General features: G+C 36.6%; 57 protein-coding genes and 5 pseudogenes (1 of these 62 running past the window's edge). 15 read left to right on the top strand and 47 right to left on the bottom strand.

Annotation, left to right across the window (positions count from 1 at the left end; translation table 11 throughout):
- From JCM10596_RS14900 to JCM10596_RS14845, 12 genes and pseudogenes are all read right to left on the bottom strand, one after another.
- Nucleotides 1-64, bottom strand: the start of a protein-coding gene (locus JCM10596_RS14900; RefSeq protein WP_025027824.1) for a HEAT repeat domain-containing protein. Its footprint begins 977 nt before the window's first position; 64 of the gene's 1041 nt are visible here — the first part of the coding sequence; the start codon lies at nucleotides 62-64; the stop codon falls past the left edge of the window.
- On the bottom strand, nucleotides 52-681 hold the full coding sequence (locus JCM10596_RS14895) for a response regulator transcription factor (protein ID WP_025027823.1): 630 nt from the start codon (nucleotides 679-681) through the stop codon (nucleotides 52-54). Before JCM10596_RS14895 ends, JCM10596_RS14900 begins: the two co-directional genes overlap by 13 nt.
- Nucleotides 678-1427: a PleD family two-component system response regulator gene (locus JCM10596_RS14890; RefSeq protein WP_025027822.1), complete on the bottom strand. Its 750-nt coding sequence runs from the start codon at nucleotides 1425-1427 to the stop codon at nucleotides 678-680. The genes JCM10596_RS14895 and JCM10596_RS14890 overlap by 4 nt, the downstream gene beginning before the upstream one ends.
- Nucleotides 1428-1636: 209 nt before the next feature.
- Complete coding sequence (locus tag JCM10596_RS14885; RefSeq protein ID WP_025027821.1) at nucleotides 1637-1924, bottom strand: hypothetical protein; 288 nt, start codon at nucleotides 1922-1924, stop codon at nucleotides 1637-1639.
- A 7-nt stretch (nucleotides 1925-1931) separates the two neighbouring features.
- A pseudogene (locus JCM10596_RS25760) lies at nucleotides 1932-2667 on the bottom strand (GTP pyrophosphokinase).
- A 67-nt stretch (nucleotides 2668-2734) separates the two neighbouring features.
- Nucleotides 2735-4099: a sensor histidine kinase gene (locus JCM10596_RS14875; protein WP_051541335.1), complete on the bottom strand. Its 1365-nt coding sequence runs from the start codon at nucleotides 4097-4099 to the stop codon at nucleotides 2735-2737.
- On the bottom strand, nucleotides 4096-4773 hold the full coding sequence (locus tag JCM10596_RS14870) for a response regulator transcription factor (RefSeq protein ID WP_025027819.1): 678 nt from the start codon (nucleotides 4771-4773) through the stop codon (nucleotides 4096-4098). The genes JCM10596_RS14875 and JCM10596_RS14870 overlap by 4 nt, the downstream gene beginning before the upstream one ends.
- Nucleotides 4774-4921: 148 nt before the next feature.
- Complete coding sequence (locus JCM10596_RS14865) at nucleotides 4922-5500, bottom strand: LOG family protein (protein ID WP_025027818.1); 579 nt, start codon at nucleotides 5498-5500, stop codon at nucleotides 4922-4924.
- Between the two features lies 1 nt (nucleotide 5501).
- Nucleotides 5502-5852, bottom strand: coding sequence for an ASCH domain-containing protein (locus JCM10596_RS14860; protein WP_025027817.1), 351 nt, complete (start codon nucleotides 5850-5852; stop codon nucleotides 5502-5504).
- Between the two features lie 130 nt (nucleotides 5853-5982).
- Nucleotides 5983-7458, bottom strand: a complete 1476-nt coding sequence (locus JCM10596_RS14855; protein ID WP_025027816.1) for a protein adenylyltransferase SelO — start codon at nucleotides 7456-7458, stop codon at nucleotides 5983-5985.
- Nucleotides 7459-7748: 290 nt separating this feature from the next.
- The gene (locus tag JCM10596_RS14850; RefSeq protein ID WP_199900146.1) at nucleotides 7749-8267 is read right to left on the bottom strand and encodes a YbhB/YbcL family Raf kinase inhibitor-like protein; all 519 of its coding nucleotides are present in this window, start codon (nucleotides 8265-8267) and stop codon (nucleotides 7749-7751) included.
- Nucleotides 8268-8426: 159 nt separating this feature from the next.
- Nucleotides 8427-8855: a winged helix-turn-helix transcriptional regulator gene (locus JCM10596_RS14845; RefSeq protein ID WP_267879705.1), complete on the bottom strand. Its 429-nt coding sequence runs from the start codon at nucleotides 8853-8855 to the stop codon at nucleotides 8427-8429.
- A 138-nt stretch (nucleotides 8856-8993) separates the two neighbouring features.
- On the opposite strand from JCM10596_RS14845, the gene JCM10596_RS14840 reads away from it, so the two are divergent.
- A complete protein-coding gene (locus JCM10596_RS14840; RefSeq protein ID WP_025027813.1) occupies nucleotides 8994-9563 on the top strand; it encodes a cupin domain-containing protein in 570 nt (189 codons plus the stop codon).
- Between the two features lies 1 nt (nucleotide 9564).
- On the opposite strand, the gene JCM10596_RS14835 is transcribed toward JCM10596_RS14840, so the two are convergent.
- From JCM10596_RS14835 to JCM10596_RS14825, 4 genes are all read right to left on the bottom strand, one after another.
- Nucleotides 9565-14466, bottom strand: a complete 4902-nt coding sequence (locus tag JCM10596_RS14835) for a DUF4132 domain-containing protein (RefSeq protein ID WP_025027812.1) — start codon at nucleotides 14464-14466, stop codon at nucleotides 9565-9567.
- 19 nt (nucleotides 14467-14485) lie between these two features.
- Nucleotides 14486-14905, bottom strand: coding sequence for a hypothetical protein (locus JCM10596_RS14830; RefSeq protein ID WP_025027811.1), 420 nt, complete (start codon nucleotides 14903-14905; stop codon nucleotides 14486-14488).
- A gap of 18 nt (nucleotides 14906-14923) precedes the next feature.
- Nucleotides 14924-15076: a GyrI-like domain-containing protein gene (locus tag JCM10596_RS28810; protein WP_081792060.1), complete on the bottom strand. Its 153-nt coding sequence runs from the start codon at nucleotides 15074-15076 to the stop codon at nucleotides 14924-14926.
- Between the two features lie 106 nt (nucleotides 15077-15182).
- On the bottom strand, nucleotides 15183-15764 hold the full coding sequence (locus tag JCM10596_RS14825; protein WP_199900145.1) for a YbhB/YbcL family Raf kinase inhibitor-like protein: 582 nt from the start codon (nucleotides 15762-15764) through the stop codon (nucleotides 15183-15185).
- Between the two features lie 324 nt (nucleotides 15765-16088).
- Here JCM10596_RS14825 and JCM10596_RS14820 point away from each other — a divergent pair, with 324 nt between their 5' ends.
- A complete protein-coding gene (locus JCM10596_RS14820) occupies nucleotides 16089-17147 on the top strand; it encodes a DUF418 domain-containing protein (RefSeq protein ID WP_025027809.1) in 1059 nt (352 codons plus the stop codon).
- Nucleotides 17148-17217: 70 nt separating this feature from the next.
- Here the strand turns inward: JCM10596_RS14820 and JCM10596_RS14815 are convergent, their stop codons facing one another.
- Nucleotides 17218-18015 (bottom strand): SDR family NAD(P)-dependent oxidoreductase, encoded by a 798-nt coding sequence (locus tag JCM10596_RS14815; RefSeq protein WP_025027808.1) that lies wholly within the window; start codon nucleotides 18013-18015, stop codon nucleotides 17218-17220.
- A gap of 179 nt (nucleotides 18016-18194) precedes the next feature.
- Between JCM10596_RS14815 and JCM10596_RS14810 the strand changes: the two genes are divergently transcribed.
- Nucleotides 18195-18806 carry a TetR/AcrR family transcriptional regulator gene (locus JCM10596_RS14810; RefSeq protein ID WP_025027807.1) on the top strand — a complete coding sequence of 204 codons (612 nt, stop codon included), beginning with the start codon at nucleotides 18195-18197 and terminating at the stop codon, nucleotides 18804-18806.
- A 73-nt stretch (nucleotides 18807-18879) separates the two neighbouring features.
- On the opposite strand, the gene JCM10596_RS28040 is transcribed toward JCM10596_RS14810, so the two are convergent.
- Nucleotides 18880-19896, bottom strand: a complete 1017-nt coding sequence (locus JCM10596_RS28040) for an ABC transporter substrate-binding protein (protein ID WP_025027806.1) — start codon at nucleotides 19894-19896, stop codon at nucleotides 18880-18882.
- A 140-nt stretch (nucleotides 19897-20036) separates the two neighbouring features.
- Between JCM10596_RS28040 and JCM10596_RS14800 the strand changes: the two genes are divergently transcribed.
- On the top strand, nucleotides 20037-20621 hold the full coding sequence (locus JCM10596_RS14800; RefSeq protein WP_025027805.1) for a helix-turn-helix domain-containing protein: 585 nt from the start codon (nucleotides 20037-20039) through the stop codon (nucleotides 20619-20621).
- A 1-nt stretch (nucleotide 20622) separates the two neighbouring features.
- Nucleotides 20623-21282, top strand: coding sequence for a chloramphenicol acetyltransferase (locus tag JCM10596_RS14795; RefSeq protein WP_025027804.1), 660 nt, complete (start codon nucleotides 20623-20625; stop codon nucleotides 21280-21282).
- Nucleotides 21283-21349: 67 nt separating this feature from the next.
- Here the strand turns inward: JCM10596_RS14795 and JCM10596_RS14790 are convergent, their stop codons facing one another.
- From JCM10596_RS14790 to JCM10596_RS14780, 4 genes are read right to left on the bottom strand one after another with little or no spacing between them, the layout of a single operon-like run.
- Nucleotides 21350-22138 (bottom strand): ABC transporter permease, encoded by a 789-nt coding sequence (locus tag JCM10596_RS14790; RefSeq protein ID WP_025027803.1) that lies wholly within the window; start codon nucleotides 22136-22138, stop codon nucleotides 21350-21352.
- Nucleotides 22138-22539 carry an ATP-binding protein DrrA1-3 family domain-containing protein gene (locus JCM10596_RS30345; RefSeq protein WP_234410522.1) on the bottom strand — a complete coding sequence of 134 codons (402 nt, stop codon included), beginning with the start codon at nucleotides 22537-22539 and terminating at the stop codon, nucleotides 22138-22140. The genes JCM10596_RS14790 and JCM10596_RS30345 overlap by 1 nt, the downstream gene beginning before the upstream one ends.
- A gap of 20 nt (nucleotides 22540-22559) precedes the next feature.
- On the bottom strand, nucleotides 22560-23042 hold the full coding sequence (locus tag JCM10596_RS30340) for an ABC transporter ATP-binding protein (RefSeq protein WP_234410521.1): 483 nt from the start codon (nucleotides 23040-23042) through the stop codon (nucleotides 22560-22562).
- Nucleotides 23042-23176 (bottom strand): PLD nuclease N-terminal domain-containing protein, encoded by a 135-nt coding sequence (locus tag JCM10596_RS14780; RefSeq protein WP_081792061.1) that lies wholly within the window; start codon nucleotides 23174-23176, stop codon nucleotides 23042-23044. The genes JCM10596_RS30340 and JCM10596_RS14780 overlap by 1 nt, the downstream gene beginning before the upstream one ends.
- Nucleotides 23177-23461: 285 nt before the next feature.
- On the opposite strand from JCM10596_RS14780, the gene JCM10596_RS14775 reads away from it, so the two are divergent.
- Nucleotides 23462-24001: a helix-turn-helix domain-containing protein gene (locus tag JCM10596_RS14775; protein WP_025027801.1), complete on the top strand. Its 540-nt coding sequence runs from the start codon at nucleotides 23462-23464 to the stop codon at nucleotides 23999-24001.
- Nucleotides 24002-24116: 115 nt separating this feature from the next.
- Here the strand turns inward: JCM10596_RS14775 and JCM10596_RS14770 are convergent, their stop codons facing one another.
- From JCM10596_RS14770 to JCM10596_RS14755, 4 genes are all read right to left on the bottom strand, one after another.
- Nucleotides 24117-25100 (bottom strand): phosphotransferase enzyme family protein, encoded by a 984-nt coding sequence (locus tag JCM10596_RS14770; RefSeq protein ID WP_025027800.1) that lies wholly within the window; start codon nucleotides 25098-25100, stop codon nucleotides 24117-24119.
- 269 nt (nucleotides 25101-25369) lie between these two features.
- Entirely contained in the window at nucleotides 25370-26095 is a 726-nt protein-coding gene (locus JCM10596_RS14765; RefSeq protein WP_025027799.1) for a DUF4166 domain-containing protein, read from the bottom strand.
- 5 nt (nucleotides 26096-26100) lie between these two features.
- The gene (locus tag JCM10596_RS14760; RefSeq protein ID WP_034681447.1) at nucleotides 26101-27009 is read right to left on the bottom strand and encodes a DoxX-like family protein; all 909 of its coding nucleotides are present in this window, start codon (nucleotides 27007-27009) and stop codon (nucleotides 26101-26103) included.
- Between the two features lie 116 nt (nucleotides 27010-27125).
- Nucleotides 27126-27488: an ABC transporter substrate-binding protein gene (locus JCM10596_RS14755; RefSeq protein ID WP_025027797.1), complete on the bottom strand. Its 363-nt coding sequence runs from the start codon at nucleotides 27486-27488 to the stop codon at nucleotides 27126-27128.
- A 205-nt stretch (nucleotides 27489-27693) separates the two neighbouring features.
- Here JCM10596_RS14755 and JCM10596_RS25745 point away from each other — a divergent pair.
- The 4 genes and pseudogenes from JCM10596_RS25745 (at nucleotide 27694) to JCM10596_RS14735 (ending at nucleotide 31612) form a co-directional block, all read left to right on the top strand.
- Nucleotides 27694-28589, top strand: a pseudogene (locus JCM10596_RS25745) (NAD(P)-dependent alcohol dehydrogenase).
- A 194-nt stretch (nucleotides 28590-28783) separates the two neighbouring features.
- Nucleotides 28784-29355 (top strand): annotated as a pseudogene (locus JCM10596_RS25740) (TetR/AcrR family transcriptional regulator).
- Nucleotides 29356-29460: 105 nt separating this feature from the next.
- A pseudogene (locus JCM10596_RS25735) lies at nucleotides 29461-30278 on the top strand (purine-nucleoside phosphorylase).
- A gap of 113 nt (nucleotides 30279-30391) precedes the next feature.
- Nucleotides 30392-31612, top strand: coding sequence for a NupC/NupG family nucleoside CNT transporter (locus JCM10596_RS14735; RefSeq protein WP_025027796.1), 1221 nt, complete (start codon nucleotides 30392-30394; stop codon nucleotides 31610-31612).
- 141 nt (nucleotides 31613-31753) lie between these two features.
- On the opposite strand, the gene JCM10596_RS14730 is transcribed toward JCM10596_RS14735, so the two are convergent.
- The 8 genes from JCM10596_RS14730 to JCM10596_RS14695 all read right to left on the bottom strand — a co-directional run bounded on the left by JCM10596_RS14730 (nucleotide 31754) and on the right by JCM10596_RS14695 (nucleotide 40589).
- On the bottom strand, nucleotides 31754-32437 hold the full coding sequence (locus tag JCM10596_RS14730; protein ID WP_025027795.1) for a DUF6273 domain-containing protein: 684 nt from the start codon (nucleotides 32435-32437) through the stop codon (nucleotides 31754-31756).
- A 50-nt stretch (nucleotides 32438-32487) separates the two neighbouring features.
- On the bottom strand, nucleotides 32488-33117 hold the full coding sequence (locus JCM10596_RS14725; protein WP_025027794.1) for a Vat family streptogramin A O-acetyltransferase: 630 nt from the start codon (nucleotides 33115-33117) through the stop codon (nucleotides 32488-32490).
- Between the two features lie 89 nt (nucleotides 33118-33206).
- Entirely contained in the window at nucleotides 33207-34091 is an 885-nt protein-coding gene (locus JCM10596_RS14720) for a Vgb family protein (protein ID WP_025027793.1), read from the bottom strand.
- A 439-nt stretch (nucleotides 34092-34530) separates the two neighbouring features.
- Nucleotides 34531-35241: a trehalose operon repressor gene (treR, locus tag JCM10596_RS14715; RefSeq protein ID WP_025027792.1), complete on the bottom strand. Its 711-nt coding sequence runs from the start codon at nucleotides 35239-35241 to the stop codon at nucleotides 34531-34533.
- Between the two features lie 222 nt (nucleotides 35242-35463).
- Nucleotides 35464-37182: an alpha,alpha-phosphotrehalase gene (gene treC / locus JCM10596_RS14710; RefSeq protein WP_025027791.1), complete on the bottom strand. Its 1719-nt coding sequence runs from the start codon at nucleotides 37180-37182 to the stop codon at nucleotides 35464-35466.
- A 201-nt stretch (nucleotides 37183-37383) separates the two neighbouring features.
- Nucleotides 37384-38790, bottom strand: a complete 1407-nt coding sequence (gene treP, locus JCM10596_RS14705; RefSeq protein WP_439644849.1) for a PTS system trehalose-specific EIIBC component — start codon at nucleotides 38788-38790, stop codon at nucleotides 37384-37386.
- A gap of 282 nt (nucleotides 38791-39072) precedes the next feature.
- Complete coding sequence (locus JCM10596_RS14700; protein WP_025027789.1) at nucleotides 39073-40050, bottom strand: serine hydrolase domain-containing protein; 978 nt, start codon at nucleotides 40048-40050, stop codon at nucleotides 39073-39075.
- Between the two features lie 209 nt (nucleotides 40051-40259).
- On the bottom strand, nucleotides 40260-40589 hold the full coding sequence (locus tag JCM10596_RS14695) for a YjcN family protein (RefSeq protein ID WP_025027788.1): 330 nt from the start codon (nucleotides 40587-40589) through the stop codon (nucleotides 40260-40262).
- 105 nt (nucleotides 40590-40694) lie between these two features.
- Between JCM10596_RS14695 and JCM10596_RS14690 the strand changes: the two genes are divergently transcribed.
- Nucleotides 40695-41366: a hypothetical protein gene (locus tag JCM10596_RS14690; RefSeq protein ID WP_025027787.1), complete on the top strand. Its 672-nt coding sequence runs from the start codon at nucleotides 40695-40697 to the stop codon at nucleotides 41364-41366.
- A gap of 202 nt (nucleotides 41367-41568) precedes the next feature.
- Here JCM10596_RS14690 and JCM10596_RS14680 read toward each other — a convergent pair whose 3' ends face one another.
- Nucleotides 41569-42249 (bottom strand): aminotransferase class I/II-fold pyridoxal phosphate-dependent enzyme, encoded by a 681-nt coding sequence (locus JCM10596_RS14680; RefSeq protein WP_025027786.1) that lies wholly within the window; start codon nucleotides 42247-42249, stop codon nucleotides 41569-41571.
- Between the two features lie 183 nt (nucleotides 42250-42432).
- Here JCM10596_RS14680 and JCM10596_RS14675 point away from each other — a divergent pair, with 183 nt between their 5' ends.
- Complete coding sequence (locus tag JCM10596_RS14675) at nucleotides 42433-42825, top strand: RidA family protein (protein WP_034681430.1); 393 nt, start codon at nucleotides 42433-42435, stop codon at nucleotides 42823-42825.
- A gap of 10 nt (nucleotides 42826-42835) precedes the next feature.
- On the opposite strand, the gene JCM10596_RS14670 is transcribed toward JCM10596_RS14675, so the two are convergent.
- Together JCM10596_RS14670 and JCM10596_RS14665 are read right to left on the bottom strand one after the other, a co-directional pair.
- A complete protein-coding gene (locus tag JCM10596_RS14670; protein WP_025027784.1) occupies nucleotides 42836-43444 on the bottom strand; it encodes a TetR family C-terminal domain-containing protein in 609 nt (202 codons plus the stop codon).
- Nucleotide 43445: 1 nt separating this feature from the next.
- Nucleotides 43446-43868 carry a VOC family protein gene (locus tag JCM10596_RS14665; RefSeq protein ID WP_025027783.1) on the bottom strand — a complete coding sequence of 141 codons (423 nt, stop codon included), beginning with the start codon at nucleotides 43866-43868 and terminating at the stop codon, nucleotides 43446-43448.
- A 291-nt stretch (nucleotides 43869-44159) separates the two neighbouring features.
- On the opposite strand from JCM10596_RS14665, the gene JCM10596_RS14660 reads away from it, so the two are divergent.
- On the top strand, nucleotides 44160-45203 hold the full coding sequence (locus JCM10596_RS14660; protein WP_025027782.1) for an ArsR/SmtB family transcription factor: 1044 nt from the start codon (nucleotides 44160-44162) through the stop codon (nucleotides 45201-45203).
- Between the two features lie 22 nt (nucleotides 45204-45225).
- On the top strand, nucleotides 45226-46446 hold the full coding sequence (locus JCM10596_RS14655; protein ID WP_025027781.1) for an MFS transporter: 1221 nt from the start codon (nucleotides 45226-45228) through the stop codon (nucleotides 46444-46446).
- A gap of 122 nt (nucleotides 46447-46568) precedes the next feature.
- Here the strand turns inward: JCM10596_RS14655 and JCM10596_RS14650 are convergent, their stop codons facing one another.
- From JCM10596_RS14650 to JCM10596_RS29570, 5 genes are all read right to left on the bottom strand, one after another.
- Complete coding sequence (locus JCM10596_RS14650) at nucleotides 46569-48593, bottom strand: S9 family peptidase (protein ID WP_025027780.1); 2025 nt, start codon at nucleotides 48591-48593, stop codon at nucleotides 46569-46571.
- A gap of 215 nt (nucleotides 48594-48808) precedes the next feature.
- Nucleotides 48809-49237 (bottom strand): SRPBCC family protein, encoded by a 429-nt coding sequence (locus JCM10596_RS14645; RefSeq protein WP_025027779.1) that lies wholly within the window; start codon nucleotides 49235-49237, stop codon nucleotides 48809-48811.
- 80 nt (nucleotides 49238-49317) lie between these two features.
- The gene (locus JCM10596_RS14640; protein WP_025027778.1) at nucleotides 49318-50190 is read right to left on the bottom strand and encodes a VOC family protein; all 873 of its coding nucleotides are present in this window, start codon (nucleotides 50188-50190) and stop codon (nucleotides 49318-49320) included.
- A 332-nt stretch (nucleotides 50191-50522) separates the two neighbouring features.
- Nucleotides 50523-51062 (bottom strand): GNAT family N-acetyltransferase, encoded by a 540-nt coding sequence (locus JCM10596_RS25730; RefSeq protein ID WP_148302614.1) that lies wholly within the window; start codon nucleotides 51060-51062, stop codon nucleotides 50523-50525.
- A complete protein-coding gene (locus JCM10596_RS29570; RefSeq protein ID WP_159102361.1) occupies nucleotides 51038-51175 on the bottom strand; it encodes a hypothetical protein in 138 nt (45 codons plus the stop codon). The genes JCM10596_RS25730 and JCM10596_RS29570 overlap by 25 nt, the downstream gene beginning before the upstream one ends.
- A gap of 184 nt (nucleotides 51176-51359) precedes the next feature.
- On the opposite strand from JCM10596_RS29570, the gene JCM10596_RS25725 reads away from it, so the two are divergent.
- Nucleotides 51360-51941, top strand: a complete 582-nt coding sequence (locus JCM10596_RS25725) for a TetR/AcrR family transcriptional regulator (RefSeq protein ID WP_051541332.1) — start codon at nucleotides 51360-51362, stop codon at nucleotides 51939-51941.
- Between the two features lie 149 nt (nucleotides 51942-52090).
- Here the strand turns inward: JCM10596_RS25725 and JCM10596_RS14620 are convergent, their stop codons facing one another.
- The 5 genes and pseudogenes from JCM10596_RS14620 to JCM10596_RS14600 form a co-directional block, all read right to left on the bottom strand.
- Nucleotides 52091-52684, bottom strand: a complete 594-nt coding sequence (locus JCM10596_RS14620; protein WP_025027775.1) for a dienelactone hydrolase family protein — start codon at nucleotides 52682-52684, stop codon at nucleotides 52091-52093.
- Between the two features lie 112 nt (nucleotides 52685-52796).
- On the bottom strand, nucleotides 52797-54266 hold the full coding sequence (gtfA, locus tag JCM10596_RS14615; protein WP_025027774.1) for a sucrose phosphorylase: 1470 nt from the start codon (nucleotides 54264-54266) through the stop codon (nucleotides 52797-52799).
- A gap of 12 nt (nucleotides 54267-54278) precedes the next feature.
- A pseudogene (locus JCM10596_RS25720) lies at nucleotides 54279-55156 on the bottom strand (carbohydrate kinase family protein).
- 437 nt (nucleotides 55157-55593) lie between these two features.
- Nucleotides 55594-56610: a LacI family DNA-binding transcriptional regulator gene (locus tag JCM10596_RS14605; protein ID WP_025027773.1), complete on the bottom strand. Its 1017-nt coding sequence runs from the start codon at nucleotides 56608-56610 to the stop codon at nucleotides 55594-55596.
- Between the two features lie 253 nt (nucleotides 56611-56863).
- Complete coding sequence (locus tag JCM10596_RS14600) at nucleotides 56864-57535, bottom strand: hypothetical protein (protein WP_025027772.1); 672 nt, start codon at nucleotides 57533-57535, stop codon at nucleotides 56864-56866.
- Nucleotides 57536-57671: the final 136 nt, after the last annotated feature.

Here is a 57671-nt window from a genome sequence, read left to right as displayed (position 1 = left end):
TAGATAGAACAACAACTAAAGCGGCAATACATCCTAATACAAACATAATTTCTATATGGAACATGTTGATCTCAGTCCCGTCAGATATCGTTTTATTCTTGCTTCCAACATTCTTAGATTAAACGGCTTCGTCATATAATCATCCACTCCCATTTGAAACGCATAAATCATATCTTCATCTGTTTTCTTCGTTGATAACATGAAAATAATGTACTTTCCAGTATTAGGGAGCTGTCTTAACTCGTGAACAATTTCTAATCCATCTTTTTTGGGAAGAATATCATTGATGATAACAAAATGGGTATTGGGAGAAAGATGACTCTGAGATTCGAGAAACTCATTTCCATCAGAATACGTTGTGATATCAAGAAGAGTATGGTTGATTTCCATATCTTTTAGCAGGTTTTCTAGAATACTAGAAACAATGGAGTCTGATTCTACAATTGATACTTTGATTACCTCTGTTTCTTGTGCAATAAACTTATTGACAACATTGATTGACAATAAGGCGGTATCATCCGTTTCCTCTAATGCCCTGCGTCCCTCCTCTATGACTTCATTCCATTGTGCTTTTTCATTTCTAATTTCAACGATGCTCGTTTTTAACTGTGGACTCTGTTCTTCTGGGATTCCATTCGTAGAGAATCCCCCCTCTTCTAAGCTCTGCTGAACTCGTTTCAAGAAATATCTTGCTTCTTTTTCCCCGGAATAAGGAGTATAATCGCAAGATCTTGATGATTCATTTTAAAGACAAAATCAGAGTCCCTTGCTTGACTCACGATCCGCTCTGCTATGCTCTTTCCGTACAATGGCATAGGAGAGGTTCCTTGCAAGCCTTGAGGCTGTTCTTGATCACCTACAGATACAAACAATAAGGTAAAAGGCTTTTTGACTCGCGCTAATATAGCTAAATGGACCTGATAAAAAAATGAACAAAAGGCAAAATCATATATTCCATTTCCCAGCAATGGATTCTCAATGGATTTCACCTTGTTCTTTCGTTCTTGCTCCAATTGCATTCTTAGTAGTACTTCTTCTTTGGTAAATGGATACAAGAGAACGTCATTAAATTGATATAAGTAATCTTGCTTCATTTCTTGGAATTCTCCTACACTATAAAAAATAGGAATATCCAGCCATTTGCAGTGTTCATAGATTTCCTGATAAAGAGTTTGACAAATGGGAGAATCATGCAAATCAATCAGTACAATATGAGTAGGAGGAGTTTCATAGAGCAACCCAGTGGCTTCCTCTATGTCCATAGCGAATGTAACGTGGATCTTCTCACTTTCCCAATTTTGTCCTCTTATTTGATGAGCTATATTCTGATCTTCACAAAAAAATAAAATGCTAAAGTTTTCTTGATCTAGTTGCTTTACTGGATCCTTCCTTTTTAGCTTTTGGTCAACCGTACTTATCTTCGCCATGCTAATTCAACACCTCTTTTTTACAACATTCGACTTTAATCTACAAATTCCTGAGCAAAGTGAGGTTTTTAGCATAGCAAATCGTTCTATACAATTTCTATACAAGCATTTTTTACCCTGCCCTGTTAAGCAACTTGAAAAAAATAGAGGCTTGGGACAAAGATCCCAAGCCTCAAAAAACTTCAAATAAGGGTTAATCTATTACTGTATTACTGATGCTTCTTTTTGTTGAGTTGTTTTGTAAGATAAAATGATAGAATCAATGATGTAATCACAGCAAAAACAGGAAAGGAACGCTCCCACCAGCTGACCTGCTTCATGCCTCCCAATGACACTGTATTGCTTAAATGAGCTCTTGATGCAGATACCTCCTGAATATCGGGTGTATACAGCATCGTTTGTAAATAGCCATACAGCATGAATGAAACAGTGTGAATGAGGTACAAAGCTCCTAAACAAAGTACAAAAAGACTGATCCAACTGATTAGATTTCTCATTATTCTACTATTCCTTTAACGGGAGCAAAAGATCAAATGGCAAATGGAATCGTTCATTATTAATCACTAATTCATGAATATCGTCCTCGCTATTCAGTAATTCCTTCATTTCATTCATTTCTTTGTGTATTTTCTCCATTTTTTGATCCAATTGTGCAGCTGACTCTGCTGCCTCCTTTAATTCATTGATCAATCTTTGAGGAACTTCTTTATTGTATTTATAATAGATCTTATGCTCTAAGCTCGCCCAAAAATCCATAGCAATCGTACGAATTTGAACTTCTACACAAACTTGCTCCTCTCGATCCGTCATGAAGATAGGAACCTCTAAAATTAAGTGTAGGCTTTGATAACCATTGGGCTTTGGGTTTTTAATATAATCCTTGCATTCTATCACTTTGATGTCTTTTTGATTCTGTAGCATCGCGCTTAGTTCATAGATGTCCGAGATAAAAGAACACGTAATACGAATGCCTGCAATATCCTGTATGTTCTCCTTAATTGAAGGTAATGTTAGTGGATAGCCCTTCTTATATACTTTTTTCTAAAATACTTTCAGGTGATTTAATTCGCGATTTCACATGTTCAATTGGATTGTAATCATGGATGTACGAAAATTCCTGTTTAAGGATATCAATCTTTGTATTCATTTCATCTAAAGCAAATTTATACGTCATCATAAAACGAGTTAGCTCTGTTTTTAATAATTTGAGATTTTTCATATCGACCGTTCTGATAGCCATGATCCTTCTCTCCTTTTTTCATCTTTATCCATCTACACTTCTATATAAGCTCACTATACATCTCTTTCTATTTTTCCTGTATAGGCTGGAAGGGAATCCTTACACTAAATGTGGAGCCAGCCCCTTCTTCACTTTCAACATCAATAGTACAACCATGAATGGACAGGATTTTCTTCACAATGGACAAACCAAGTCCATTTCCCTTAATCGAGCTGCTCCTTGCTTGATCCACTTTATAAAATCGTTCAAAAAGATGTGGTATCGCGACTTCGGGAATCCCTTTGCCCGAGTCTTGAACTCTTACTATGATTTCATCGTTCTGCCTTTCTAAGCTGATTCCAATCGTACCTTCCTCATCAGAATACTTAATGGCATTGGTCAGCAGATTTAACCAGACTTGTTCGAATAAGTCTTGATCTGCGACCACCTCGATCGATGCTAAATCTAATTGAATGTGCAGATTTTTTATTTTCCATTGCGGCTCTGTTGCCAAGACAGTTCTTCTTAGCTGCTCATCCAATCTATATTTCACTGGATGATAGGGGTGATGCTCTGAATCAAGAGAAGCTAATTGTAATAAGCTCTCTCCTAATCTGGAAAGACGATCTGATTCCTGATAGATAATATCCAGATATTCTTTTTGATGCTCTTTAGGGATGACCTCATCTCGAAGTGCCTTCGTAAACCCTTTGATTGAAGTGAGAGGAGAATGAATTTCATGAGATACATTGCTGACAAAATCTTCTCTCATCCTATCAATTTTCTCTAATTCAGCCGCCATATAATTGAAGCTTGTGATTAATTCTCCTATCTCATCTTTGTTCTTACTCTTTAGACGCACGGAAAAATTTCCTGTCGCCATTTGTTTGGCAGCATGGGTCACTCTTTTAATAGGGTGAACCAGATGACGTGAAGCGAGTAGAATGAACAAGCTACCCATAAATAAAACGAGAAAAAGGGCAAATAGCGTGACCCGCTTTAGTGCTCTCACTTCTTCTTCATAATTAAAGTTGATAAATAACCCATATTTTTCATTATCAATTTCAATCGGCATTCCCACTAGTCTAGTTGCTTTCTTGCTTGAATAGGGCAGTAAAATCGGGACTTGCTCTGATCCACTGATAATCTCCTCTAACATTTCTTCACTCACTGAGAATGAAGGCTCTTTGTTCGAATAACGACTCCCATTTTGATGAACAAATAACACTTCAAAATTAAATTGATTGAGGGTTTCAATCATCGTCGGAATTTTATCATGCTCAGTTAAACTTACAAGCTGGGCAACTCCTGTCGTGACTTTATTGACTTCTTCTTCAAATATAACCTCCTGATGAAAAAACATAGAAGTAACAAAGTAAGAGGCGACCAAGCTTATCGTTACCACTCCGATAAAAGTCCCAACGATTCGGAGGTATAGGCTTTTTTTGATCATGATGATAACTCCTCCAAGCGATACCCTAACCCTCTAACGGTGGTAATCGTCAGTTCAGGAAACAAACTCAACTGCTCTCTCAGCCGTTTAATATGGACATCTACTGTCCGTTCATCCCCTTCATAATCATAGCCCCATATTTTTTCAATAAGTTGAGTACGAGTATATATTTTCCCTGGTGAACCAGCTAAAACAAAGAGCAGCTCACACTCCTTCTTTTTCAAATACAAAGTGTGGTTGTTAGAGTGTACAAGCAGACCTTCTACATCAATCACAACAGAGCCGAGTTTGACCCTTTTTTCTGAGCTTACATTGTACCGCTTTAACAAGGCTTTGACTCTTAGGACAAGTTCAACTGGATCGAAGGGCTTTACTAGGTAATCATCTGTTCCTGCTGTAAATCCTTTTACCTTATCCTTGGATTCTCCTTTGGCTGTCACCATCAGGATCGGTATCGACATAAACGATTTGATATCCTCTGTTAGTTCAATTCCATCCACATGGGGCATCATTACATCTACAATCGCTAAATCTATTTGCTTTTCAGCAAGCAGCTTCAATGCCTCTCTTCCATCGCAGGCTTCTGTCACTGTGAATTGGCTATTCTCAAGATATAAACGAATGAGTTTACGAATATGTATATCATCATCCACAACTAGAATGTTCGTATTCACTGCTGTTTCCACCACCCTCTATCTGTATTCCCTTTTCTACTAGAAGAATAACATAGTATTGTGAACTGAACATGAACTAAAACCAAAAAAACTCTTCCTCATAGGTGAGAAAGAGTCCTTCTACTCTTGTGCTATATCAAGTACCTTTTTAGAGCGATTGCTGAGTGTACGTCTTGATAGCTAGAGGTTGGAATAGGGTAAACCGATCTAATAAAGCCTTAGGATCTGATTCTAGGATGGCTAAGGAACGATATTTTTCTTGTAGAAATTGCTGTTCAACCATATGGTCGAGAAGACTCATCAAAGGATCATAGTAACGTTGGATATTAAGTAGTCCACATGGTTTCTGGTGTAAACCAATTTGTGCCCAGGTAAAAATTTCAAAAAATTCTTCTAATGTACCTGGACCTCCAGGCAGGGCAATAAATCCATCAGATAGGTCGGCTAATTTCGCCTTTCTTTCATGCATGGTATCTACGACATGCAGTTCTGTTAAATGCTGATGAGCGATTTCTCTCTCCTCTAGTAATCTAGGTATCACCCCTATGACCTTTCCACCTTCAGCGAGCACGGTATCTGCTATGGTTCCCATAATTCCCACACTTGCTCCGCCATAGACCAATGTAATTTCTCTTTGGGCTAATTCTTTCCCTAGTTGAACAGCTCCCTCCTTATATGCTTCGGATGCTCCACTACTTGAGCCACAAAAAACGGCAATACTCTTCATGCTATTCATGTACCTCACTAAATTCATGCACCCATACCTTCATGGTAGGAAGCCATGGCATTCCTGGATGATAAGACAAAATCACTTCCTTATATTCTTCAACCGTAGTATATCCTTCTTGACGAGCATGTTCATCTGTCAGCTCACCTAGAGACTGAGAGTAGACTCGCTCTACCCTAAATTTCTTGCCCTCTAGCTCCATAATCTCCCCTACATCAGCATACCTGCCGTTTCGGCGAGTCGCTGTTTTGCTTCCTTCGAGCACTTTGTTCACATCTTCTGGTTTCGTGACCAGCCGATCAATTGTACAGGTTTTTGGAGGTAATTCAAGATGTTCAGCATTCTTAGACATTGGAACAACTCCCTTCGTTTTCGCTTTATATCCAATTTTAAATATACCATATTTATGAAGAATGATTCTAATGAGAAAGCCCCTTCCGAAGTTTTGAGTCAGAAGGGACACTAAGGCACTTATTCATCAATCAGGTTCCACAAAATGTACGGTAGGGTCCACATGATGGATCAGGTGGTGCAGAATAAGCCTCCTGTTCAGGAGAATCTGCATACGGTTGGGAAAGAACATCAAGAAAACGTTCCATTACGCTGTAATCTCCGTCTTCTACTGCCGCTTTCAATGCTTCTTCAACCCGATGATTACGAGGAATTAGAGCCGGATTAGAGGTCCGCATTAACTCTTGTGAGGATTCTGTCGATTCCTTCTGCCTGCTTAATCTCTCCTGCCATTGTTCATACCACTGTGTAAATTCTGGGGTATCAAATAACACGTTCCCCTCCAGCTTACCCCCTGTTAGCGCACGGAAGGTATTGGTATAATCTGCACCATGCTTATACATCGCATCAAGTAAGTTTTTGATTAGCGTTTCATCTTCTTTTTCTTCGTTAAATAACCCCAGCTTAGCTCTCATTCCTGCAAGCCAATGACCATGATACAAGTCACCAAACTCCGATATCGCACCTTGTGCTATTTCAATCGCCTGCTCTTGATTTTCATGCAATAACGGCAGTAGGGTTTCAGCAAATCTCGCTAGATTCCAGCCCGCAATATAAGGCTGATTCCCATAAGCATAACGACCTCGCGTATCAATGGAGCTAAATACCGTTGCTGGATCATAAGCATCCATGAAAGCGCAGGGCCCATAATCAATGGTTTCACCGCCAATAGCCATGTTATCCGTGTTCATAACTCCATGAATAAAACCAACGAGCTGCCATTTGGCGATCAATTCCGCTTGTTTCTTAATCACTTCTTGAAGAAGGAAGAGATAGCGATTCATGTCTGCTTTAACGTCTGAAAAATGCCTTTCTATTGTGTAATCAGCGAGGGCTTGCAAATCGTTGGTTGTCCCCCACTGAGCAGCATATTGGAAGGTTCCGACTCTGAGGTGACTGCTAGCAATACGTGTTAAAACCGCACCAGGCAATTTAGTTTCACGAAGGACTGGTTCACCCGTTGTTACCACAGCTAGGCTGCGGGTCGTTGGTATCCCTAGTGCCTGCATTGCTCCACTGATAATATATTCACGCAGCATGGGACCTAAAGCCGCTCGCCCATCTCCTCCACGGGAGTATGGAGTTCGACCTGAACCTTTTAGTTGAATATCGTAGCGCTCTCCCTGAGGCGTGATCTGCTCACCCAGTAAGAGAGCTCGCCCATCTCCCAGCATGTTGAAATGCCCAAATTGATGCCCTCCATAGGCTTGAGCTAGTGGAGAGGCTCCTTCAGGAAGCTGATTACCAGCAAGTATTTCCACCCCTTCTGCACTCTGTAGCTCTTCACTATTCAACCCCAAGGTAGCTGCCAATCGAGAATTAAGAATAACCAACTTCGGTGAGCTTACAGGAGTTGGAGGAAGATCTGAAAAAAACAATTGTGGTAGCCTAGCATAACTATTGTCAAAATTCCACCCAGTTTCTACTTTCTCTTTGCTCTTAGTCATAGCATCTCCTTTAATATTAGACTTTCCTTCTCTCGCTTTGGTCATTATTTCCGTTGTAGATCATTTGATAAATCATATGTAAATAAAGTCCATACTTAAAGTTTCTACACCTACTCATTTATTATACCCTGTCACAAGTAACGTGAGTATACAGCCCATCAAGACGTTGCTGTAGGATTCTTCTTGCTTCTGTTTGATCCCATTATAACAGGAAAATGAGAAAACCACAGAGTTATTATATATCCTAACTCTGTGGCTTAAGTTGTGCTATTTAGCTTTTAAAGGTTGAGTTAATTATCATAGCTTCCTTTTAAAGTATATTGGGCTAAAATATGACCCTCCATTTGTTTATAAAGCTCATTCATTAGAAAACCATTTTCAAGATCTATCGTCTTGTCTAAAGCAAAGACATGAAGTTCATATGTATGTGGGGCATCTGGTGGCGTCATTCCACCATAAAAGCTAGATAATTCTGCACTTTGCTGTCCAGCCTGAATACTTGTCCAGCTGTTGACCCCTTGAATAAAATCGGTTGCTGTCTGACTTTCATTCTCTTTTAGCTCCGTTCGCGTGATATTGGCCGCTGTCCAATGAATCCATGAAAACCCTCCGCTAGGAGCATAGGCATCCTTATCCTCTAAAACGATAGCGTATGAAACGGTTTCCTTGGGAGCATTTTCGATTTTAAAGGGCAAAGAGTAGGTAGGCATTCCCTTTTCATTGACTTCCCCTCGCTTCCCATATTTATCCTCAATCACTCCATTAATAATCCCTGAGCTTGTTACAACCATGCTAGATACTTTGTTCATAAGAACCTCCCAATATGGATATTGTATAAGATCACTGCAGCTCTCTTATCTACTAAATAGAGTATATATTGAGAAAAAGTATGAGTAAATTACCCACTTTTTTGTGGGTATAATAAAGCTTCTACCGAAGTCCTTTCGAAGATGTCGTCTAGCCCCTCTTTAAAGGAGGTTTTTTGAAGATGTTTTGATAACACCCTTTTCGACAAGAAAATCCTCCATCCCATTTTCAAGCATAAAATCAATTCCCAGCGACTGCATAATAGTTAGAGCTTCTAGTATTTTTTTTCCACGCTTGGGTGTTAAAAAGTACTCTACTCTTAGAGGATATCCCTCAAAGACTTCTTTGTCTACAAAACCCATTTCGATCAGCTCTTTTAGCTGCTCCAACAGCATTTTCTGTGAAATCCCTGCAATATCCGCTTCAAGCCGTGATAATGATGTATTTCCTAAACGCAAACGCCATAAAATAATAGATTTCCATTTTCCCTTGATCATATCGTGCGTTAATTCTAAAGGACATGTAAACTTCTTTCTCATTTTCAAGACAATCACCCCTTTTTCAGCTCTAATGATTAGATCCCGTTTCACTTTATCCCCCGTGCCAAACGTCCAGTAAGACTCCCTCTTTTTAAAGAGGGGATCATCGACGCTAAGTACCTGTGAATGGTACCTTCCCTAGATATCAAGCATAGGATGATGTTAGCCACCTATGAAAGGAATGATTACATGTATCACGTGAATAACCCCTATTCCTATCCAAGTCCTTACTATGTTAACACATCCGCACCCTACTCACACAATATGCATCATGTCTATCAAACATATCCCTATCCTTACCCGATGAACATGCCTATGTATACTCCAGGCTTCCCCACACATTTTACTAGGATAAGGGATTATGGACCCGAACCTTTTGTTATTAATATTGAAGAAGTAACTAAGCAAAACAACACGTTTCGTACTGCTTTATGGACAGGAAGGCATCTGCAAATAACCTTGATGAGCATCAATGTTGGAGAAGACATTGGTTTAGAAGTTCATCCTCACCTTGATCAATTCATTCGGATCGAAGAGGGTCAAGGGCTCGTCAGAATGGGAGATAGGGAAGACAGATTGGATTTTCAAGAACATGTCTTTGATGACTTTGCTATCGTGATTCCCGCTGGTAAATGGCATAATCTCATCAATACAGGTGATAAACCGCTCAAATTGTATTCTATTTATGCACCACCAGAACATCCACACGGAACCGTTCATCAAACCAAAGCCATTGCAGAAGCGGCTGAACATGGCTGATTTAGCCAGATGATTTCACTAATTGCTCCAAGATATATGGATCTTTGATTTTTTGATCCTGTGCAAGCATGAGAATCTTTGATACTATTTCTGCTGTACGTGGGTCCTCATCCATGAAAGGAAGGAAGATTTTCCCTCTGTGCTGAGAGTGTACAGGTATAATGTTTATGGCTCCAGTTGCCTGTTTATAGACCATTGCACTGCCCAAGTGAACACGATACTCTCCTAGACTTCCTTTTATCTGAGTAAAATTCCCCTCCACTTTTGCATTTTCAATTTTTAGCAGCCTCAGTGATTCTCTTACTAACGCTTTTCTCATTTCGATAGTTGTTAAACTTGCTTCTGGATCTACTCCACCTACATGAGCCACACTGACTGCCAAATCTAGATCTCTCATTGTTTCAGAGAAAATGATCGTAGGTACCTTCTCAAGTTCAATATTCTTATATGTGTTCCGTTCAAAAAACTCAACCGTTTCTAGAGTAGGTGCTTCCACATCGGAAGGGGAGAACCAATCTGCAAGCGCATATATTCTCACAATGATATTCTGTTTGTGATAAACCTTTTGCAAACCTTCTTCATAACTTACTGTCCACATACGACTTTTGAGCAGAGCAGCCGTTTTTCTTGGTTGAACCTGGTGTCCCGCATAGCGACGAGATATCGTTCCTGCCGCTCGTTCATCAGCATTAGGCAAATATAGTTCTCTAAATACTTGTTTGAAGGGTTGTTTTACCTTGCGATCAAAAAGATCTCTTTGATAGCTGCTCCACTCACCACTCTCATAAAGATGTACAGGATGAGCAATATAGATTTCATTTTCAGGGTCAATGGGATAACGTTTCCCCTTGGCACTCTCTAATACTCCATCTTTATAGTAACCCAAATGCTCTCCCACTTTTAATACTAATGCCTGAAGCAAAGGAGAAATAACAGGATTTTCTATCATATTATGCAATTCAAATAATGTAAATGTACTTTCCATTTCCATCGAGCGCTCTAGCTCTGTTCTTGCTCTTTTATATTGGTTCTTCAGGCTTATCTTCAGCTCTTTCAATTGGACAATATATTCATGATTCTTATACTTGCTTGGGATGGATTTCAATTCCTTGCTCTGTTTCATTACTTTAATTTCAGGCATCCCATCAGGATGAATCACTAACTGAACCGTTAGATCATCCACTTCTTTAGGTTGAAGAAAAGGGTATACTTCTTTCATTTTCTTAGCTTCCATATCCCAAGTTAAGCGAATCACATCTTTATATCCTGCATTTCTAGCTAAGTTAGCTAACGCAATGCTTACGGTTCTAGACTCACTTGTTCTTCTTTGAGCTCCAAATGCTTTGCTTTCTAGTAAAAATTTTTGCAAAAATTCATATCTCTCTAGTACATCTTGTTCGTATGAATCTCTAAGTGGAATTAAAGTGTAGCATAATAGATGATCCTTATTTCTCTTTTCTTTCACTGATTTACACACTTCACCTAAGTCTAACCTTCCTAAAACCGCATCAGCAAATAGTTGAGACCTTCTATGGTTTGCTCCACCTGAAATATATTTGGCAGATCGATATAAAATCTGGAACCTTTCTTCCCCTAGTTGATTGTAAGCTTCCTTAAACCATTCAATATCGAAAGCTCCATCATAAAAGTCCTTCGGTGACACAGAGGAATAATGAGCAACGATGGTTTCCTTTTCTGCTGAGAACGTCTCGTTGATATGAGCATGAAAATACCAAGCAGCACTTCTTAGTCCTTCCCATTTTAGATGCTTTGCCACAATATCTAACCATTGCGGAGCGTACATCGCTGCTTCTAACAATCTTGCTTCCGTTATCTTTTTCCCTTGGAGTAGCTGCTTTAAAAGCTTTTCATCATCTTCTTGTTGGGGATGACAAGCCTTTAATAAGTAACTTAAGGCTTCCTTCTTAGATAATTGTTCTCCATAGGAAAAAATATACCCTCTGACAAAGGATTCTTTGTCTAAAGCTGAAAGGATTGCTACAAAATCCTCCATTCCCTCAAAATATTCTATTCCCATGGCAGGAACCGTTAGCTCTGTCGGAAGATCTCCTCTTTGCAACTCAATCTCTAAGATTTTATTGATTACTTTCTCTTTAATCGGGAGAATGAAAGGGTACTCTTGCACCAGTTTAGACCTGGTACTGGTAAGCTGAGAAATGTTATACTTTCTTCCATCTCGCACCATTAATTCTTTGTATACTTCATTTTGGTCTATTATTTTAAGCGCATAAGCCTTTAGCGTCTCTTCCAATGTTAAACGAAACTCCTTATACTCGAGAAGCTTATATAACTTAAACTTGAGTATAAAATAGGTTTTAAAAGAAAAATCATCGTAGACAACTCGATTCACCCAATTCAGCCAAGGAAACGTTAAAAAGTTCAGCAGACTCTTTTCCTCTTCCAATTTGTCTTCAGGGATAGAATGAATCATTCCATTCAGCATACGAATCACTATAGAAAAAATTTCTTTTTCACTATATTCCTCCCAATAAGCAAACATAATTTGGTGAATCTGTTTGGCATAGTCCAGCTTCTTTAACCATTGATCCATTTCTTTTATTTGCTCCATGGGATAAATGTCGTCTAGAAAGCTTTTTTTCCACCCCTCCGTCATGGCAATTTCTCGCATTTCCCAATCATATAGTTGATCAGAGTAATAGCTATAAAACCTATCTGAACTCAGATAGAATAATGCTTGAATATATTCCAAGCTACTTAAACCACTTTTTTTCAGATAATCTCTCCATAGCTCAGAAAGAGGATAGTGATCCAATTCTTTCACATTTTCTTGAGAAGTTGAATAAAGCCAATCTAATCTTGTACCAAGCAGGAACGTTTCTTTGGATCCATCATACCATTCTCGTTCATATTCATAATCCCTATGCTCATGGATCAGTTCAGATAAACCAAAGAAGAAATCTTTTATTCTTTCATCATCTGTAAACATATTTCTTAACGTAAAGTTGCGATTTTCCTTAATCTCATCAAGAAAAGAATGGTTTTCCTTAGGATCAAATAATCCAAATCCATTTTTCAAACTATCTTCTTCCGTTTGAGTAAGCTTGGCTAACAATATCTTTTCTTTTTCTGTTGGGTTTTTCAAACTTGAAATCTTAGACTTTAACATGTGAAAAAGGTTCGCTTGCTCTTGGTCTTCTCTTAGTTCCGTAAGGATTTCTAAAGCACCTAAGCGTTGTCGTTCATCCTTGCTTTGCAAGAGTCGATCCACACTGCCCTCAAGCTTCTCCATGTTTAATTTCATTAGAATATGGATGGCATTCTGTCTTAGAGAACCTGTTTTCAATTTTAATATCTGTTCTATTTTTTCTATTTCTGGTTTATGTAAATCCATCTCCATCATTATAGATAACGTCGTTTCTCGAACAGCCATACTTTTATCTGTTAAACTAGCAAAGATATATTCCCTTTGCTCTTGATTCTGCTCATCTAAAACAAAGTATTCGAGTAATTTTTTTCTTGTTTCTGTACTCATGAGATCTTGAAAACTGATTAACTGAGCAATCAACTGTGGATCCATATCATAGGCTATGAGATACATAAGTTTGTTTACAACTAAATCGGCAGAGTAGGTGATCGTCAATCCATCAAAAACAAAAGAAGAAAAGGTCAGTTCTTTTTTATTCAACTTAGTTAGAGCTTCACTAAATATAGTAAATTGACGCATTCTCTCTTGTTTATCTTCGAGTAACGGAATCCTTATAATTTTCATATAAAGGGAGCTGTTTCTTTGAGTGTAATCCCATTCGTATCGGCATTCATAAATGTAATTACTGAAGATAAAATATTGCAGTTCAACATCCTCCTGCTCTAAATATCGCTGCGCCATACTAAATCTAAACTCTTCATTTTGACTTTGAGTTAAAAAAGATTGAGCCACAATCTTCTGATAGGTTTCTCCGTTCTCCATAATATATTGAATCTTCTGTTCAACCTCTTGCTCTTCTGTAACAGCTGTTGCCCAAAGGCTTATATACAGCTTATTAACATCCTGACTTCCCATCCATTGATTACGAAGTTCTTCTTCTGTTAAACAGCGATAGGCATACTCAATACATTGTTTTACGACTCTTGTATTATTTGCTTCTAAATTTAGCCCTGTCCATACACCAAGGGCTCGTACAACTGAACTGTAGCGAATCAAATCATGTTCTAGCAAAATAGGTAGCATGTACTTGGTTGCCTCTAAGGTTCCTTCATCCATACTTTCAACTATACTCTGCCTTAAACCCTCTTGAAGTCTAGCTGCAATAAGTAGTTCACCCATCATTTTGTAGAACTCATGATGATGACTTAAGAAAATACCTCGAATAATCGTAGTGGAAAGAAAGGCTGTATTATTATCTCCATATATTATTTCTTTTAAGGCAGGAGTTACTTTTTCCGGATTATGATCAATCTCGTAGGCGAGGATGTCACTAATGATTCCAGGTTGGTATGAACTATTTCTTGTCGTTAGAACATCCATAATAGAAAAGTTATCCTGATATACTGCAATCAATTCCACTAGCTTTCTTATTATTCCCTCTATGTGAGGCTTTATATTGCTCGTTCGGAAAGGTCTGCGATTGTAGCCGACACTATAGGAGTATTCTCGTTTATGTTCAAGAATGTATTGAAAAACAGAGGCAGGATACTCTCCCAATAATGCTCTTGTAACATCAATCAATGGCTGAAAAAACAGATTCTCACTTCCATTTGCCATTGCTTCCAATTGAGATGTTATCTCACTTATTTGGTGTTCGCTCCTATAATATGGATTTTTGGCCATTGTAATAAGGGTCAATGATAGTTTTTTTTCTTGCTCATTCAATGCCTCTGCTTTTTGTTCAAGCTCCTCAAAATATTGTAAGTTTTCGTTCATATTATATCCTCTCTCCTTTTTACCACATTCTTCCCGCTAGCATCGTCAGTCTTATGAAAACAACTACATCTCCGTCTTTTAATAGTAGAGGTCGATCTAATTGTTCCAATTCCACTTCTTCAACAAACACCTTAAATATTCCGTCTTCAAAAGCTTGGATAGCAGCACGAACAGCTTGTGATGGATCAGCATTTTGATCGTTGTAGGTGGATTGAAAGCCTATTTTTCCTGTCATTCTATGTCGTTCCATCTCTTGTTCAGTCAGGTAATTGATAAAAGGGGTTTCTAATTCTTTACTATTAAACTGCTGAACTTGCTGCGTGATAATTTCAACAAGTAACTCTCTTAGGGTGTTCGGCGTTTTCGATAAGGTTACTTCACGGTTTGTAAGAAATTTATTCTTCTTTACTAAGCTTTTCACAGTGATATAGATCTTCATTTTTTTCTACCTCCAGCTTTACAATGATTTTACGGGTAGATAAATATCGAGAATATGTTTTTTTGTTGGATGTGTGTTGGGATTATTCATATACATCTCAAAAACATACCCATCATCAGGCTGCAAGCCGCTGTTTGGGAGCCATTCACCATAGACTTTTTTCCATTTCATTATTTACAAACTTTTTTAACCAAAAAAAATCCCTCATACTCTTAGTTTGAGGATTATAAAACATACTTCAATATTTATCTAAAAAACTTTTGCACCAATTATTTAGTTAATCATCATATCTCCCTTTTAAAGTGTATTGTTCCAAAATATGTCCATCCATTTTTTTATAAAGATCATTCATTAAAAAACCATTCTCAATATCTAACATTGTGTCTAAGGCAAAAACATGAAGCTCATAGATATGTGGGGCATCCGGTGGCGCCATTCCACCATAGAAGCTAGATAATTCTGCACTTTGCTGTCCAGCCTGAATACTTGTCCAGCTATTGACCCCCTGAATAAAATCAGTTGCTGTTTGACTCTCGTTTTCTTTAAGCTCCGTTCGTGTGATATTGGCCGCTGTCCAATGCACCCATGAAAACCCTCCACTCGGACCATAGGCATCCTTATCCTCTAAAACGATAGCGTATGAAACAGTCCCCTTTGGAGCATTCTCAATCTTAATTGGTAGAGAGTATGTTGGCATGCCACTTTCATTTACCTCTCCTCTTTTCCCATATTTATCTTCGATTACCCCATTCACAATACCTGAACTTGTGACAATCATGCTATTATCTTGAGTGCAACCCACAAGTATAAATACCAGACTAAAAACAAAAAACATAACGATGCTACTTCTTTTTTTCATAGAAACCTCCCTATATCTAATAGATGAATAAGATCACTGCAGCTTTCTTACTTATAGATATAGTCTATATTGGCATCATGAATGAGTAAATTACCCACTTTTTTGTGGGTATGATTTCCACGTGACAAACTCCTCTGTGTCTGTGCGCTATGTTCTAAGGATTGACGAATGAATCCTTAGATACACTCGCGCAACCGAAGATGATGATTTTCAAAACCAGAATTTTTAAGGTTATTGTAAGGTTAATATTACGAGGAGTTAAGATGAGTACTTTATTATACAGAGTATATTACATTTTTGAAAATGTTCTCAGGAGGGTTCTACATGAATGCATCTATACAAAAAGACAGAATTTTATCTTTAGATATTATACGAGGATTGGCATTATTAGGAATTTTATTTATCAATGTCAGCGCCTATATTATTGTTATCGAAGGGGCGCCAATGCCAGATTATAATAGAATGGACGAGCTTATCGAAATGGGAATAACGATCCTCGTCGAGAAAAAGTTTTTCTCCATTTTTTCTTTTTTATTCGGCTTTGGTTTTTATCTATTTACTTCTAATGCAGAGAAACGTGGGGATAAACCAAGGAGGCGTTTTGCTAGACGTCTATTGTCCCTTTTCTTACTAGGAGTTGTTCATATTATTATCTTTTGGGGCTCAATTCTCTCTATCTATGCATTAATTGGTTTTTTACTTATTCCGTTTTATCAAGCTAAAGTATCAACTATTTTAAAATGGCTTTCTAGTATTTTAGTGCTATATATTACAGCAAATTTACTCCTGCTTTCATCTCTACATGTGGAAGGTATTCTTCCTTTTATACACGCTATAGCAAATGATTCTGTTTTAATTTTCATCATGTTTTTAGCTGGTTTTTTAGCAGCTAAGTCTGGATGGATCATGAATATAGAGAAGCATAAGAAAAAAGTTCGATCACTACAGCTTATCGCTCTCATCCTTTTTATTAGCTTCTCCATTTTAACTTTGCTCGCCCTACAGAATCAAAACGAACATTTGAAATTAATTGTTTCGTTAGGTGCGCTACCAGCCACTGCCTTTTATTTATTGAGTTTGTTTTTCATATTAGAAAATGAAAAATGGCAACTTCGGCTTCTACCAGTCGCTCGTGTCGGACAGATGGCGTTCACAAATTATGTTCTTCAAAGTATTATTGGCGTTATGTTTATCTCACTCATGGGACTTGAAACCGTAACAATGAGGGATGTTGTCCTCATTACTATTCTTATTTACACGACCCAACTGATTTACAGTAGCATTTGGTTTAAGTTTTTTAGAATGGGACCACTTGAAAAGCTCTGGCGCTTTATGACTTACGGAAGGATGCCCCAAAAAAGCGGTGTTACTCTAAGCAGCTAGTCACCGCTTTCCCTTACAAGGGTATCATCTATTGGAAATTCATACTACACAAACCTCAACAAGTGAAAAGTTAGTTAGTTGTCTTAGATTGTGGACGTAGCATACCACCGACCAGTCGAAGCATTACTTTTTTTGGAACTAAGCGATTTATTTGAGAGTTAATATAATTCATGCACCCTGCAACAACATAAGATCGACTCGTCCCAAGTGAACGAAGTGCCACATCTACGACATGCTGTGGAGTCGCTTTCTTTCCGACTGATGCATCATTAGTACCTACAACATCAAAGAAAGCTGTTTCGGTTGAACCAGGGCACAGAGTAAGGAATTGAACGCCCCGATTCCGATTTTCCTCCCATAATGCCTGTGTAAACGAGAGTACAAAAGCCTTGGTTGCACCGTATACAGCCATATAAGGATCCGGTTGGAATGCCGCTGTGGATGACACATTAATGACCACGCCGCTTTTCTTCCTTAGCATCTCAGGTAAAAATAGATGAGTAAGCTCTACCACAGCCATAACGTTAAGCATAATTTCATCATGATTTCTGTCCAAGGATTGTTCCTCAAACAGCCCATGTGTGCCAAATCCAGCATTATTGATTACTATGTCAACACTACGCCCTCGCTCAATACATGCTTGATGAAGCTCGGCAGGGGCGTTGGCTTTGGAAAGATCAGAGACAATAACCTCTGTTTGGATTCCGTGTTTTTTTCTAAGTTTCTGTGCAAGATCATTGAGCTTGGATTCCGAGCGCGCTGTTAATATTAAATGACTCCCTTTGGCTGCCAATTCATGTGCAAATACTTCCCCTATCCCTGATGAAGCACCTGTAATAAGAGTCCATTTGTTATTCACTTGTTTCATATCTTCAATCCTCTCCGTTGTTTATTATTCTTTAGAAACAGTGTTTCTATTAGAAAACAGTGTATCCGAGAGGGAGAATATTGTCAACTTATTTGACTTAATCTAGAACCGTACACTATAGTACAGGTATGGAAACGTCCTTTCTATAAAAAATCCAAATGATCTAAGGGTGAGATCACATGAACACCAAAACCTATCAGGAATCGAAATTACAGCATACCGAGAATCTAAGAAACATCATTGTGGAAGCTGCTGCCAAGATCCTGCAAGATCATGGACCTGAAGCAGTCACTATACGTAGGGTTGCCGAAAAAATGGAATGTTCTACCAAGATTATCTATAATTTATTTAACAACAAAGATGGTTTGATTAAACTTCTATATCTAGAAGGCTGTAAGATATTAGCCAAAAACTTTGAGTCGGTAGTCAGGCAAGAAAATATAGAGCAGAATCTTCGAGAGCTTTGTGAAGCCTATTGGGATTTCGGACAAAATTATACCAATTATTATAAGTTAATGTTCGGTGGAGCTTTTAGTGAGTTTAAGCCAGAGGAGGAAAGTTTAAACGCCACAATAACAGCATTACAGCAGTTCATTACTCTTATTGCAGAGGCGATAGAAGCAGGACAAATTATAGAGCAAGACCCTGTACTAGTTGTTCATGTTGTATGGGCTTCTTTGCATGGAGTCATCCATCTCCATCTTGGAGGGCACATCGAAAACGTTGAAGCGGCAAAAGCCTTGTATGAAAAGTCCGTAACGAATCTGATTCACACATACCTCCGAAACTAAAATTAGTATCCATAAAATAAAGCTCCTGCTTTCTAGCAAGAGCTTTATTTTAGTTTGTTTAGCTACGAGAGATTCAATCAAGCAACGTTTCAACTACATGATCAATAACCATTGATCTTGCATGAGGAGATACTTGAATAAACCAGTCAGGGACGAGATGAATATTGCCCTCTTTAACCGCTTTTAGCTGATTCCAAACACCGCTTTCCGTCAGCAGCTTATATCTCTCTTTTGCTTGATCGTTTTGCTGGGAAGATGTATTAAAATCAAGAAAGAAATGGTCAGCATCGATGAATGCCAATGCTTCAAGTGTAATAGCCTCTCGTTTTTCTGGTACTCCATTTGCCGGATTTAGTCCCAAATCCTGATAAAGTGTACCATCAATAAATCGTTGATCAACCGTTCCATGAATTCGAAATTCTTTAGGTAAAACTCGTAGAAACGCTACTGTTTCCTGACCTAAAGAATCTCCAATTTTTTGTTTAGCTTCGGCTGCTTTTTCTTCATATTGCGCCATCCAAGCCTGTGCTTCCTTTTCCTTACCTAAAATCTCGCCAAATTTAAAATGGATTTCACGCCATTCATCATTTCCCAAAATGACCGTTGGTGCAATCTTGGAAAGTTCATCATACACAGTCCCTGCCTTTTCTTGACCAATGATCAGGTCCGGACTCGCTGCAAGGATCGCTTCTAAATTAAAATCATCGTCTTTTCCAACAAATTGAACATCCTTATATAATTCTTGAGGAAGGTGGGATGATACTTTTTCCTTTGCAAGCGACGCTTCGGTAGCTAAAACTGGTATCACGTCAAATACAAATAGATTATCAACGAAATTACTGCTTAATACGGCAATATGTTTGGGATGATTAGGGATCATTGTCGTACCCATGAAATGAGTAACCTCACGAAATTGTTCTTCTTGTTCTACTTGTTCTAATTTCTCTTCCTCCGTTGCACTAGTAGTACTCTCATTAGAAGTCTGCATATTCGATCCACATCCAGATAGTATGAGAATAAATATAATTCCTATGACAAATAAAGAATAGGATCGTAAAGATAAACCTGACGTATAAAGATGATTTTTCATATGTACCTCCAGCAATTTATTAAAAACCTAGCATCAATAATGATAATCATAATCAATTGGTGTGTCAAACTCTACGAAGCGTTGATTGAAAAATAATCCTTTGACAGTTACGCTAGATCTAACGGAAGGGGAAATAACCTATGGATTGTAAAAAAGTTGGAGCTCTCATTTTAAATGTGAGAAAAGAGAAAAACATGACACAGAAAGAAGTGGCTACTCGATTAAATATTAGCGATAAAACGGTATCAAAATGGGAGCGCGGTCTGGGATGTCCTGATGTGTCGTTACTCGGTGATCTATCTAATATACTGGGGGTCAATATTGAAAAAATCTTAATGGGCGATTTAGAAGAAAAGGAAACCGACGGAGGAAACATGAGACAAATTAAATTTTATGTGTGCAATAGCTGTAATAATGTGGTAACTAGTACAAGCGAGGCAGAAATCTCCTGTTGTGGGAGAAAACTTGATTCATTAGTAGTGAAACCTGAGGATGACGCTCACAACATAACTGTAACTGACATGGACAATGAATACTATGTCACAATAGACCACCCAATGAACAAAAATCATTATATATCATTTGTAGCTTTTGTAGGTTTCGATAAAGTACTATTGACAAAGCTGTATCCGGAACAAAATGCAGAATTATTTATTCCCAAAATGCACCGCGGCAAGCTATATGCTTATTGCAGCCAACATGGTCTTTGGGTGAAAGGAATATAATATGGAAGCAAAATTTACCCCTATTGATTTACAAACATGGCCTCGTGGTCAAATGTTCTATTATTTTACCAAGATGTCCCCTGCTGGATACTCTATGACTGTTGACTTAGATGTAACCAGGATGAGATTAGCTCTGAAGGAACGTAAACTAAAGTTTTTCCCTGCTTATCTGTGGCTGACTACAAAAATAGTGAATAAACAAGTGGAATTTAAAGTAGCTTTGAACAATGAAGTTCTTGGGTACTGGGATGTGTTGACACCACTCTATGCCACCTTTCATGAGGACGATAAAACCTTTTCCTTTATGTGGACGGAGTATCATGATTGTTTTTCTGCCTTCTATGAAAGCTATGTAAAAAACCAAGAGCAATACGGCAAGAATCATGGTGTTCTTGCCCAGCCAGATCGCTTACCTCCTGCAAACAGCTATGTTGTATCCTGCTTGCCTTGGGTGGAATTCAAACATTTTTCGTTTCATAGCTACGAGAATAAAGATTATTTTTTTCCAACGATCGAAGCTGGAAAATTTCATGAGAGTAATGGAAGAGTCCTATTACCCCTTTCGATTACGGTTCATCATGCTACAACAGACGGGTGGCATATAAAAAACTTCTTGGATGAGCTCCAGTATGAAATGAATCATCCAGAGAAATGGATGTAACCACAAGTAGTGTTGCCCCCTCTCACGGTGGGCAACCTTGTCTTAAGCTAATAGACACTGCTGGGTGCTACTCCATTCTCGGCAATACCACTTTTTTCAAACAAATCACATTCAAAACTAAAGTAATGACAATTAATAACATAACAGAGGCAATGTTTAAAAATAAATACTCCCCCGCATTTCCCGTTTTAAGGAAATAAACCCCATGTTCGACCAATCTAGCCGGACTCCAATGCATCCAGTTTGGTATTAATGATGTGATGAGCTTTAAAGTGATGATCGTAACCATGGATATAGCTGCAACAACTGATATATTTTTAAATAATGTACTAAATAAGAGCGTTAATGTAATAACAAAAATAAACCATAAGATAAAAAGTACAAAAGATGTAATGATTGTAAAAGTATTTACTTCCCCAAATAAAATTGTAGTGTAATACGTTGCACCTAAATATCCTATAAATAAAGAAAGGATGGTAAGTGAAGTAGTGGCGGCCCATTTGGCTGTTATATAATAGGAATAAGGTATCGGGCGTAAAAGGGTTAAGCTCATGATGCCATTGTTTCTCTCTGTAACAACCATTCCCATGAATCCTAATACTAGGACAAGTATGCCAATTTGGTCAAATTGACCTGACACAGTTGCAGCTAAGACCTCAACACTTGACTGATTTGGGATTAAAATAACACTCTCCTGAGGCAAATCACCATACTTTTGTAAAATATCAGGCAGATAATAGAGTGTAATTGGCTGAGAAAAACCTAATAATACAAAAACAAGAGGCAACCATAAAATCTTATAATTCCTAATATATTCCAAACATTCTTTTTTAAATAATACCAACCATTGCTTCATTATTTCACCATCTTTAAAAATATTTGCTCTAGAGTCGTTTGCATAATTTCAAACCTTTGCAAAGGGATTTTATCTTTTTCAATCTTTAACAATAAACTATTTCTCGCTCTAGCAATATCATTAACTTTAATACGTGCTTTATTTCCTAGAGCTTCTATTTCTTCAACAGTTTCCAATTCATCTTTTAATGACTCCGTCCATTGGTCAATGTTCTTCTCTGCTTCTATTATAAAGATGGGCTGTTGGTGTGCCTCTATCAACTCATTTAGTTTGTTGTTGACCACTAATTGACCCTTGCTAATAATAAAGACTTTATCACTTAGTTCTTGTACATCATGTAATATGTGAGTAGAAAAAAGAATTGTCGTTTCCTTTTTTACGTTTTTTAATAAATCAAGCATCTCCCGCCTACCTATAGGATCTAGGCAGAAACTGGTTCATCCATGATAACTAGTTTTGGACGATGAATGATCGCTTGAGCAATCCCTAGCCTTTGTTTCATTCCTCCCGAATAGGTTCCCACTTGTCGGTTCGCTGCGTTTTCTATTCCTACAAGAAAAAGCAACTCATCTATACGTTGATCTAAGTCCTCTTTTGGCATATGTGATAACTGCCCCATAAACCGCAAAGCTTCCCTACCAGTCATCCAGTTGTGCATTTTTGGTTCTTGTGGAAGATAACCAATTAACTTGCGAAAATCACTATTTTGTTTGCCGTCAAAAATAATATTTCCTTTAGAAGGCTTTAAGATTCCTGTTAACATTTTTAATGTAGTAGATTTACCAGCACCATTAGGACCTAATAACGCACCACACTCGCCTTCCTCTAACGTGAAGTTAACTTCCTTTACGGCTAATTCCTTACCAAAACCTTTACATAACTCTTCTACAGTAAGTAGGGCCATTAGTTGTTTCTCCTTCCTATAATAAAGTAGAGAACAGGACCAACTATGTTAATCACAACAATAGTAAATACCCATACCCATTTTGAATCCTTATTTGGATTATTTTTAAACAAATCAAATAGAGCAATAGTCATAAGTATGACTTGAGTTACAATAAAAGGTACTAGTAATCCTAAATTAAATTCCACAACCCCCACGCCTCTCTAATATTTTTAAAACCAATTATCAAAAATGACATTCGAATACGGTTATCAAACACGATTATCATTTATAATAATATTGCTGATAAGATTTGTCAATAAAAAAAGGGGTCGCATATATACTTGAAATAGCAGAAACTATATATTATCATTTATGATAATGTTATTTATCTATAGAAACTATTATTAATCTGTTGGATATTATTGAGAGGTGACGGCATGGCTGAAAACATATTTGATATTATCTTCCATCCTGTTCGATTGAAGATTATCAGAGCCCTAACAATATATAATGAATTAACCTCTATGCAACTATTCAAGGAAATAGGAGATGTTCCCCAAGCTACATTATATCGACATATCCAAACATTATTGGAAAAAGATGTGTTGTGTGTAATTAGAGAACATAGAGTCAGGGGAAATACTGAAAGTGTATATGCTTTAAATATAAATAAAGTATCATTAACGGCTACAGATCTTCAGAATATTTCAAAAGATGAAAAATTACTTTATTTCCTAAACTTTCTTATGATGAACCAAGCAGAATATGAGAATTATCTGAAGTATATTGAAAACAAATCCGACCAAGCTACTTATGCGATGGCACATCTATATTTATCTGATCAAGAATTAAATGACCTTCAAACTGAAATCAATGAAATAATCAAATCAAGGATAAAAAACGAGCCAAGTGAAGATCGAAAACTCAGGATCATTTCGACCATTATCATTCCCGAAAAAATTGAAAAGAAGTTGTAAACTCGGTGATTGAAGCAATCTGCGGAAGGAGCCTCAAGCCATTGGTAGTAAAAAACAATCTAAGCACAAATTGAAAAACGACTCCCTTTACTGGGGTCGTTTTTCATCAATTTCCCTAGAGTTCCTTACCAAAAGAAATGGAGTCTTCCTCTAAGCTCTTTGACAATTCCTCTCTCAAATTTGTGAGCCAATCAGGTTCATGATCCCATTTCTCCGTTATGGACCTTAGCGTTCGAGCATACCCATATAATTTGGCAAAGCGCCTGCATGCCGGTAATAGAGTTTCTAAATCATCTGAGATATCGTATTCAGTGAGATATCCATCCAAAAAGCATTTTTTCTTATGGTTAAAAAGCTCAGCTGGAATACATTCCTGCAAACTATCCAGCGCTTGTTCGATATCCATTGCATACCAGTGATACATGGCATCGTCAAAATCGATTACATTACATGAATTGGATTTGTCATCATAGAATACATTGTCGTATTCAAAATCATAATGAACCAATCCATAATTCGTTTGTGACTTAGGAATCGAAGCAAAATAATCTCTTAGTATTTTCGTTTCCGTTAATGCTGCTGACTCTTCCGGAAAATTGATTAATACTTGCTGAATCCAATCTAAGACATCACTATAAGACCATCTCTTGAATGTAATGGGTTTGTATTTGCTAGATAATTGATGAAGCCTCCCCAGTGCTTTTCCATAACTGAAGATAATGGTATCACTAAAATCAGTATTATTGATCTGTACTCCAGAAACACGTTTAAATACAGATGCAAAGTATTCTCCCCAAGGAGTCCGCACCTCTACAAGCTCTTCACCATGCCTTGATACAACAGCCTCTAAAACTCCGTAGCCGTTGTCACGTAAATAAGAAATAAAGTCTAGTTCCGCCAAAATATTTGATTTCAATTTCTCGGTCTTAGGAGCAAATCGTAATAGATGGATCTTACCATCACATCTAAACGGATAAATGGCGTTAGATGATATTCGATAGTACTTAAACATCTCAATCGATTCTTCATCATATTTCCAATTTTTTAAAACCATTTCGGCTAGATCTATATTATTAAACAAGTCATTCAACTTCAACATAAAGCATACAACTCCTCTTCAATTTTATATATTTTTTTGCACGCAAAAAGACCGCAGGCTACATCTGCGGTCTACTTAATCCTTATTTAGAAGGGGGAACAAATAAACCTTCTCTTTTACAGGAAAGATGAGCAGTAATATCCCTAAATAGTGACAGACCTAGCGTCTGCCCACAATATTCATTTAAGAACCACCTTACATTCTACAGTTATAGTAATAGTCCAGCGTTTCATGCTGCTCACTCCCTTCATACAAAAGATATTTATATTTTAACTCAGGGTTTTAATGGAATCAATTCCTAAATTATCTATACTTAAACTTTTATTTACGATGCTTTCGCGTCTTGGCTTCACATACTCAGGTATATCACCATTACGCACAAAATAATCTATCGTAAAGGTTCCTTTATACCCAAATATTGTTCCAAAATATTTGTTTTTCACTTCTACATTAATATGAAACTTCTTTTTCTTTTCGTCAAACCATTCCTGAGCTTCAGCAGTTCCAGAAATAAACTTTGGAACTGGTATTTCCACTCCTTTTTTATAATAAACTAGTGGACCTGATAGTAGTCTAATTCCACCGTTATGTAACACAGAGATATCTATATCTGTAATTAAATCCTGATCAATTCCTAAACAATCTACTATTCCTTTCCTTTTAGAACAATAATACATAGTCGCATCAAAATGTCTTACTTTATCAAAATGAAACTTCCGTATCCAAGCCACGCACTCCTGACCGAAAGAGTTTTGATAGGCGTAGTTTTCCAGGGTGAATGGGATGTTTCTCCCTCTTTCGGGAAAGGTAATGTGTTTTAAAGTACCAAGCTGTAGAAAAGGGTACATATAAGCCCTACCGCCCCATATTTCCTCCATTACTCCTTTACAAATACTTGCTGTTTTCGCTTCACTAGTTAGTCCAAATTTTTTCTGTAATTGAGGATGGAGTTGCTTATACTCTGCTCCTAAGGCTTGTTCGTATATTGATCGCATTGTGTTCACCTTCTACCAGATCGTTTTCTCTTACAGTTTGCAGCGTTGGGTAAATCGCGAATATTTAACATAGCCATAACGGAATAGCCAATCATAGCAACTGTTAGTGTAGTTGGATTAAATGGAGCGAAAAAAACGTCCCCTTGGCTCATCAAAGCACCAAAGCCTAAAATAACTAAAGCCAGGATGTTTATTATATGTAGCCATTTTTTTCTGCTAAAACAAAGGAAAAGCAACCCAAAAACGATCTGAATCGCCCCTAAAGTATATAAAAAAACCTCCTCTTGACCTTGAAACCATCCCGTTCCTTTTAATAATGCCAACTCCCCAGCTTCTTGATAAAGAATCTTGGGAACTAATCCTTGATAAATCCAGATAAAGGCTAAAACAAAGCTGACCACATAATGCAATATACTTCTTATAAAAGAGATGGATGGAGGGATTTCTTTTTCTATCCATAGTCGTAAGCAATCAAAACTCCAAGCAGTTGCCCAACCCATAAGTGGTCTAAAAAGTTTATCAACCAGCTTTCCAACAAAACCAAAACGTGTTTCGTAGTCATACTGAGTCAAGAATGTAACTCCACTATCCGTAATAACATATTTCCAATATCCACTCCCCTCTTTAATAAGTGATAACGGATGATCAGTCCAAAACTTTAATGAAGACATCCGCTCATCATCCTTGGATATTGTCTTTTTACTTTCACCTTTACCAGCCAGACTCATTCCAAAACCAATATTTGTTGTATATAAAAACCTTTGTGGATCATTCTCGTTTTCCTTAAGCAAATACTTAATATTGGAAAAACGCAAATCCCATTGTTCATGTATGTCTGGATTTTGGGTATATTCCCATACTTTTTCGATATCACTTTTTATCAGCGTTTCCACGTAAATAGGTTTAGATTTCATCATTTTTTACTACCTCATTTTATATTCGACATCTAACGTTACCTTTTAATATTTTACAACAAAAAGAGCTGTTAACGAATAACTTAACGCAACAGCCCTCTATAATATGGTTATGTTTACTCAATAGCTATATACTTTGAATATGGTTCTTGGGTAGTATCTAATCGTTTAACATAAATTACATTTTGATCTAATTCATTATAGTAAATTTCACTCCCCACTGGTACAAGATTTGAAGTGAAATTTTCTTGCACCATTGGCGCGTTTTGTGACACAACCTTTTCAATGGTTCCAATGTAAACTGCTTCATTTGGTAAGGTGCTCACCGTATCCGCAGTTTCACCATACAAGTTATCTTTGACGTAAATCATCGGTCTATAATCTGATAACTCATTTTCTTCTGTACCTTTTTCAGCAGAGCAGGCTGAAATCAAAAGAACCATACCCATACATATAAGAAACAAACTCATTTTTTTCACGCTACTCATTCCTTTAAAAATTATTTGCAAGTATACATTGTTGCAGGTCAAAGGTATTATGCGGTGCCGTTTCATTCCCCACTAATTTACCACAGTATACTGATTTTGTCATATGAAAATAATCAGAAAATTGACACTTCTATACAATAGAATATAGTATGAAAGAGAAAAAGATTCGGAGCAACAATACAGGAGGAATTAACGTATGAAAGCAGTCGTATACACCAAATACGGGCCACCGGATGTACTTCGGATCACAGAACTGGCAAAGCCGACTCCCAGGGATAATGAAGTCCTGATAAGAATCCATGCTACTACTGTAACAGCTGGAGATTGGCGCATGAGAAAGCCTGAGCCATTTTTAGCAAGGTTTTTCAATGGCTCATAAGACCCCGGAAAGTAAATATACTTGGATTTGAGCTGGCTGGAGAAATCGAAGAAGTCGGCAAATCGGTAACACGATTCAAGAAAAGTGACCAAGTTTTTGCCTCATGCGGGCTTGGTTTTGGTGCTTATGCTGAATACAAATGCCTGCCTGAAGACGCGGTAATGGCATTAAAACCAGTACATATGAGCTACGAGGAGGCCGCTGCCATTCCCATTGGGGGAGGTACTGCATTACGTCTACTTAGAAAGGGAAATGTTCAGCCCGGAGATAAAGTCATGATCTATGGGGCTTCTGGCAGTGTTGGCACTTATGCAGTACAGCTGGCAAAGCACTTCGGGGCAGAAGTAACCGGCGTATGCAGTACCGTCAACCTTGATATGGTAAAGTCTCTGGGAGCTGACAAAGTCATTGATTACACTCAAGAGGACTTCACCAAGAGCGGCGAAACCTATGATGTCATTCTTGACGCAGTAGGCAAGATGTTGCCTTCAGATCGAAAAAAACTGTTGAAAAAGATGGGATTCTTTGCTTCCGTGATGAAACTATCAACACCAGAGAAGCTAGGCGACCTAGTTTTCCTCAAAGACCTGATAGAGGCGGGAAAACTAAAGCCTATCATTGATAGACGCTATGCATTTGAACAAATTCCCGAAGCGCACGAATACGTTGAGAAGGGACACAAAAAAGGCAATGTCGTCATTACTGTATCGTGATGGTAAGCGCCAAACTCAATAAATTACTTCAAGAATTCATTCGAGCTGTTCATTGGAGCAGCTCTTTATCGTCGTTGTCCTTACCTGATCCTCTAAAAAAAAAACTTTTGAAAACGCTTTACATATTATAAAAAAAGTAATACTATTTATGTAGACCGGTATTAATATTTTTTATATGAGCTAGGAGATTTATTATGAAGAATAACTCACGTGAGGAAATGATTAAAGTTACTGCATTGCTACTTCAGACGAAAGGGTATTTTGGAACTGGGTTAAATGAAATCATAGCAAAGAGTGGCGCACCTAGGGGTTCAATTTATTACCATTTTCCTAATGGGAAGGAACAATTGGTGATTGAGGCCATTGAATGGACTAGAGAAAATGTCACGAGATTTATTAGTGAAAAATTATCTTTGTACAATGATCCAGTAGAGGCATTGCAAAACTATATCTTGGATAGTGCTGACAGGTTCGAGCAGGACAAATACTTTCAAGGGGTACCTATTACTGCAATCGTACTTGAAACATCAGATATTAGTGATAATTTAAGAGAAGCTTGTAAAAAGGTTTTTGACTCTTGCATCAAGTGATTGCAGATAAGCTATTAAACAATGGTTATGAAGAAAAAATAGCTTATGACCTGGCAATGGCACTCAATGCCATCATACAAGGTTCATTAGTGATTTGTTTAACTCAAAAAAATGCTGATCCTTTAAGGAAGGTTTCAAATTTTGTTCCACTATTACTAAAAATAAATAATGCGTAAATATCGATCATTACCTAAGGCTGGTTTTACAAAACGTTTAGACCAGTCTACTATAACACTCAAATTATGCAGACCGGTCTACTATAAATTAATGGAGGGTTGATTATGCACTTAACAAGCGAAATTAACTGTGCTAGAGACTTTATTAAGGAAAAAACGGATTATCTACCTGAAATAGGTTTGATTTTGGGCTCAGGTTTAGGAGGACTGGCAGATGAAATAGAGGATTCTGTATCAATCCCGTACAAAGAAATTCCGTATTTCTCCAAATCGGAAGCGGTGGGCCATGCAAATGAACTAGTGATTGGAAAATTAAAAGGAAAAGTCGTTGTAGCTATGAAAGGACGATTTCATTTTTATGAAGCTACTCCTTAGATGAAGTAACCTTTCCGGTTCGTGTTATGAAGTCTTTGGGAGTCGATAAATTAATCATTACCAATGCATGCGGTGCTGTAAATATGGATTTTCAGCCTGGCGAATTGATGTTAATTACAGATCACATTAATTTAGTCGGGATAAATCCTTTAATAGGTCCAAATAATGAAGAGTTAGGTCCACGCTTTCCCGATGTTTCCTGTGTATACAATAAAGATTTAAGAAATGTAGCCTTACGGGTTGCAGTAGAGCAAAATATACATCTTCAGCAAGGGGTATATGGATGGTGGAGTGGACCTGTATATGAAACTCCAGCGGAAATTCGGATGATACGCACTTTAGGAGGAGATGCGATTGGAATGTCTACTGTACCTGAAGCTATTACAGCCGTTCATGCAGGATTAAAGGTATTAGGTATATCGTGCCTGACAAATATGGCTTGTGGTATTTTAGAACAGCCTTTAAGTCACGATGAAGTAATCGAGGTTGCTGGAAAAGCTAAGGATAAATTTGTTAAATTAATTAAACAAATTATTAAAGAAATATAGGTAAATACAGGCTGATTGAGGTTATTTCGAAAAGTTATGTTCTAATAACTACTAGAAATAAGCCTTAATTATAGCCTAATTTTCCTAATATTCAATTAATGGAGGGCTGAGTCATGAATATTATTTGGGGGATGTTTGGATGTAGCTTGATTATTATCATATCGATCTTGATGTCAGAGAATAAGAGATTGATTAACGTAAGAACTGTATCGATTGGATTCTTTCTACAAGTTGTGTTTGGATTTCTTGTTCTTCAATGGGACAAAGGACTACAAGCCATTCAATTTGTATCTCAGGGAATTACTAATCTAATCAACTTTGGACATGCAGGTTTATCATTTGTATTCGGACCATTAGCGGACCGTGATGGATTATCGGTTTTTGCCGTAAACGTCCTTGGTATGATCATCTTTTTAACAGTACTCATTGCATTGTTATATTACTTTGGAATCATGCAATATATGGTTAAGATTATTGGTGGTTTTATTTCTAAAGTGATGCAGACTTCTTATTCAGAATCGATAGCAGCGGCTGCTAATATTTTTGTTGGTAATACCCAAGCTCCTTTAATTGTGAAACCTTATATTGCCCACATGTCTAGATCCCAGATATTCTCTGTTATGGTAGGAGGACTCGCTTCTGTTTCAGGTGCCGTTCTGATGGGACTTGCAGCAATGGGAATACCTATTGAATATCTTATATCAGCAGCAGTAATGTCTGCTCCAGCCGGTTTAATGATAGCCAAATTAGTGATACCAGAAACTGAAAAAATCAATGACAACGAATGGAAAATTTCTGATAAAACAAGTAATAGTGAAGAGAAGACGAATATAATTGATGTCATATTTGAGAACTCTAAAGAAGGTTTACATTATGCCGTAAACGTAGGTCTAATGTTAATAATGTTTATCGGTCTCATTGCATTGTTGAACGGAGTAATTGGTTTTGGTGGATCACTTATTGGACTGGAAAACCTTTCTTTAGAATTGATATTTGGATATCTTTTTGCACCTATTGCTTTCGTTATTGGTATACCATGGGATGAAGCTGTAATGGCAGGAAATTTATTAGCTCAAAAGTTCTTGTTAAATGAATTTGTCGCTTTCGCAAACCTTTCATTAGGAATTGAGAATTTTTCAGAACGCTCTATCGCAATTTTAACTTTTGCATTAAGTGGTTTTGCCAATTTTGGAGCCGTTGGTAGTATAGTCGGGATGCTCTCAAGAATGGTGCCTGAAAGAAAGTTAGAAGTACAACAATTAGCAATCAAGGCACTTATTGCAGCTACTTTAGCTAACCTATTAAATGGGGCTATTGTTATGATGTTATTTTAATTTAATTTATAAGATATCTTCGTTAGATATCGGCTTTATGGTGGACCCCGTCAAGATATTTGAAAAATAAGATGGGGTCTTTTTTCATTAACCCCAGTGCTGGCTGGCAAGATGAAGCATTGTGCATCTCTTCCGAAAATATTATAATACAAGATTCATTTTTAGTGCAGGTCGTACACCATCTCGAGACAGGGTTACTTCCCCATAGCTTCGCACACTGCTACGAGGACCAACAAAAAATGCCCGGGATGGTTGATTCCCTTGTGTTCTCAGCCACCACCAGGAACAGCCATATTCCTTCTCGTTTTCAATTAAATAATTGCGTTTGTCTGTTTTATCGTACACATACAAGTGGCAGCCATCCCTTTTCTTCGTCTTAGCGAACTCTGTACCGATTGCACGACGTTTTATACTGAAAGAATTTTCAACAAATTTATCAGTGAGCTCTCTTACTTCCGATACACTGAGTAAAAAAACTTCGTCCTCTGTATCTGGACTATTCTCTCCATTGTCCCCGCAATGTGTAGTCTTGATCATTCTCTTCTCTGAGTCATTGAACGCGGTAGTATAAAACTCATCGTTCAGCCACTTTCGTAAATCAGAGTCCTGCCACGTAATATCTATCAAATCACGATGGTATCGCTTTGAATCCAAGATGTACTCGCTTAAAATGAACAACTCACTCCCTGAATTTTGTAGTACTCGCCACTTTATCGGTGTTAAGTCAACTCCATCCTCAGCCTGTGGGTACATGCCAAAAGTAATGATTTCTCCAGTTTTTGCATTTGACAAGGTAGTAAAAGCATTTGAATTTTTTCTATTCATAACAGTCATTCCCCCCTTCTACACATTCTTTTTTTTTTATTAACTCAATCCTATTTCAAATGATCAAGCCCATCCTTTGATGTTAGCATTTTAAGATTATTAAATATCTTCTCTTCGTCCCAGTTCCACCATTTAAGCTTTAGCAATAATTCAATTTTTTCATCACTAAAACGTTTTTTAATAAATTTGGCTGGATTCCCACCATATATTGCATATGGTTCAACATTTTTTACTACAGTTGAGTTAGCGGCAATAATCGCACCATCACCAATTTTTACACCCGGCATAATGCTTACATTTTGACCTATCCAGACATCATTGCCAATCACCGTATCACCCTTAAATGGTAGTTGTTCTACTGTAGGAGTTACCTTTTCCCAACCACCACCAAAAATATTAAAAGGATAGGTTGTTATGCCATCCATCCTATGATTTGCTCCGTTCATAATGAATGTAACGCCCTCAGCTATTGCGCAAAATTTACCTATGATTAGCTTATCTCCTAGAAATTCATAATGATGCTCTATATGATCATAGAATTTCTCAGGAGACTTTTTATTATCACTATAGTAAGTATATTCTCCAATCTCTACATTGGGTCGTTTAGGCAAATTACTTATATAACACACCGTTTTGATGTTTTCATTTGGATATAGTTTTTTCTTATCTGGTCCTATCATAGAGCGTTTCGCCCCTTTTAGCTTTTTTCATGAATGTTTATGTTTATATTTTTCTTTATCCGTTTATAGTTTTTAAAACGAGATTATTTCTAGTAGACTAACTGTCCTATTTTATTTGCTTCTTCAGCGAACCATATTGCTCCATCTGGTCCAAGAACAAGCCCATGTGGTTCTGATCCCAGTGTAGGTATTTGATATTCTATAATTTCCCCTCCTAATGTAATTCTACCTATTTTATTACCTCCCCACTCTGTAAACCAAAGCTCTCCGTCTATCCCTGAAATAATTGCATGTGGTTTAGCATTTGCTGTTGGCAGAGGATATTCAACAAATTCACCAGATGTAGTCATTCTTCCTATTTTGTTACCTATTATTTCAACAAACCAAAGAGCATTGTCAGAGCCTGAGCAAATTCCTACTGGTCCAGAGGCTGAAGTAGGAATACTGAACTCAGTTATATCACCAGATAAGGTAATTTTGCCTATTCTGTTGCCTTGATTCTCTGTAAACCATAGTGCTTCATCAGGACCTGATATAATCATTGAAGGAAATGAACCATGAGTAGGTAAATGATATTCACTAAATTCTCCATGAGCCGTTATTCTTCCAATTTTGTTACCAGTAAGCTCTGTAAACCACATTGCACCATCAGCACCTAAGGCTATTCCATATGCACCTGCATCTGCTGTAGGGATATCATATTCTGTAATTTTACCCTCCATTGTCATTTTTCCTATCTTATTTGCTTTATATTCTGTAAACCATAAGTGACCGTCAGTTCCATTTGCTATAATCGAAAGTCCCGCATCTGGGGTCGGAACTGTATATTCTGTTATTTCACCTTCTGTTGAAATTCTTCCTATTCTGTTACCTGTATTTTCTGTAAACCATATAGCTCCATCTGATCCTACAGTCATTCCATATGGTCCTGATATCTCCATTGGAAGGATATACTCATTTATCTTTGTATTCATCTATTTATCATCCTTTCATTTTTTAATGAAAACAAAAAACCTTTCCTGAACTATCAAGTTTCGGAAAGGTTATATGTATTATCATATTTAAGCTAGCACAAAACAGCTATTCTAGATCAAGAATAGTATAAATACAAAGTTAAATATGACTCAATTATAATCCTATCCGAAACTTATAGTAGTTTAGATTAACACAAAATAACATATCCTAAATCATTAGATATGCCCAACTCTATCCATACTACTGTAACTTCTTAAAAACTGGATAAGATTATATGATCATTTTAACTAATCACCTCTAATGCTGATTCTAAATTTATCTAAATCATAAAACATTTGGATAATATAAGTCAAGGATTATATACTGGAAATGTTTTTGATGTAGCTCATGTAGCTACATGTTTTAGATTTCATAACTGTGTTGTTATCGACCATTTATCTACTTCCTCCTAGCAAAGTCAACAAAGCGGAATTTGTCAGGGCGGTGGCGCGATTCGGTGTATTGAAAGAGACTAGCGTCATCTAGGTAGACGTAGTTTTTGACCACGACGATGTTCGTGAAGCCGTTTAACTCAAGATAGGCTTGGTCTTCTTCAGTCGGTGCTTCAACGGTAATCTCCTTTTTGGCGAAGCTAATCACTAGACCAAGTTCTTTTTCGATGAAATCATAGATCGAGTTTTCACATGCTTCTTTCGTCAGACTGGGAATGAGCCGTTTATTTAAATAGTCTTTATCAAGGATAACTCTTTCGTCATCTAATGAGCGAACACGAATGACTTCCCAGGCTTTTTCGTTTTTCTTAAGCTTTAATTGTTCTCGTAGCAATTCACTAGGTGTAATTTCTTCAAGGAGCTTTAATGTTGTTTTGGCACGCTGCCCAAGCTTACTAGCTAATTCTTTAAAACTAACTAATCCAGAAATGGGAAAGTCAAACTTCCCAACATCAAGGACAATCGAGCCTTTACCTTGCATTTTTTGAATATAGCCATGCTCAGAAAGCAAGTTTAATGCTTTGCGGATGGTTTCCCTTGTTGTTTCATACATAGATGCAAGTTCATTTTCTGAAGGCAGCTTTGCGTTTGGTTTTAGCTGCCCTTCTTTTATTTGTACGACTAAGTCATCGTATATTTTAATATATTTATTATTCATCTTTAACCACCGTATATAAGTGTATCATTCCTTTTCGAAATGATAAAGTAGACTTCCATCAGATGGAGTTTTTACTCCATCTGATGGTTAGTCGCCCTTATCAGGTTCTTAGCGTCGGTTATCTTCCCTCGGAGTCTTACCGACGGTTAGAACGTGGTAAAGTAGACTTCCATCAGATGGAGCTTTTATTCCATCTGGTGGTTAGTCGCCCTTATCAGGTTCTTAGCGTCGGTTATCTTCCCTCGGAGTCTTACCGACGGTTAGAACGTGATAAATAATGGATTCATAGGGACGTAATCTTAGTTTAACAGGGGTCTCGCTTGAATCCCCATAGTTAGACAATAGTACTTTCCAATTTTTGTTTTCACTAGCTACATGCAGGGGTAATTCAAAATCAGTTTCACTACCATAGAAATTGTTAACAACAAGCAATATTTCATCTTTTGTATTGCGAGTATAAGCAAAAATCTGGTCGTGATCTTCTAGTAGTAATTGATAATCCCCATCTGTAATAACATCGTATTGTTTACGCAACTTAATTAAGGCTTGGTAGTGGAAGAAAATCGAGTTTTCATCTGTTAACGCTTGCTGTGCATTAATTTCTGGGTAGTTATCGGCTACTCCAATCCACGGTGTACCTGTTGTAAAACCTGCATGTTTTGATTGATCCCATTGTACTGGAGTTCTCGAATTATCACGGGATTTACGCTTGATGATCTCCATAATCTCCACTTCTGACTTACCCGCTTGTTTCATTATATTGTAGTAGTTTATGGTTTCCACATCACGGTACTGAGAAATATGCTCAAATTTTGGATCCGTCATCCCGAACTCTTCACCTTGGTAAATATAAGGCGTGCCTTGCATCATGTGCACCGTTGTTGCTAGCATTTTCGCTGATTCGCGGTGATACTTACCGTCATCCCCATAGCGGGTGACAATACGCGGCTGATCATGATTACACCAGAATAACGCATTCCACCCTCCACCTTGATGCATTTCCACTTGCCATGTTGAAAGTATTTTTTTCAAAGCAAGAAAATCAAAGTCTGCTAACGCCCACTTTTCACCGTTTGGATAATCCACTTTTAAGTGGTGGAAATTAAAAGTCATGCTAAGCTCATGACGCTCTGGGTTTGTATACTTAATACAATGATCGATCGTTGTGGAAGACATTTCGCCAACCGTCATCGCATCATATTTAGAGAATACTTCTTTATTCATTTCCTGCATAAATTCATGTACACGGGGTCCATCTGTGTAGTACTTTCGACCATCCCCTGGGGCAACAGAGCCGTCATCATTTGGGAATAGCTGATCTTTGGAAATTAAGTTAATTACATCGAGGCGGAAACCATCGACACCTTTTTCAAACCAGAAGTGCATCATCTCATAGACACGTTGACGAACCTCTTCGTTTTCCCAGTTCAAATCTGCTTGAGTCACATCAAATAGGTGTAGGTAGTATTCACCTGTCGCTTCATCTAGCTTCCAAGCAGAGCCACCAAATTTTGAAACCCAGTTCGTTGGTTCGGCACCATTCACTGGCTCTTTCCAAATGTAGAAATCCCGATAAGAATGATCCTTTGATTTGCGCGACTCTTGGAACCAAGTATGCTCTGTTGAAGTATGATTGACAACGATATCCATGATTATTTTAAGCTCCCGATCGTGTGCTTCGTTTAATAAACGATCGAAATCTTCCATTGTTCCATACTCTTCATGGATTGCAAAATAATCGCTAATGTCGTAGCCATTATCCTTTTGGGGGGAAGCATAAATTGGTGTTAGCCAAATAACATCAACACCTAACTCCTTCAAATAATCTAATTTATCAATAATGCCTTGAATGTCACCGACACCATTCCCCGTTGTGTCATTAAAGCTTTTCGGGTAGATTTGGTAAACAACGGATTTTCTCCACCATTCATCTTTTTTCATTAAACTTTATCACTCCATTTCCAATTTTCATATAAAGTAGACTTCCATTAGATGGAGTTTTTGCTCCACCTGATGGTTAGTCGCCCTTATCGGGTTCTTAGCGTCGGTTATCTTCCTCCTATAGAGAGGGAAGCTTACCGACGGTTAGAACGTGACAAATGGCGATACCATTGGTCAAAACTAACCAACGGTATCCAATGATTATGCAGTTTTCTTTATTTTTGCAATTATAAATGTTAAAACGAAAGGGACAATGATGGCAATTAACATTCCGAAGAAGAATGGCAGCCATTTTTCTGGAATGATTGAAAAAATACCTGGTAGACCTCCAACCCCAATGGAGAAGGCAACAGCTTTATTTATCGTAATGACTACTGCTGCGATCGCAGAACCGATGACCGCACAAATAAAGGGGAACTTAAAGCGTAAGTTCACTCCAAACATGGCTGGCTCCGTAATTCCTAAATAAGCGGAAATCGATGAAGTAAGCGATAGACCCTTTAGCTTCTCATCCTTTGTTGCAAACATCATCGCTAAAGCAGCAGAGCCTTGAGCAATATTGGATAAGGCTAAAATTGGCCATAAGAATGTAAAACCCACTGTACCAATTAATTGAATATCTACAGCTAAGAATGTGTGGTGCATTCCTGTAATAACTAGTGGTGCATAAATTAATCCGTACAATAAACCACCAATGACAGCAAAACGATCAAATATCCAGACAAAAGTATCAGTAATGCCGTTACCAATGGCAAATGTAATAGGTCCGATTACAATAAAGGCTAAAAACCCTGTGATGAGTAAGGCAATAGGTGCGACAAGTAATAATTGGAACGCATCTGGAATTCGTTTACGTAAGACGATTTCCATTCTGGCTAAGAAATAAGATGCAATTAAAATTGGTAGTACTTGTCCTTGGTAGCCCATTTTGGCAATTTCAATGCCGAAAATGTTCCAGTAAGGAATAGTTCCCGCTTCTTTTGCCGCTCCATATGCCCAAGCATTTAAAAGATCAGGATGTACAAGCATTAAACCTAATACAATACCAAGTAGCGGATTTCCGCCAAACTTCTTCACTGCCGACCAACCAATTAAACCTGGTAAGAAGACAAAAGCAGTGTTTGCAATTAAATTAATAATACTTGCAAAATCAGCCCATTGTGTGTGGACATCTACGATTGATTGGTCATCATAGAAAATTCCAGCACCAGTTAAGATATTATTGATCCCCATTAATAAACCTGCTGTTACAATTGCCGGTAAAATAGGGATAAAGATATCTGCTAATGTTTTAATGGCACGTTGAAATGGATTCAGCTTCTTTTCGGCTGCTGCCTTTGTTTCCTCTTTTGAGGATTCACCAACACCAGCTAGTTGAATAAGTTGTTGATACACTTTATCTACTGTACCCTGTCCAATGACAACTTGAAATTGTCCATTTGTACTAAATGTACCTTTGACCAGCTCTAAACTTTCTAACTGCTCTTTATTGATTTTCGCATCATCATGCAACACTAAACGCAATCGCGTCACACAATGTGTAGCAGATGCAATATTCTCTTTCCCGCCAATCCCTTCTAAAATCTGTTCTACAACCTTTTTGTCAATAGCACTCACGAAGATTCCCCTCCAATTTGCGGTTACATTAACCTCTTTACAAGCGTTTTCATTTTTAACTTGTATATACAAGACACTCACAAACAATAGCTACATCATACACTTGTATATACAGGTTAGTCAATAAGGAAGTTAGAGTTTTTTGTTAGAATATGTCGGAAATTACTTTAGCTTGTGCAAAAACTAGTGAGAAAAACTCGGCAGAAAAAAAAGGACTGCTCATCGCAGCCCATCTATTATGCTCATAATCTTACAGATGCCTAAAATTCTCTCTTACTTGTTATCTTCAAAAACTAATTCTATATGCTTTTTAATTAATTCAATTCTATCCTTAGCTCTGGGCATAAAACAAGCGGTCATTACAACTACCATTTTCTTTTCAGGATTGACAAAAATTATATTTCCACCATCCCCTAGAGCCGCATAACAACAATTATCGCCGTCAATAATCCACCACAAATAACCGTATGACAACTTTCCACATCGGCTGTTTTCCCTACTACTTTCCTCAATCCATTTTGAGGATAGAATCTGCTTACCTTCCCACATACCACCATTCAAGTATAGCTGCCCGATTTTTACCATATCCCTAGGTGTTAAAGTAAGTCCCCATCCAGCTGTGTTCACACCTCTAGGATCTACTATCCAACCGCTAACATACTTATCTTTCAGAAAAGCGAAATATTCATCTTTATTACGTATTATCATTTTGTGTGGTACTCTGATTTCAAGTGGCTCAAACAAATTTTCTTTTGCAAAATCAAGTACAGAATCACCTGTTGCACTAGTGAGGATTCCCGATAAAATCTGTGTACCAACTGTGGAATACCTAAAAGGTCCAATCTCACTTTTGCCACCCAATAAGTCTAGCGCAGCTTTTGTCCAATCATCACTAGAATAAACCTTTGTATATGGCTCAGATTTGTATTTATACGGTGCAGTCATTGTTAACAAATTCTGTATTGTGACATTCTGTATCATTTTTTCACCACGTTTGACTATATAATCGGGGAAAAAATCCAATACTTTCTGATTTACACTTTTAATATAACCTTGATCAATGGCGATCCCAATTAGTGTAGAAATGATGCTCTTTGTAACAGATGCAATATGTATGGTATCATCTTTGGTTAACCCATTGAAATACTGCTCATAAACTAACTTTTCATTCTTCATAATAACAATCCCTGCCGTATTGGGGTACTGTTCTTCAATTACTTTTTCAAGATACACAATTTTACTGTTATTCATTTTTTATAATGATGTATTTGTACAGAATACCTCACTATTCTCCTCTCTTATTTGTGCATCAATATTGATATAAGTAATCCTAATGTACTATAAAATTATTTGCAATCATTAGCATGGCATGAATTAACCATTACAATATCCTATTTTTTCTTTGGAAAAGAATTGACAGATTGACAAATTAGTAACATACTCGTTAATACATAAGATCTTTAGCCCTCACCGTAGTATTCAGCAAAATATAAAAATCCAGATTTCCTTACAAGATAGTTTCTTAACTCTCCTTGAGTAGCTTTTTCAATTGGTGGTTTAGTAAGGGTATATGCTTTGGCATTTAATTCAGCAAATTTCTCTTGATCTACTTCATTATGATATTCATCGTCAATAATCTCAGTGGTTAAAGCAATATGGGGATAACCCATAATAAATACTTGTGTTCTTAATGCCATACTTGGGGTTGAATGCAATAACAAAAAAATTATTGCTATAAGTACTATAAAGATGAGCTTTTTCTTTAAATTTATTTTTTTGATAAAATTCATTATTTATTTAACTACCTCCCTGAAAAAATGTTACATTCACTCGCTTTATTTGTAAGTCTATTCCACAAACAAAGTACTAACCCTTCTTGAAAAGGAGAGAAAATCATGAGTCGAAAATTATCTATTTTGATTTTAGTATTAATAGTCTTAGTGATACTCAGCAGCTGTTCGTTAGATCAAGGAGCCAATTCAATGGATAGTACCCGTGAATATGAGCAGCTATCGGATAGACTTCAAGCTCAAATTGACAGAAGCCAGGATGACTATTTGAGTGCAGAAAGTGATAAAACTTTGGATGAGCTTATCAGATTGAATTCTATCATATATGGAAGTTTCACTTCGACTGGGGCTTCCGAAATATTGGCGATTTTCAAGGTTAAAAATACCCCTCATGCTTTTGGCTTTGATAGAACAATTGCCGTAATCTATGATACGGATACCTACAAATTGAAGAGCCAAAAAACATTTGTAGCAGATAATGTCTTTATTCAGTTGCTTGAGAATGCTGATCAAAGGCATAATATTTTATATATTGGAATAGTAAGTAATCAAGGATATACAACTTACGATATTGAGCTGTTACAGGTCGAAGCAAATGAATGGCTTTCAAAAGAGATTTCTCATGAAAAGTTTGCAGATACTGATGCATTTTCTTTTTCCGACCATGTATTACAAGTTTTCGAATTGTCTTACAGTAACTATAATCCGGTTTACAATCATAAATATTCACTTTATTGGGATGGTTTAGAAACCATATTTAAGAAGGAGTTGCCATAAACCTGAAACCAGTAGGATATAGCCTATTTTCGTTCTACTTGAGTCATTAAAAACCTCCTCAACTTATGTTTGAGGAGGCTTTTCATAGATTTGAAGAATTATCCAACGTTAGCTCCAATATCAGAACTTAAAAGTATTACTCCATCTTCATTTGACCCTAAAAAACCAAATGTCTCCATCTCCCCCACTTGACGAACCATCCTTAAGTCATTGCTTTTTTTATTTCTTTCTTAATATGTGTCATGCCAGTTTTTATATCCTCTAGCGATGAATTTGAGATGCATATCCTAAAAGCTTTTTCTGGTAACACATTATTTATAAAATAATCTGAGCCTTGACTGATCCAAACATTTTTACATTTAAGGTTATTAACTAGGGAATTTAGCTGCACATGATCTGGAAGTCTAAACCAAACGAATATACCAGTTTCGGGAACGTAAAAATCAACTCCATTCCCGCTGAATTTCCCTAAAATCCCTCTTACATAGTTCATCTTTTTTCTATATTCTGATTTCACCTTAACAATGTGCTTTTTATACATACCACTATGAATAAAAATCTCCAAGGCTCCCTGAGCCAATACGGAAGTATTGAGGTCTGTACATCTTTTATGAATTAAAAACTGTTTTTTTAGTTCTTCATTTATAACTGCTGCTCCTATCCTAATACCAGGCATAAAAGTTTTGGAAAAGCTTTTAATATAAATAACCCTGCCATTATCATCATAATAAAAAGCAGGTAGCCTTTTGTTATTGCTTTCTAAATCCACCAAATAATCGTCCTCAACTAGATACACATCGTACTTATTTGCTAATTCTACAATCGTTTTCTTATCTTTTTCTGAATAAGACGTATCTAGTGGGTTGTGAAACCGAGAAATCATATAGAAAAACTTAAGAACTTGGTCCTGATCATATCCCCCTTGCCGGAGTTTCGTTTCCAGCGAGGGGCTGTAGCTTATTATTCAAAAATTTTACATTTACATGTATACTTGTGTTATATGGACAATTACATCGTGCATCGTGATCGAAATTTTACCATCCCAATACAGAAAGGACTATATATAATGAGTAATGTAGTTAGTAGATTAGATTCTTCAGGAGTAAGTAAAGCAGTAGGTAATTATACTCACATAACAAAAATAGAGCCTAATGCAACATTTTACACATTTTCTGGTCAAGTCGGAGCAGATTTAGATGGAAATTTTCCAAAACAATTCAATCAACAAGTAGACAATACCTTTTTAAATATATCAAATTTGTTGAAGAGTATAGATTTAACACCGGATAATGTGATTAAGGTTAATATATGGTCAACAGAAAAAATTGACTGGGATTACTTTTATAATGTATATGATGGCTTTTTTGGTAAGCCTTCCCCCTCAATGACCGTTGCTTATGTAAATGCCTTAGGATTAGAAGATATACAATTAGAAATTGAAATATGGGCAGCTAAATAACAATCATCCCTCATTCAATTTTTGAGCCATCAATACCATTTCTCCTAAATGCGCGGAGTATGTGCTCTATTATTACACTTGCTTCATTAATTGCAGTGTCTATGTCTTTTTTCTTTCCAATCCACATAACTGCTTCATTCATGGAGCCGGAAAGGATTGAAGATAAAGCATCAATAGAAATATCCTTTAACTCTCCCATCTCATGCATTCTAGTGAGATGGTCTTTCAGATGTCTCTCAGAATGCTTATCATCAATTTCTTCCCACATATTCCACCCTAGTACAGTTGGAGCATCTACAATAAGTATTCTACGGTATTCCTCGTTAAGCATCGTGCGAATAAACGCCATTGAACCATCAATTAATGCCTGCCAGTTATCCTCATGAAGAATTGCTGCTTTCTCTACCTCATTAGCTACATTTTTCTGTAGTTCTTCCACTACAGCTTGAAATAGCCCTTTCTTACTTTTGAAGTGATGATATATTGCTCCTCTGGTCAAATTTGTTTGTTGAACGATTTCTTCTAAAGCAACATTTGCATAGCCCTTTTGAGAGAATTCTTTATAAGCCACCTCTAATATTCTGGCTTTTGTCAACTCTGACTGCTCCTGATTTTTCATGTTAATCCTCCAATTGATACATTTTCAAGAATTCCTCTGTTGGTGGAATATTCTCAATAACATCAATGAGTATGCCTGCCGGATCCGTTATTATGAAATGTCTCTGCCCAAAGTCCTCATCCTTTAGGTTTTTCACTATGCTAACTTTGTTTTCCTTAACCAATGCTTCGTACAATTCCATGGCATTTTCAACTTCAAGATTGATCAAAAATCCGCCAGCCTTTTTCCGATATACTTCTGGTATTGTTTCATGCTGATAATCAAGAATAGCCAGTTCAAACTGTTTGTCTTCCTGCTTAAGAACAAGACTTATATACCAATCTGAATTAAAGGTTGTTTCAAAATTGAAAATAGAGATATAAAAATCTGCAACTTCTCTCACTTTATCTGTCATGATAACAGGATATACACTGCTAATTTTCATATAGTAACACTCTCCTTTTTCCTTTATTTTTACATACATTCTGTATGTATGTCAACGTTGAATGATATTTATTCTTAACTGACACAAAGTTCATGTCTAAGATCGAGAAATATTAAACAGCAGCCTGAAGCTTTTGAAAGATTCGATCGCAAGCTAATTTTGTAGAAGTATAAACCCGTGAAACTAAATCAAAATGAACTTCAGTTCTTTCGTTCTAAAAATATTGAATAAAAAGTTTGATAGTTATAGAATATTAGATAGGTGAAAATCTCAAAAAACGAGGTGTTAAATTTGGAAGTTTTAAATCTTACAAGTAGGAAGAGGGAGACTTACAAGATACAACTTGAATACTCAATATTATGGGAGTGTGCTTTAGGAATAGCTGCGATTACCAATACTCCACTACTTAAAACATTAGAAAAGTCACTTGATTATTGGAAAGACATTAAAAGTTCTTTATCGAATGAATTACTAGAACAATTGGATTATGTAGAAAGGAACAATACCTGGAAAGCGATACTTCAATTGCTACACAAAAGGAGATTTTCTGACATATCGGAGTTCACTTCATACATACAGGATATACCTGACAATGATATCAAATTTGTTTGTTTACCTTTTATAGGAATGGAATTCCAAGATATTAGATATCAAGCTGCTCTTGGTGAGAAATCAGCTATTAGGGAATTGAAATTTTTAACAAGAAATAATCCATTTTTTCCTAGCTATATTGAATTCATAAGTCATTCAAATACTGACAATCTAAAAAAACATCTGATTAGTGTGATGAGAGGCTGGTATGAAACTGTTATAAAGAAAGAGTCTGAGAAACTAGATACGATCTTACGAACTGATTATGATACAAAAAAAGAGATGCTAGAAAAAATGACTCCCGAAGAACTAGTTGAATGGTCAACTGGAGGGCTCACTTATTTACCCGAACCAAGTGTGAGTAATGTGCTGTTGATCCCTCAATATATCTATCGGCCTTGGAATATAGAAGCAGATATAGAGGATACAAAAGTGTTTTACTATCCAATAGCAAATGAAAGTATTTCTCCTAATGATCGATATGCTCCAAACAACTTTTTGGTACTTAAACATAAGGCGTTAGGCGATGAGGTTCGTATGAGAATCGTCAAACTATTGTACGAAGAAGATCGAGCCTTACAGGAGATCACGAATCAATTAAATATCGCTAAGTCTACCATTCATCATCACCTCAAGATTCTTAGGGCAGCTAAATTAGTTGAAATCAACGAATCGAAGTATTCACTTAAAAAGAAAGCTCTTGAATTTTTAGCTAAAGAATTAAACCTTTTCTTAAATAAGTAATGAATATTAAAGAGGGATGGCTGTGAGTAATAGCATTTTAAAAAATCGTTCATTTGTTTTTGTATGGATTGGTAACGGTGTCTCCGAATTAGGAGGTGCTTTTGGTACTTTTTGCAACTCAATCCTTATCTATCAACTTACAAATTCTACAATGGCATTAGGGAGTATGTGGTTACTTTATTTTATACCGTCTCTAATTCTGCAATTGTTCATTGGTCCATTTATTGATAGATGGAGCCGAAAGTGGACCATGATATTATCCCAATGGACTAGAGGGCTGATATTCTTAATACCACTCTTGGCATTGCTTTTGGGAAACCTCGAACCGTGGCATATATATACGGTTCAAATAATAGTAGGGTTAATAACTCCAATCTATACACCTGCTAACCAAGCAATTACTCCAACTATTGTGATAAAAGAACAATTAAGCTCTGCAAATGCTTATATTGATGGCACAGTAAGACTAATGACTTTCCTAGCTCCAATATTAGGTGGTTTCGTTGTAGAATACATTGGTGTTACACCAACATTTATTTTTGTTAGTACCATTCTTATTATAAGTGGAACATTATTGCTATTTATAAAAGAAACAAAAGTGACACAGGATATACGGAAAACTTGGATGGAACAGTTCGTAGAAGGTATATCCTATTTCTTCAAACAACCAATTATCGTTTGGCTAGGAATTTTCTTAGCTTTTGTACAATTTGGGGTAGGGGTTACCATGGTAATAACTCTCCCTTATATAACTGAAGAATTATCAGGGAGTTATTCTGAATATGGATACTTTATGGCAAGTTTTCCATTTGGATATGTAATCGGTTCAATGTTAGTTGGAAGAGTGACATATAAAAGTCGTAGAATCATTATGATGGGTGCTTTAGTAATTGGTGGTCTAACATTTATCTCGTTAAGCATTAATAACAGCATCATTTTTGCCATTTTTACGGAGATTATCGCTGGAATTGCGATGGCGTTTTTTAGTGTGCAAAATATAACAATATTTCAACAAACCGTGCCCAACCACTTAATGGGAAAGGTTTCCTCAGTTCGACTATTCATTATTAGAGGTGCTATGCCCTTAGGTGTGATTATAGGTAGCTTTCTGGGGGAATTATGGGGGACACGCCCCCTGTACTTACTAATTGGCTCGATCATTTGTACTATTTCATTATTGGGAATATTTCTACCCTACTTTAGGTTCATTGATTCAAATATTGAAGAAAAATTTCCCTCCTAATTTCGATCCTTATTTAATTAATGCTCTTTATTTAATATTTTAGATATAGGTTAAGCAATTCTCTATGATGTGATACTTGCTCCTATGGTACACTGTTTCCTATGAAGATATTCATTTTTTAATCATAACACCCTAAAATCTTTCATACTTTCTCCAAGAATATAGTGTGAAAACCACATCAAATTCTGCTTCATAATAGCTACATTAATTCCTGGCTGGTCAGAACTATGCCCCATTCCTTTAAATATAACTAGTTCTGTATCAACATCCATATCCCTTAGTCCTTGATATAGCTCATATGCATTTGTAGCTGGAACTCTTGCATCCGTTTCACCATGTTGGATCAATGTGGGAGTACAGGCTGATTTAATATATGTCATTGGTGAAGTGTGAGCATATATCTCTGGATCATTCCATGGATCATTTCCTAAATACGTCCTAATATAGTAATGCATATCTGTATTTACATAATGGGTACTCCAATTACTAATTCCACCTCCAACTGATATAGCCTTAAATCTATCACTAAATGTAGAACAGAAGGCTGATATATATCCCCCTTGGCTCCATCCCATAACCCCTACTCTATCCTTATCTGCAATACCCTTGTCAACTAGTCTATCCACTCCAGATATAACATCATCGTAGTCACCAATTCCCAGTTTTCTATAGTTTGCTTTTAAGAATTCATTACCATATCCTGAACTTCCCCTGTAGTTTGGTTCTAAAACGATAAAGCCCTTTTCAACAAACTGCTCAATAGGATATTTTTCTTCGAAACAGACTGAAGGTATTGGGAAAGATGCCCACGTTGGCCCACCATGGATTACTACCAATAAAGGGTATCTTTTATTTGAATCAAATTCTATCGGGGTTGACAGTACCCCTTCTATTTCAAGACCATCACTACTTTTCCATGAGATTATTTCCCTGTTACTTTTAAGTTTCCTCTCAAAAATGCTATTCTCGTTTGATATTTTTTTATCATCTAAATAGACTTCAAAGATTTCATTTGATGTAGCCTTATTATATGATATATGATTTCCATCCCCTGTTATAGAAGCATCTATTATACAGCAATCTATTTTTTCACTTAGCATCTCTACATTGCCATCCTCAGAAAGTAAGCCAATAAGATAATTAGTTTTATCCTGCCATTTCATTAAAATCCCTTTAGCTGTCCATCGTATTGGAATAACAGTGCTATCAAAATCTGCTAAGGGTTGAATTAGCTCTCCACTATGAATATCACATATCTCTAGCGTACTGTCTTTTATATTGGTCTTATAGTAATCCTTTTCCCTTATGCTTGCTCTATAACATATTTTGGTACCATCAGGAGAAAAACAAACACTTCCCTCCAATAACTTATTTGTATTAATCTTATGTAACTCTCCAGCTTTAATATCTAATATGTATAGATCTCCATTCGGATCATCGTCTATATTTGGGGTTGGGGTAGTCATGAATACAACCTTTTTCCCATCATTTGAGATATCAAATTCATGGATATGAAAATTTTTACCATCAGTTAGTTGATACGCAACTCTATTTTCGTTTTCATATTTATTCTTACCATCACTACTAGAACCTTCTGGGTACTCCAATTTATCATTGGATTTTGGTATCATCCCTTTTTCTAATTTAATATAAAATAAACAATGATTCTGGTACTCCTTGTCTATATGATGGAAATCTCCATATAGTTCCTTGCGTTTCTTTATTGTTTCAGATTCTTTTGACTGAGCAACATAATAAAAGCCCTTGCCAGTAGGCTCCCATTTGAATTCACTTACCCCTTCTTTCTCATTAGTAATTTGAACCCTACTCTCCCTATCAATTGACCTAACAAAAATCTGATTTTTCTTATTTTCCCCGTCACCAACTGAACTAAGGTATGCAATATGTCTAGAATCTGGAGACCATAATGGGTGTGTACAATCTACATCTCCAGTTGTTAATGGATAACATTGCCCCTTGTCTTTTTCATATATCCATATGTGATTACTATATTTATTTTCTTTCCAGTTCGTTGTCCTCTTGACAAATGCTACATTTTTACCATCATCACTTATGTTTGTACCTGATAAGGTTGGTAAAGAAATAATCTCTTCTATACTTAGATAATTTCTACTATTACTACGCATTAATAAACCTCCTCTTTACACCCAAAAAGGACTGCCATCGCAGCCCTTCTATTCTAGATTTAATTGTTGTTTATTTTGTTTATACATCATTCCAAACCTCATCATCTACATCATTATCCCAAAAATCTAAGCTACTTTCGCTCGCCTTTGTTAAATCCTCAGATAACTTTTTTTCTTTTTTCGCTTTTAAATATCCTTTCCTATTTTATAAAGGACTAAAACTTGCGTTTCTGATAAGGGAGTCCCTCTCCCTCCTCACAGTACATTTTAAGGCTGTAGAGAAAAATGCCCCAATTATAGTTGCAAAAGCGGTAAAAGGGAGTAAGTTCTCTCCAATTTAGATGCTTTAATGTAATCGATGATTTCCCTCCACTTTCTTCAATCTCAAAGGAGACTATTGTATCGATCCATTCCGGATCAGAGTCAACACAATACCACACAACCCTCTTGTTTGTTATCAGTTCTTCGATGCGCATCTTTGTCAGATCATTTCTTCCGAATCGAAATTCGTTAATCGATCCAATCTCATCATTAACGGTTAGTTCATTAGTCCATATTTCCGAAAGCCCCTTGGTAGTGGTTAACGCTTCATATACCTTTGATGCAGGCACATTGATTGTTTGTAAGTGCTCAATGTTTACCATTTTCATCATTCTCCTTTAAATGATAATATTTCTTCTTCCAATAACGCTCTCATTGTAAATATTACAAGAACATACTTCTTTTATTCCTCTCCGGTATACGCTGCCTTCAATGGCCCGATCTCAAGCTTTTTCATCTTTAAAACAAGATCCATGACCCGATTCGCCCGATCTTTATCCTCGTCTCTAAGATATTCATTTAATACCCGGGGAACAATTTGCCAGGAAACACCAAATTGATCTTTTAACCAACCGCACTGCTCCGCATGAGGTACTGCGGAAAGAGTATCCCACAATTGATCAATCTCTTCCTGGCTGTCGCATAACACCATCAATGAGATGCCTTCGTTAAAGGTATATTCGTGATCCAGACCACTGTCCATGGCAATAAACTTTTGATCTCCCAGTTGAAAAGCTCCATACATCAATGCCTCTTTATGGTTGGTCAACTGATCCTCTCCATAATGGTAAAGATCATGGATTCGACTTCCCTCAAAGATCGATGTGTATCTCCCAATAGCCTCCTCAGCCTGTCCATAATGGTCCTTTGTAAATAGGAGACTTGGTACCACCATGGAGTCCATGTTTTTCCCATAGGTCAATTGCCAGCTAACACTGTAGGCGTCTTGTACCCATCCGTAGTATTCACTGAATTCGTAGCTTTTGAGAGGCATCAGAACCTTGCCTTCATTCGATAATGCCTTCCAGACGGCATCGATTTCCTCTTTTGACTCCAGATAAACCGTAAAGGAGATGGACGGATTTTTCTCAAAGTTGGCTCCTCCATTAAGAATACCCAAATCCACACCACCAATCTCAAAATCCATGGTAATAACCTTTCCATCCGGTCCATAGGTAGCTCCTTTTAGCTTGCTTTTCGGAAAAACAGAAGTATAAAACTCCGCCGCCTTTTCTCCATCCTTCTCAAACCAAAGAACAGGAATAATATTTTTCATGAGAAATCCTCCTTGTCTTTTTTAACGACATCTATACATTTATTTTTCTCCAAGAACTTACGCTACTGTCGCTTCATGATTTGTAATTTCATTATATCAATACATCTTCATCTATATTTCTTATGGATTGCGATGTTTAAGGCCCTTGAATTTCAGTACTTAACAGATTGCACAACAAGCCCAGCTTGAGTTACTTCAAGCCAATTGAAATATGTTATACAACGATCTTATTTTGATGCCATGTTAACACTTGTAATATTATGTAAATTATTACTCGACTTTTTATTTGCGAGCTGAGTTATTTACACCTGTTTGAAAGTTTTACATGCCTGTCAAGCAGGGTTTATGGTCATTCTGAAACTCCAATTACCAATTTCCTTACCATTTCTCTGTATCGTTGTGTAATCAAATTCAGTAAAACCGTTTTTGAGGTAAAACCTACTATTAATCTCCGTATTAGTAAATGTGATAAATGTCACCGGCTTAGTACCACAGCTTTGATTCATAATATAGGGTATAACACATTCATTAAGCATTTTAGTTCCCAGTTGCTGACCCTTACAAAATTTATCTACTGCCAGAAATTCAAGCATCCAAGAATGCTCTTTTATCCCGTTGCAAGGCTTGTGCCCTTCTTCAAGAACATCTAAAAATTTCAGAAGCTTAGGAAGAAGACTGATCTTTTTCAATAGTTTGAATGCTCCTGAGCGGAAATAATCCAATAAATTAATATCGGGGCTATGAGGGCGCGCTATCATTGCAACACTTTTAATTTTTCCATTCTCCTCACCAACAAAACACTCATTGTTCTTACTATAAGTTTTTATATAAACAAGATATACGTCACTCATAAAATTTGTAAAACTATCCATATCGTTAAATTGCTTCGAATTTCATCGCATAAAGGATACTCTCCAAATGCCAATGCACTCATTCTAGCGATATCTTTTAATTCATCCAGCTTAGCTCTTCTATAATTAATCATCTTTATCCTCCTTAATTCTAATTAGCAATTTTCCAAAGTGCTTTGAAAGACGACAACAGTTGATTTATCTGTATATATGTATCATAATTGAACACAAGTCGTTTTTCTATATACAATTACATTTGTTAATGTCTGATAAACGACACATTTAGAATAAGATGTCTGAGAAAAAGGTGAATATTTTATGGGTATGGAAAATGATGATAGACGGGTAAGAAAAACAAAAAGGGCATTGCGAAATGGACTTACTGAATTGATGGTTGATAAAAACCTTCGGAACATTACAGTCCGGGAACTAACCGATAAAGTGGATATTCACAGAGCAACATTCTATGCTCATTATATGGATATCTATGATCTATATGAGCAAATGGAGAATGCAGTTGTTGAAGAGCTGAATGATATAATTATGCAGAACTATTCAAAACCCCCCATCAAATTTTACACAATATTATTTGAGTACATTATTGAGAATAAGCAATTATGCCGCATGCTATTTGGTACAAAGGGGGAGGGGCGCTTTCTGATTCGCCTGAACAGTTTATTCGAAGAGAAATGTATTGTAACTTGGTGTAAGGAATGGGGAATTTCTGAAGTGAGTGAAGAATTGAAATACAATGTACGATATCATGTGCAAGGTTGCCTTGCCATCATTAGTAGATGGGTAGAATCAGACTTTACACATCCAATGGATGTGCTTGTAAAAATCTTGGCTGATATCGATAGAAGTATGGAATCTTATGTTATGAAAAAACAGAAAGCATGAAATTTGCCAGCCACCCCAAGTCCCTCTACTGTTATTGGTGTCGAATCAATCATAGTGGAGGCTGTATTCTACTCTTTACTACAACAGAAAAAAGCCAATCTCCTTCTTGAAGATTAGCATCTCTTTAGTTGAATCACTTCAGTTCTCAATCAATGTTTCCTAATAAAGTCGAGCATTTTATCGAAAGCGCCTTCCGCTGATTTTTCATTATACTTAGGAGAGTATGGGTCGCTAAACCCATGTTCTCCATTAAATTTATGAATTTCTGTATTACTTTTATCAAGATTAGAAATTAATTCATTAACATCAAAGGACTGTTCTTTTTGCGGAAAGAATAGAATTGTGGGACTTGATGGAACTATGTCTTTGAAATCCCTAATTCTTGAACCATAATATCCTACTATCCCATCAAGATCATCTTCCTCACTACACAACCAAGCAACAGTTGCTCCTATACTAAATCCAATAATATATATTTTTTTGTACTCCTTTTTAATACTTACTAATACATTTTTTATTTTATATACAGCATCAGTGAACCCAACATTCTTTATAAAATTTTGATAGGCAATCTCCTCTTCGGAATAATCGAAAGTTTGCTCATGTTTTAGTAAGTTCGGACAGATAACATCAAAGCCCTCTTCTGTTAATCTTTCGCAAAAATTCGTCATATGTTGATTAATCCCATAAATTTCGTGAATTACAATAATTAATTTATCTACCTTATTCAGTTGCTTGACCATTTTATGTCTACCCTCCACAAAGAATATAATCAAAAAATCATTGCATACCAAGTTTATTCCACAATACGAAAAAAAGGAAGCGCCAGAACCATCCCCGCACTTCCCAAACCCATTAAACCGTATACTTAACAATCTTCCCATCACCATCAGTATACTCAATCACGGATTTACCACTATTTAAATCAATAAACAACTGACAATACGTGTCATCCTTTTCCCAAGCCAAGCGGACTTCATCACTTGCAGAGTTCTGAACCTTAAATTCACCATTAAATGCTGGGTGTTCATTTCTGAATCTGATGAGTTCTAATTGTCTTTGCACAACGTCTTTTTGTAATGATTCTTCGATTTCTTCGAGGCTGAAGTTATGTCTGTTAATTTCACGGCCTTCACCTGTCTTCTCTACATTTTCAACGTCATTTTCTCCTGCTAGAAGACCGACATAATAAACTTGTGGGATACCAGGTACGAAGAGTTGGATCGCTCTTGCTGCTAAATAGGCGTCATCATCACAATTTAAAACTGAGTAATATGAACATCTAATTTGATGAACATCAAAACCGTCCTCTGCTTTATGTTCATCTGATAAAACAAGGCTCAAGTTTGAACCTCTTTCTAAACAAATATCCACTAATTTTCTTGCTTCTTTCGTATCAATTAATCCGTCCATATCTGGTTTCACAGGGATACCATCGTGACAATCAAGCATAGTGAATTGTTTTTCAGGTCGATTTTTTAAATACTCATACAGTTTCACACTAGATTTATTAATCATTGTATCTAGCACGGTATACGGAAGGATAAAATCATAAATCCAAAATCCACGGTCTGCTAACTTGTATTGAATCGAATAATGAGAATGAACTTCAGGCAATAATTCAATATCTAAAGAATCCGCTAACTCCTTGATCCAATCCAGGAACTGATAGATTTCTGGTTCCACAAAAAAGCAACTCGTACCAAGCTTTTTAATGATGTATCCAACGGCATCTAATCTAACAATTTTCACGCCATTATTGCTAAAATTCACGAAGAATTCCGTTAACAAGTCTTTTACTTGCTGTGATTTGACGTCTAAATCAATCTGTTCTGAAGGATTTGTTTTTCCAAATGTGGTCCACACCGACTCTTCTTCACCCGTTTCTTCAATCGTGAAGGTTGAATACGGCACTTCTCTTCTTAGGAACATTTTATCAATGTCTTCTTGCTTTGGCTGTCCGTCTTCCCACAACTTATCTAAAGTAATAAACAAATCCGCATACTCTGAATTTCGCCCTTTTTTGAGGAAGTCTTGAAAATAAGAAGATTGTCTCGAAATATGGTTAACCATTAAATCCACTAACACATCATGATTTTTTCCGATTTTTTGAATATCCTCCCAAGTCCCATGTTGTGGATCGATTTCTAAGTATGTTAATGGAGCAAACCCCCGATCACCTGAAGATGGGAACGGTGGTAAAATGTGAATTCCACCTTTAAAAATATCTGAAAAATGCTTTAGAAGCACATTATTTAACGTATTTAAATTTCCTCCAAGTGAATCTGGATAAGTGATAAGCTGTACTTGATTTTTTAGCTCCATACTCTCGACTCCTTACAAACTATAGATTTCTTTAATTTCTTCAATTGTTGGTAAATCCACCACTGCCCCAATGAATCTCAACTTAAAAGCACTCACTGCGAATCCAATACGTAAAGCATCCTTAATGGTATATCCTTTAACGATTGCAGTATAAAATCCTGACCAAAAGGCATCTCCTGCACCTGTCGTATCCATTACTTCTTCAGCAAGTGTATTAAATTTAATCGTTTCTTTCCCATTTGAAACTAACGCCCCGTCTTTCCCAAGCGTCATAATGACAAGCTTTGCTCCTAGTGCTAAAAACTTCTCAATATGATTTTCATAACTATCCTGACCAAAAATGCGTTCTGCATCAACTTCAGAAGCTTCACAATATCGACTTTTCCAATAAACGATTTCACATATTCTAGTCCATCTTCGCCCTTTTCCCATAGCATCGGATGATAATTTGGATCAAAACACACTAAACCATTATTGACTCTCGCTTCCTCTATACATTTCTCAATCGTACGCCTTGCTTGCGGCATCGAAATAGGCCAACAAGAAAAATGAATAATCTTCGAGTTTCTTATCGCTTCCTCAAGTTGGGAAGTATATTCTAGATGGTAGTCTGCTCCTCTATAAAAAATAGGGATCGGTGTTAATTTACTTTTCGTGACGACTACCAAACTTGTCGAATAATCAACCTTTTGAATACACCTTGTATCAATTTGAACTTTTTCCAATTGCTTGATTAAAAAATTTCCAAGTCCATCATGCCCAACGGCTGATGCGACTAATGAGTTAATCCCTAATCTTTTGGTGTTTATGGCGATATTTGAAGGAGAACCACCAAAAAACTTATTATATGTTTGACACTCAAAGGTGTCATCGTACTCTTCCGATATCATATCAATGAGGAGTTCTCCTATTGTTAGGATATCATTGCTTTTATGTTGCAAGTCCATTTTTTCATTAAAATTAAACATCATAATCCCTCAACTTTTGACCATGGATTTGATTTCATGTTTTATAGTTTTTCTTAAACTATTTTTTCCTTAGAAGTTAAAAATCATGCAAATTTCTCCAGAGCTTCAATGCTTTAATTTATCACAGCCTCTCAGTTAAAGACTAAAAGTTGAATTCTAAGATATTAGGAAAAGGTTTTCCTGATTAATTAAAATTATATGCTATTTTTTGAGCAAAAATCAATAGTTGCTACGAATAAGTAATACGATTGTTACTAAATGAACTATATTTTCTTCACAATTAATTTCTTAAATACTATTATTATATGAATGAAAGCACTAGGAAAAGGTTTTCCTATATTAATAAAAAAATTAAACCCTTATACTCTCCTTACACTGTTTCTTCTGATAATTTTATGAGGAATAAACTGAGTTGTTGGTATATTTGTATGCTTGTTATCTATTAATTTAAAAAGCGTTTTTGCTGCCTTTTCACCCTCATCGAAATATGAGATCCGTACGGTCGATAGTTCAGGACTAAAGTAATTGGCATATTCTGAATCATCAAATCCCATGATGGAAATATCACCAGGTACATTCATGTTTGCACCTTCCAAAAAGCGTATAGCTGCAATCGCCATAACATCGTTACACACCATAACAGCTGTCGGTAATACACTATTTTCCTCATAAATCTTCTTCATACATCTGAATCCTGAGTTAAAAGAAAAATCCCCATGTTCAATATACGAATCTGGAACGTCAATCTTATGTTCCTCTAAAGCTAGTCGAAATCCTTTTAAACGTTTTTGACCTGAAGAGAAATCATTTTCTGGACCACCTATTAATGCTATCTTTTTATGACCATTTTTAATTAAAAAAGAAACCGCATCATATGTAGCCTTCACATTATCATGAATGACTGTCTTAATTTCTTCGTCACCATCAGCCGCTTCTTGAGTGACCAATACAATGGGATAATCTTTATTTTTCATTTCTTTTACCAATGAACCATTTATTTCTACCCCAGCAAACAAAAGACCATCGACTTTTTTATCTGTCAAAATCTCTAATAATTCTAATTCTTTTTCCTTTTGGCCACCTGAATCACAAACCATTAGCGTATATCCTTTTTGTTCACATACACTATTAATCCCCTTTGTCAGTGCACCAAAAATAGAATTAGAGATATCAGGGACCACGATACCAATGATGTGTGTTTTATTAGTGATTAAACCCTTAGCTAACGCATTGGGCTTAAAATTTCTTTTTTGAATGACATCATATACTCTCTGTCTTAACTCTGGACTAACCGCTTTTGTATTATTAATGACTCTTGATACTGTTGCGATTGAGACATTTGCCTCTTTGGCTATATCTTCAATTGTTACTTTCATCTCACCACTCCCGGATGTTCCTGAATTATTCTACTCAGTAATTTCATCAATGATTTTAAGCAATCGTTCCTTAGCAGTATTCATGTTGATATTCATCTCATCCATGAATATTTTATCTAATTATACCATTTTAGATTACCTCTCCACCAGTTGCCTGTCAGCTACCAAGCGTCTTGGTACTTACTCGGGTTGGACCTTCGATCGTAAAAAAGAGTTAAAACAGACACATAGACCTGACTCATACTACTGACTATTACATTATTTCAAACTCTCTTTGATAAGTTTTATACAGAATATACTTCTGTAAACCTTTTGCCTGCTCAAGTGCTTCTTTTGCAAAACGCTTTGCCTCATCACGGTTTTTTAATCTATTCTCTATTTCAGCTAGAAGAGCACTTTTCATCCAAGGAATTGGAACTTGCTCAATTAACTGCCTTGCTTCATTTATTTCTCCTTCTTCTACCAAAACTATCGATTTATAATATTTCATATAATTAACTGGTTTAATATGTTCGACTTCATGTTTTGCACTCAGTATCTCTTTTTTGTATAATGCATAAATCACTTTAAATAATGCTTGCTTGTTTTTAGCTTTATACTTGCTCAACAATTTGCCAATAACCTCTTCTACTTCTTCATCAATGTTATTTGCTAATGCATAGAAAAGTTGGTAATTAGGATTCTTTTTATTATCGATCAGGAATTTTTCTATCTTGTATATATCCTTTTCCCAAAAAACGATGCTTAAAAAAGGGAATATTAGTCCAAAGAACACTATCATAATAATTGTCGTTAACGCTATATAAAAGTTAATTTGTAAGATAACCATAACAATACTTACTAAAAATACAAGCATATAGATGCCAATAGTTCTTTTGAAATTCATAAAATGCTCCCTCTGAAAATAATTCTCTTCTAAGTACATAGATATGGAACGACCCTCTTTTTATTGAGAACTCGTTCCATATTCCAAATCGTATATTATCTATTTTCATTATACTACAAATTCACAATTCTTTATAGACTATACTTTCAACAGTTCTCATATTATACTATTATTT

Origin of the sequence: Caldalkalibacillus mannanilyticus JCM 10596 (assembly GCF_000615945.1) — a bacterium.
GTDB classification, from domain to species: Bacteria; Bacillota; Bacilli; order Caldalkalibacillales; family JCM-10596; genus Bacillus_AT; species Bacillus_AT mannanilyticus.
The sequence above is the reverse complement of the archived record's forward strand: the minus strand, read 5'-3'. Positions and strand labels throughout refer to the sequence as shown.

Bases quoted from the DNA above. Each gene is read 5' to 3' on its own strand.
- JCM10596_RS14815 (WP_025027808.1), bottom strand. From the start codon at position 18,015: ATGAAACAAGTGAATAACAAATGGACTCTTATTACAGGTGCTTCATCA.
- JCM10596_RS14800 (WP_025027805.1), top strand. From the start codon at position 20,037: ATGGATTGTAAAAAAGTTGGAGCTCTCATTTTAAATGTGAGAAAAGAG.
- JCM10596_RS30345 (WP_234410522.1), bottom strand. From the start codon at position 22,539: ATGCTTGATTTATTAAAAAACGTAAAAAAGGAAACGACAATTCTTTTT.
- JCM10596_RS14605 (WP_025027773.1), bottom strand. From the start codon at position 56,610: ATGAAAGTAACAATTGAAGATATAGCCAAAGAGGCAAATGTCTCAATC.
- JCM10596_RS14860 (WP_025027817.1), bottom strand. From the start codon at position 5,852: ATGTCTAAGAATGCTGAACATCTTGAATTACCTCCAAAAACCTGTACA.
- treR (WP_025027792.1), bottom strand. From the start codon at position 35,241: ATGAATAATAAATATATTAAAATATACGATGACTTAGTCGTACAAATA.
- JCM10596_RS14850 (WP_199900146.1), bottom strand. From the start codon at position 8,267: ATGAACAAAGTATCTAGCATGGTTGTAACAAGCTCAGGGATTATTAAT.
- JCM10596_RS14840 (WP_025027813.1), top strand. From the start codon at position 8,994: ATGTATCACGTGAATAACCCCTATTCCTATCCAAGTCCTTACTATGTT.
- JCM10596_RS14830 (WP_025027811.1), bottom strand. From the start codon at position 14,905: ATGAAGATCTATATCACTGTGAAAAGCTTAGTAAAGAAGAATAAATTT.
- gtfA (WP_025027774.1), bottom strand. From the start codon at position 54,266: ATGGAGCTAAAAAATCAAGTACAGCTTATCACTTATCCAGATTCACTT.
- JCM10596_RS28810 (WP_081792060.1), bottom strand. From the start codon at position 15,076: ATGAAATGGAAAAAAGTCTATGGTGAATGGCTCCCAAACAGCGGCTTG.
- JCM10596_RS30340 (WP_234410521.1), bottom strand. From the start codon at position 23,042: ATGGCCCTACTTACTGTAGAAGAGTTATGTAAAGGTTTTGGTAAGGAA.
- JCM10596_RS14820 (WP_025027809.1), top strand. From the start codon at position 16,089: ATGAATGCATCTATACAAAAAGACAGAATTTTATCTTTAGATATTATA.
- JCM10596_RS14620 (WP_025027775.1), bottom strand. From the start codon at position 52,684: ATGGTCAAGCAACTGAATAAGGTAGATAAATTAATTATTGTAATTCAC.
- JCM10596_RS14675 (WP_034681430.1), top strand. From the start codon at position 42,433: ATGAGTAATGTAGTTAGTAGATTAGATTCTTCAGGAGTAAGTAAAGCA.
- JCM10596_RS14600 (WP_025027772.1), bottom strand. From the start codon at position 57,535: ATGTACTTAGAAGAGAATTATTTTCAGAGGGAGCATTTTATGAATTTC.
- JCM10596_RS14790 (WP_025027803.1), bottom strand. From the start codon at position 22,138: ATGAAGCAATGGTTGGTATTATTTAAAAAAGAATGTTTGGAATATATT.
- JCM10596_RS14680 (WP_025027786.1), bottom strand. From the start codon at position 42,249: ATGATTTCTCGGTTTCACAACCCACTAGATACGTCTTATTCAGAAAAA.
- JCM10596_RS25725 (WP_051541332.1), top strand. From the start codon at position 51,360: ATGGGTATGGAAAATGATGATAGACGGGTAAGAAAAACAAAAAGGGCA.
- JCM10596_RS14695 (WP_025027788.1), bottom strand. From the start codon at position 40,589: ATGAATTTTATCAAAAAAATAAATTTAAAGAAAAAGCTCATCTTTATA.
- JCM10596_RS14875 (WP_051541335.1), bottom strand. From the start codon at position 4,099: ATGATCAAAAAAAGCCTATACCTCCGAATCGTTGGGACTTTTATCGGA.
- JCM10596_RS14670 (WP_025027784.1), bottom strand. From the start codon at position 43,444: ATGAAAAATCAGGAGCAGTCAGAGTTGACAAAAGCCAGAATATTAGAG.
- JCM10596_RS14700 (WP_025027789.1), bottom strand. From the start codon at position 40,050: ATGAATAACAGTAAAATTGTGTATCTTGAAAAAGTAATTGAAGAACAG.
- JCM10596_RS14890 (WP_025027822.1), bottom strand. From the start codon at position 1,427: ATGGCGAAGATAAGTACGGTTGACCAAAAGCTAAAAAGGAAGGATCCA.
- JCM10596_RS14760 (WP_034681447.1), bottom strand. From the start codon at position 27,009: ATGAAATCTAAACCTATTTACGTGGAAACGCTGATAAAAAGTGATATC.
- JCM10596_RS14810 (WP_025027807.1), top strand. From the start codon at position 18,195: ATGAACACCAAAACCTATCAGGAATCGAAATTACAGCATACCGAGAAT.
- JCM10596_RS14645 (WP_025027779.1), bottom strand. From the start codon at position 49,237: ATGGTAAACATTGAGCACTTACAAACAATCAATGTGCCTGCATCAAAG.
- JCM10596_RS14855 (WP_025027816.1), bottom strand. From the start codon at position 7,458: ATGACTAAGAGCAAAGAGAAAGTAGAAACTGGGTGGAATTTTGACAAT.
- JCM10596_RS14780 (WP_081792061.1), bottom strand. From the start codon at position 23,176: ATGACTATTGCTCTATTTGATTTGTTTAAAAATAATCCAAATAAGGAT.
- JCM10596_RS14825 (WP_199900145.1), bottom strand. From the start codon at position 15,764: ATGAAAAAAAGAAGTAGCATCGTTATGTTTTTTGTTTTTAGTCTGGTA.
- JCM10596_RS29570 (WP_159102361.1), bottom strand. From the start codon at position 51,175: ATGATTAATTATAGAAGAGCTAAGCTGGATGAATTAAAAGATATCGCT.
- JCM10596_RS14640 (WP_025027778.1), bottom strand. From the start codon at position 50,190: ATGAAAAATATTATTCCTGTTCTTTGGTTTGAGAAGGATGGAGAAAAG.
- JCM10596_RS14650 (WP_025027780.1), bottom strand. From the start codon at position 48,593: ATGCGTAGTAATAGTAGAAATTATCTAAGTATAGAAGAGATTATTTCT.
- JCM10596_RS14735 (WP_025027796.1), top strand. From the start codon at position 30,392: ATGAATATTATTTGGGGGATGTTTGGATGTAGCTTGATTATTATCATA.
- JCM10596_RS14835 (WP_025027812.1), bottom strand. From the start codon at position 14,466: ATGAACGAAAACTTACAATATTTTGAGGAGCTTGAACAAAAAGCAGAG.
- JCM10596_RS14765 (WP_025027799.1), bottom strand. From the start codon at position 26,095: ATGCGATCAATATACGAACAAGCCTTAGGAGCAGAGTATAAGCAACTC.
- JCM10596_RS14795 (WP_025027804.1), top strand. From the start codon at position 20,623: ATGGAAGCAAAATTTACCCCTATTGATTTACAAACATGGCCTCGTGGT.
- JCM10596_RS14730 (WP_025027795.1), bottom strand. From the start codon at position 32,437: ATGAATAGAAAAAATTCAAATGCTTTTACTACCTTGTCAAATGCAAAA.
- JCM10596_RS14770 (WP_025027800.1), bottom strand. From the start codon at position 25,100: ATGTTGAAGTTGAATGACTTGTTTAATAATATAGATCTAGCCGAAATG.
- JCM10596_RS14720 (WP_025027793.1), bottom strand. From the start codon at position 34,091: ATGAATACAAAGATAAATGAGTATATCCTTCCAATGGAGATATCAGGA.
- JCM10596_RS14775 (WP_025027801.1), top strand. From the start codon at position 23,462: ATGGCTGAAAACATATTTGATATTATCTTCCATCCTGTTCGATTGAAG.
- treC (WP_025027791.1), bottom strand. From the start codon at position 37,182: ATGAAAAAAGATGAATGGTGGAGAAAATCCGTTGTTTACCAAATCTAC.
- JCM10596_RS14690 (WP_025027787.1), top strand. From the start codon at position 40,695: ATGAGTCGAAAATTATCTATTTTGATTTTAGTATTAATAGTCTTAGTG.
- JCM10596_RS14725 (WP_025027794.1), bottom strand. From the start codon at position 33,117: ATGATAGGACCAGATAAGAAAAAACTATATCCAAATGAAAACATCAAA.
- JCM10596_RS28040 (WP_025027806.1), bottom strand. From the start codon at position 19,896: ATGAAAAATCATCTTTATACGTCAGGTTTATCTTTACGATCCTATTCT.
- JCM10596_RS14885 (WP_025027821.1), bottom strand. From the start codon at position 1,924: ATGAGAAATCTAATCAGTTGGATCAGTCTTTTTGTACTTTGTTTAGGA.
- JCM10596_RS25730 (WP_148302614.1), bottom strand. From the start codon at position 51,062: ATGGATAGTTTTACAAATTTTATGAGTGACGTATATCTTGTTTATATA.
- JCM10596_RS14865 (WP_025027818.1), bottom strand. From the start codon at position 5,500: ATGAAGAGTATTGCCGTTTTTTGTGGCTCAAGTAGTGGAGCATCCGAA.
- JCM10596_RS14665 (WP_025027783.1), bottom strand. From the start codon at position 43,868: ATGAAAATTAGCAGTGTATATCCTGTTATCATGACAGATAAAGTGAGA.